The organism is Roseburia hominis A2-183 (assembly GCF_000225345.1).
Taxonomy (GTDB): domain Bacteria; phylum Bacillota; class Clostridia; order Lachnospirales; family Lachnospiraceae; genus Roseburia; species Roseburia hominis.
The window spans coordinates 1037501-1095171 of record NC_015977.1; the positions used below are offsets into that span (position 1 = coordinate 1037501).

The 57671-nt window shown below is 50.2% G+C and carries 44 protein-coding genes, 3 tRNA genes, 1 rRNA gene and 1 other RNA gene; 40 read left to right on the top strand and 9 right to left on the bottom strand.

Annotated elements, in window-relative coordinates; genetic code table 11:
• The first annotated feature begins 85 nt into the window (after positions 1-85).
• The 8 genes from RHOM_RS04705 (at position 86) to RHOM_RS04740 (ending at position 8733) form a co-directional block, all read left to right on the top strand.
• A 23S ribosomal RNA gene (locus RHOM_RS04705) occupies positions 86-2974 on the top strand.
• Between the two features lie 117 nt (positions 2975-3091).
• Positions 3092-3162: transfer RNA gene (locus tag RHOM_RS04710), tRNA-Trp, on the top strand.
• Positions 3163-3566: 404 nt separating this feature from the next.
• Positions 3567-4355, top strand: coding sequence for a DUF134 domain-containing protein (locus tag RHOM_RS04715; protein WP_014079124.1), 789 nt, complete (start codon positions 3567-3569; stop codon positions 4353-4355).
• Between the two features lie 21 nt (positions 4356-4376).
• The gene (locus RHOM_RS04720; protein ID WP_014079125.1) at positions 4377-4997 is read left to right on the top strand and encodes a DUF4317 family protein; all 621 of its coding nucleotides are present in this window, start codon (positions 4377-4379) and stop codon (positions 4995-4997) included.
• Positions 4998-5029: 32 nt separating this feature from the next.
• A complete protein-coding gene (locus tag RHOM_RS04725; protein ID WP_014079126.1) occupies positions 5030-5233 on the top strand; it encodes a hypothetical protein in 204 nt (67 codons plus the stop codon).
• A 93-nt stretch (positions 5234-5326) separates the two neighbouring features.
• Positions 5327-6097, top strand: coding sequence for a cell wall hydrolase (locus RHOM_RS04730; RefSeq protein ID WP_014079127.1), 771 nt, complete (start codon positions 5327-5329; stop codon positions 6095-6097).
• Between the two features lie 251 nt (positions 6098-6348).
• Positions 6349-7704 carry a C40 family peptidase gene (locus tag RHOM_RS04735; RefSeq protein ID WP_014079128.1) on the top strand — a complete coding sequence of 452 codons (1356 nt, stop codon included), beginning with the start codon at positions 6349-6351 and terminating at the stop codon, positions 7702-7704.
• 105 nt (positions 7705-7809) lie between these two features.
• A complete protein-coding gene (locus RHOM_RS04740; protein WP_014079129.1) occupies positions 7810-8733 on the top strand; it encodes an ROK family protein in 924 nt (307 codons plus the stop codon).
• 133 nt (positions 8734-8866) lie between these two features.
• Here RHOM_RS04740 and RHOM_RS04745 read toward each other — a convergent pair whose 3' ends face one another.
• Entirely contained in the window at positions 8867-10507 is a 1641-nt protein-coding gene (locus RHOM_RS04745; protein ID WP_014079130.1) for an ABC-F family ATP-binding cassette domain-containing protein, read from the bottom strand.
• Between the two features lie 189 nt (positions 10508-10696).
• Between RHOM_RS04745 and RHOM_RS04750 the strand changes: the two genes are divergently transcribed.
• The 4 genes from RHOM_RS04750 (at position 10697) to RHOM_RS04765 (ending at position 19082) form a co-directional block, all read left to right on the top strand.
• Positions 10697-13906, top strand: coding sequence for a bifunctional diguanylate cyclase/phosphodiesterase (locus RHOM_RS04750; RefSeq protein WP_014079131.1), 3210 nt, complete (start codon positions 10697-10699; stop codon positions 13904-13906).
• A 140-nt stretch (positions 13907-14046) separates the two neighbouring features.
• Complete coding sequence (gene nifJ / locus RHOM_RS04755) at positions 14047-17592, top strand: pyruvate:ferredoxin (flavodoxin) oxidoreductase (protein WP_014079132.1); 3546 nt, start codon at positions 14047-14049, stop codon at positions 17590-17592.
• A 159-nt stretch (positions 17593-17751) separates the two neighbouring features.
• Positions 17752-18483, top strand: a complete 732-nt coding sequence (locus tag RHOM_RS04760; protein ID WP_044024612.1) for a hypothetical protein — start codon at positions 17752-17754, stop codon at positions 18481-18483.
• An 89-nt stretch (positions 18484-18572) separates the two neighbouring features.
• Positions 18573-19082, top strand: coding sequence for an HD domain-containing protein (locus RHOM_RS04765; protein ID WP_014079134.1), 510 nt, complete (start codon positions 18573-18575; stop codon positions 19080-19082).
• Positions 19083-19719: 637 nt separating this feature from the next.
• Here the strand turns inward: RHOM_RS04765 and RHOM_RS04770 are convergent.
• Together RHOM_RS04770 and RHOM_RS04775 are read right to left on the bottom strand one after the other, a co-directional pair.
• Positions 19720-21654 carry an ABC transporter ATP-binding protein gene (locus RHOM_RS04770; protein ID WP_014079135.1) on the bottom strand — a complete coding sequence of 645 codons (1935 nt, stop codon included), beginning with the start codon at positions 21652-21654 and terminating at the stop codon, positions 19720-19722.
• The gene (locus tag RHOM_RS04775; protein ID WP_014079136.1) at positions 21654-23402 is read right to left on the bottom strand and encodes an ABC transporter ATP-binding protein; all 1749 of its coding nucleotides are present in this window, start codon (positions 23400-23402) and stop codon (positions 21654-21656) included. Before RHOM_RS04775 ends, RHOM_RS04770 begins: the two co-directional genes overlap by 1 nt.
• A gap of 125 nt (positions 23403-23527) precedes the next feature.
• Here RHOM_RS04775 and RHOM_RS04780 point away from each other — a divergent pair, with 125 nt between their 5' ends.
• The 6 genes from RHOM_RS04780 to RHOM_RS04805 all read left to right on the top strand — a co-directional run bounded on the left by RHOM_RS04780 (position 23528) and on the right by RHOM_RS04805 (position 29348).
• Positions 23528-24013 carry a MarR family winged helix-turn-helix transcriptional regulator gene (locus tag RHOM_RS04780; protein ID WP_014079137.1) on the top strand — a complete coding sequence of 162 codons (486 nt, stop codon included), beginning with the start codon at positions 23528-23530 and terminating at the stop codon, positions 24011-24013.
• 131 nt (positions 24014-24144) lie between these two features.
• Positions 24145-26337 carry an anaerobic ribonucleoside-triphosphate reductase gene (nrdD, locus tag RHOM_RS04785; RefSeq protein ID WP_014079138.1) on the top strand — a complete coding sequence of 731 codons (2193 nt, stop codon included), beginning with the start codon at positions 24145-24147 and terminating at the stop codon, positions 26335-26337.
• Positions 26338-26408: 71 nt separating this feature from the next.
• Positions 26409-26927, top strand: a complete 519-nt coding sequence (gene nrdG, locus RHOM_RS04790) for an anaerobic ribonucleoside-triphosphate reductase activating protein (protein ID WP_014079139.1) — start codon at positions 26409-26411, stop codon at positions 26925-26927.
• Between the two features lie 81 nt (positions 26928-27008).
• Positions 27009-27260 carry a hypothetical protein gene (locus RHOM_RS04795; protein WP_014079140.1) on the top strand — a complete coding sequence of 84 codons (252 nt, stop codon included), beginning with the start codon at positions 27009-27011 and terminating at the stop codon, positions 27258-27260.
• Positions 27261-27350: 90 nt separating this feature from the next.
• Positions 27351-28592, top strand: a complete 1242-nt coding sequence (gene fliB / locus RHOM_RS04800) for a flagellin lysine-N-methylase (protein ID WP_014079141.1) — start codon at positions 27351-27353, stop codon at positions 28590-28592.
• A gap of 135 nt (positions 28593-28727) precedes the next feature.
• A complete protein-coding gene (locus RHOM_RS04805) occupies positions 28728-29348 on the top strand; it encodes a flavodoxin family protein (protein WP_014079142.1) in 621 nt (206 codons plus the stop codon).
• 89 nt (positions 29349-29437) lie between these two features.
• Here the strand turns inward: RHOM_RS04805 and RHOM_RS04810 are convergent, their stop codons facing one another.
• Entirely contained in the window at positions 29438-29569 is a 132-nt protein-coding gene (locus tag RHOM_RS04810) for a hypothetical protein (protein WP_014079143.1), read from the bottom strand.
• A 184-nt stretch (positions 29570-29753) separates the two neighbouring features.
• Here RHOM_RS04810 and RHOM_RS04815 point away from each other — a divergent pair, with 184 nt between their 5' ends.
• The 5 genes from RHOM_RS04815 (at position 29754) to RHOM_RS04835 (ending at position 35005) form a co-directional block, all read left to right on the top strand.
• A complete protein-coding gene (locus tag RHOM_RS04815) occupies positions 29754-30509 on the top strand; it encodes a peptidoglycan recognition protein family protein (RefSeq protein ID WP_044024613.1) in 756 nt (251 codons plus the stop codon).
• 33 nt (positions 30510-30542) lie between these two features.
• Positions 30543-32042: a TRM11 family SAM-dependent methyltransferase gene (locus RHOM_RS04820; protein WP_014079146.1), complete on the top strand. Its 1500-nt coding sequence runs from the start codon at positions 30543-30545 to the stop codon at positions 32040-32042.
• Between the two features lie 7 nt (positions 32043-32049).
• Positions 32050-34701 carry a sensor domain-containing phosphodiesterase gene (locus RHOM_RS04825; RefSeq protein ID WP_044024614.1) on the top strand — a complete coding sequence of 884 codons (2652 nt, stop codon included), beginning with the start codon at positions 32050-32052 and terminating at the stop codon, positions 34699-34701.
• Positions 34702-34808: 107 nt separating this feature from the next.
• Positions 34809-34893: transfer RNA gene (locus RHOM_RS04830), tRNA-Leu, on the top strand.
• 28 nt (positions 34894-34921) lie between these two features.
• Positions 34922-35005, top strand: a tRNA-Leu gene (locus RHOM_RS04835).
• 45 nt (positions 35006-35050) lie between these two features.
• Here RHOM_RS04835 and RHOM_RS04840 read toward each other — a convergent pair.
• Entirely contained in the window at positions 35051-35617 is a 567-nt protein-coding gene (locus tag RHOM_RS04840; RefSeq protein ID WP_014079148.1) for a cytidylate kinase-like family protein, read from the bottom strand.
• Between the two features lie 34 nt (positions 35618-35651).
• Positions 35652-36161 (bottom strand): hypothetical protein, encoded by a 510-nt coding sequence (locus RHOM_RS04845; RefSeq protein WP_014079149.1) that lies wholly within the window; start codon positions 36159-36161, stop codon positions 35652-35654.
• Positions 36162-36328: 167 nt separating this feature from the next.
• Here RHOM_RS04845 and RHOM_RS04850 point away from each other — a divergent pair, with 167 nt between their 5' ends.
• The 14 genes from RHOM_RS04850 (at position 36329) to dnaJ (ending at position 52050) form a co-directional block, all read left to right on the top strand.
• Positions 36329-37342 (top strand): deoxyguanosinetriphosphate triphosphohydrolase, encoded by a 1014-nt coding sequence (locus RHOM_RS04850; RefSeq protein ID WP_014079150.1) that lies wholly within the window; start codon positions 36329-36331, stop codon positions 37340-37342.
• Between the two features lie 87 nt (positions 37343-37429).
• Positions 37430-39235: a DNA primase gene (gene dnaG / locus RHOM_RS04855; RefSeq protein WP_014079151.1), complete on the top strand. Its 1806-nt coding sequence runs from the start codon at positions 37430-37432 to the stop codon at positions 39233-39235.
• 83 nt (positions 39236-39318) lie between these two features.
• Positions 39319-40527 (top strand): RNA polymerase sigma factor RpoD, encoded by a 1209-nt coding sequence (gene rpoD / locus RHOM_RS04860; protein ID WP_014079152.1) that lies wholly within the window; start codon positions 39319-39321, stop codon positions 40525-40527.
• Between the two features lie 3 nt (positions 40528-40530).
• A complete protein-coding gene (locus tag RHOM_RS04865) occupies positions 40531-41253 on the top strand; it encodes a tRNA (adenine(22)-N(1))-methyltransferase (RefSeq protein WP_014079153.1) in 723 nt (240 codons plus the stop codon).
• Between the two features lie 40 nt (positions 41254-41293).
• Complete coding sequence (locus tag RHOM_RS04870; RefSeq protein ID WP_014079154.1) at positions 41294-42976, top strand: nucleoside kinase; 1683 nt, start codon at positions 41294-41296, stop codon at positions 42974-42976.
• Between the two features lie 54 nt (positions 42977-43030).
• Positions 43031-43402, top strand: an RNA gene (gene rnpB, locus RHOM_RS16665) — RNase P RNA component class A.
• A gap of 160 nt (positions 43403-43562) precedes the next feature.
• Positions 43563-44645: a type IV pilus twitching motility protein PilT gene (locus tag RHOM_RS04875; RefSeq protein ID WP_014079155.1), complete on the top strand. Its 1083-nt coding sequence runs from the start codon at positions 43563-43565 to the stop codon at positions 44643-44645.
• A gap of 117 nt (positions 44646-44762) precedes the next feature.
• Positions 44763-45170: a hypothetical protein gene (locus RHOM_RS04880; protein WP_014079156.1), complete on the top strand. Its 408-nt coding sequence runs from the start codon at positions 44763-44765 to the stop codon at positions 45168-45170.
• A 26-nt stretch (positions 45171-45196) separates the two neighbouring features.
• Positions 45197-46060 (top strand): DUF5685 family protein, encoded by an 864-nt coding sequence (locus RHOM_RS04885; RefSeq protein ID WP_014079157.1) that lies wholly within the window; start codon positions 45197-45199, stop codon positions 46058-46060.
• Between the two features lie 15 nt (positions 46061-46075).
• Positions 46076-46714 (top strand): J domain-containing protein, encoded by a 639-nt coding sequence (locus RHOM_RS04890; RefSeq protein ID WP_014079158.1) that lies wholly within the window; start codon positions 46076-46078, stop codon positions 46712-46714.
• A 286-nt stretch (positions 46715-47000) separates the two neighbouring features.
• Positions 47001-48053 carry a heat-inducible transcriptional repressor HrcA gene (hrcA, locus tag RHOM_RS04895; protein ID WP_014079159.1) on the top strand — a complete coding sequence of 351 codons (1053 nt, stop codon included), beginning with the start codon at positions 47001-47003 and terminating at the stop codon, positions 48051-48053.
• Between the two features lie 13 nt (positions 48054-48066).
• Complete coding sequence (grpE, locus tag RHOM_RS04900; protein WP_014079160.1) at positions 48067-48726, top strand: nucleotide exchange factor GrpE; 660 nt, start codon at positions 48067-48069, stop codon at positions 48724-48726.
• Between the two features lie 108 nt (positions 48727-48834).
• On the top strand, positions 48835-50721 hold the full coding sequence (gene dnaK, locus RHOM_RS04905) for a molecular chaperone DnaK (RefSeq protein ID WP_014079161.1): 1887 nt from the start codon (positions 48835-48837) through the stop codon (positions 50719-50721).
• 135 nt (positions 50722-50856) lie between these two features.
• Entirely contained in the window at positions 50857-52050 is a 1194-nt protein-coding gene (gene dnaJ, locus RHOM_RS04910) for a molecular chaperone DnaJ (protein ID WP_014079162.1), read from the top strand.
• A 78-nt stretch (positions 52051-52128) separates the two neighbouring features.
• Here the strand turns inward: dnaJ and RHOM_RS04915 are convergent, their stop codons facing one another.
• Entirely contained in the window at positions 52129-52608 is a 480-nt protein-coding gene (locus tag RHOM_RS04915) for an S-ribosylhomocysteine lyase (RefSeq protein WP_014079163.1), read from the bottom strand.
• Positions 52609-52766: 158 nt separating this feature from the next.
• Between RHOM_RS04915 and RHOM_RS04920 the strand changes: the two genes are divergently transcribed.
• From RHOM_RS04920 to RHOM_RS04930, 3 genes are read left to right on the top strand one after another with little or no spacing between them, the layout of a single operon-like run.
• Positions 52767-53546: a 5'-methylthioadenosine/S-adenosylhomocysteine nucleosidase gene (locus tag RHOM_RS04920; RefSeq protein ID WP_014079164.1), complete on the top strand. Its 780-nt coding sequence runs from the start codon at positions 52767-52769 to the stop codon at positions 53544-53546.
• A complete protein-coding gene (locus RHOM_RS04925; protein ID WP_014079165.1) occupies positions 53543-56407 on the top strand; it encodes a transporter substrate-binding domain-containing protein in 2865 nt (954 codons plus the stop codon). Before RHOM_RS04920 ends, RHOM_RS04925 begins: the two co-directional genes overlap by 4 nt.
• Complete coding sequence (locus RHOM_RS04930) at positions 56404-56976, top strand: HD domain-containing protein (protein ID WP_014079166.1); 573 nt, start codon at positions 56404-56406, stop codon at positions 56974-56976. Before RHOM_RS04925 ends, RHOM_RS04930 begins: the two co-directional genes overlap by 4 nt.
• Here the strand turns inward: RHOM_RS04930 and RHOM_RS04935 are convergent.
• Entirely contained in the window at positions 56970-57260 is a 291-nt protein-coding gene (locus tag RHOM_RS04935; protein ID WP_014079167.1) for a hypothetical protein, read from the bottom strand. The two genes, RHOM_RS04930 and RHOM_RS04935, sit on opposite strands and share 7 nt — an antisense overlap.
• Positions 57261-57279: 19 nt before the next feature.
• A complete protein-coding gene (locus RHOM_RS04940; RefSeq protein WP_014079168.1) occupies positions 57280-57501 on the bottom strand; it encodes a helix-turn-helix domain-containing protein in 222 nt (73 codons plus the stop codon).
• Positions 57502-57671: the final 170 nt, after the last annotated feature.

The following is a 57671-nucleotide window of genomic DNA, read 5'->3' on the forward strand; positions in this document are numbered from 1 at the left end:
GAACGAAAGTTCAAGATCGAAGCAATTCGATCCGCGTTATTAAACGCAAAGACCCAGTTTCTAACGCTATAGAAACTGTAAACGAGGTCAAGCAAAAAAGAGCGCAGGGTGGATGCCTTGGCACTAAGAGCCGATGAAAGACGTGATAAGCTGCGAAAAGCTACGGGGAGGAGCAAATATCCTTTGATCCGTAGATGTCTGAATGGGGAAACCCACATGAGCATACCTCATGTATCCATACGCCAATCCATAACGTATGGAGGGGAACCCGGTGAACTGAAACATCTAAGTAGCCGGAGGAAGAGAAAGAAACATCGATTTCCAAAGTAGCGGCGAGCGAAATGGAAAGAGGCCAAACCGGAATGCGTGCATTCCGGGGTTCGGACCGCATAATTGATTCGTCAATCCTAGCAGAAAGGTTTTGGGAAAGCCTGCCAGAGAGGGTGAAAGCCCCGTAAGCGAAAGGAAAGATGACATGGCGGAATCCAGAGTACATCGAGACACGAGAAACCTTGATGGAATGAGCGGGGACCACCCCGTAAGCCTAAATACTCCTTAGTGACCGATAGCGCATAGTACTGTGAAGGAAAGGTGAAAAGGACCCCGGGAGGGGAGTGAAAGAGAACCTGAAACCCTGTGTTTACAAGCTGTGGAAGTGCTTTATATGCACAACCGCGTACTTTTTGTAGAACGGTCCGGCGAGTTACGGGTACCGGCAAGGTTAAGCACTTAAGGTGTGGAGCCGAAGGGAAACCAAGTCTGAATAGGGCGTCAAGTCAGTATCCGTAGACCCGAAACCGGGTGATCTACCCATGTCCAGGTTGAAGTTGCCGTAAAAGGCAATGGAGGACCGAACGCACATCCGTTGAAAAGGGTGGCGATGAGGTGTGGGTAGGGGAGAAATTCCAATCGAACCCGGAGATAGCTGGTTCTCCTCGAAATAGCTTTAGGGCTAGCCTCATTTTAGTCTTATGGAGGTAGAGCACTGAATTTCCGCGGGGGCGTCAAAGCTTACCAAAGAATATCAAACTCCGAATGCCATGTAGATGATGAATGGGAGTCAGACTGCACGAGATAAGTTGGGCAGTCAAAAGGGAAAGAGCCCAGACCACCAGCTAAGGTCCCAAAGTGTGTGTTAAGTGGAAAAGGATGTGGGATTTCAAAGACAACTAGGATGTTGGCTCAGAAGCAGCCACACATTCAAAGAGTGCGTAACAGCTCACTAGTCGAGAGGTCCTGCGCCGAAAATGTCCGGGGCTAAAACACAACACCGAAGCTGTGGAATCACGTAAGTGATTGGTAGAGGAGCATTCTTAAGACCGACGAAGCTGTACCGGAAGGAGCAGTGGAGGGATAAGAAGAGAGAATGCCGGAATGAGTAGCGAGAGAGAGGTGAGAATCCTCTCGGCCGAATATCCAAGGTTTCCAGAGTAAAGCTGATCTGCTCTGGGTAAGTCGGGGCCTAAGGAGAGGTCGAAAGACGTATCCGATGGACAACAGGTTTAGATTCCTGTACCACATATGAACAGAACTGTGGGGACGCATGTGGAGAGCACGAGCCGGGAATGGAAATACCGGTACAAGCGGAGAAGGAGTCTGGTTGGCAAATCCGCCAGGCAATCCGAAGACGTGATGTGGAGCGAATTAGAGTAGCGAAGCGTGTGAGCCATGTGCCGAGAAAAGCCGCTATTGTTTCATGTGTGCCCGTACCGTAAACCGACACAGGTGGATGAGGAGAGAATCCTAAGGCCGGCGGAAGAAGCATTGTTAAGGAACTCGGCAAAATGACCCCGTAACTTCGGGAGAAGGGGTGCCTGCTAACGCAGGCCGCAGAGAATAGGCTCAAGCAACTGTTTAGCAAAAACACAGGTCTATGCGAAACCGAAAGGTGAAGTATATGGGCTGACGCCTGCCCGGTGCTGGAAGGTTAAGAGGAGAGGTTAGCGCAAGCGAAGCTTTGAATTTAAGCCCCAGTAAACGGCGGCCGTAACTATAACGGTCCTAAGGTAGCGAAATTCCTTGTCGGGTAAGTTCCGACCCGCACGAAAGGCGTAATGATTTGAGCACTGTCTCGACAATGCATCCGGTGAAATTGAAGTACCAGTGAAGATGCTGGTTACCCGCGCCAGGACGGAAAGACCCCATGGAGCTTTACTCCAGTTTGGTACTGGGATTCGGTACTGCATGTACAGGATAGGTGGGAGACTAAGAACTTGGGACGCCAGTTTCAAGGGAGTCGCTGTTGGGATACCACCCTTGCAGTATTGGATTTCTAACCAGCCGCCGTGATCCGGCGGTGGGACAATGCCAGGCGGGGAGTTTGACTGGGGCGGTCGCCTCCGAAAGGGTATCGGAGGCGCTCAAAGGTTCCCTCAGAATGGTTGGAAACCATTTGAAGAGTGCAAAGGCAGAAGGGAGCTTGACTGCGACACCGACGGGTGGAGCAGGTAGGAAACTAGGACTTAGTGATCCGGTGGCATAAAGTGGGATTGCCATCGCTCAACGGATAAAAGCTACCCTGGGGATAACAGGCTTATCACTCCCAAGAGTTCACATCGACGGAGTGGTTTGGCACCTCGATGTCGGCTCATCGCATCCTGGGGCTGTAGCAGGTCCCAAGGGTTGGGCTGTTCGCCCATTAAAGCGGTACGCGAGCTGGGTTCAGAACGTCGTGAGACAGTTCGGTCCCTATCCGGCGCGGGCGGAGGATATTTGAGAGGAGCTGTCCTTAGTACGAGAGGACCGGGATGGACGGACCACTGGTGTATCTGCTGTCGACCAACGGCATGGCAGAGTAGCCAAGTCCGGAAGGGATAAACGCTGAAGGCATCTAAGCGTGAAGCCCCCCTCAAGATGAGATATCCCTCACATAAGTGAGTAAGATCCCTTGAAGACTACAAGGTAGATAGGGCAGAGGTGGAAGCACGGTAACGTGTGGAGCTGACTGTTACTAATCGATCGAGGGCTTGACCAAAAAGTTTGTTGGATGATTTCTGTATGAAGTTTTGAAGGTACAATATACCATTGATTTTTTGTGAGATATCTAGTAAGATAATAAATGACGTATCTGATACGTCATTTTTATAAATATAGGGGATTGGTCAAATGGTATGATAGGGGTCTCCAAAACCTTTGGTGGGAGTTCGATTCTCTCATCCCCTGCTCTAAAAACACCGTAAATTCGGTGTTTTTTTCATGCTGTGCTGCATTTCATGTTATATCATATCCTTTCTTTTCCCTTCTGTAAGAATCTTTTTCCCGTTATATTTTTCTATTTGTATCCTACGATGAAACAGCCGGCTCAATTCTGAGCCGAAGAATCTTTTTTTACAGTTAAGATCAGATAAAGAAACCAGGCGATCATGATCTCACCTCCTACAGGATAGTATATGCAAAGGCGGGATCACAATACGGGCGTTTTACATATTCTTACAGATTGTAAACGGGATCGCATTGTGATGGCGGCAGACGGTCAGTATATCAATTTTCATAGGGAGTTGTGAAAAAAGGAAAATTGCGGTATAATAGTTTTTGACATATGACGGAAATAGGCATGAGGAGAAAAGATGGCACGACCGACAAAAGCAAGAAGAATCTGTATGGAAGCGGCATATGATAATTTTTGCCCGAATGGTGTTCCGGCAAGGGAAAAAGTCATTATGACGATGGATGAGTATGAAACGATTCGTCTTGTAGACCTTGAGAAGTGTACGCACGAACAATGTGCGAAGCAGATGGGGATTGCCCGCACAACAGTGACCGAAATTTATGAGTCAGCCAGATATAAAATGGCGGACAGCATCGTAAACGGAAAGACACTGGAGATTTCAGGCGGGAATTATCGATTGTGTGATGGAACGGCCCTGTTTTGTTGCAATAAAATATGCAGGCGCACCTCAACGTCCGTCGGAAAAGATGATATTCAAAGAAAGGAAACAGATCGGATGAGAATTGCAGTTACCTATGAAAATGGAGAAATATTTCAGCACTTTGGACACACGGAACAGTTTAAATTATATGATATTGAGAATAGCCAGGTGGTAAGATCCCAGATTGTCGACACAAATGGACAGGGACACGGGGCACTTGCCGGATTTTTGACGGAGGCGGGTGCGGATGTGCTGATCTGTGGCGGAATCGGAGGCGGTGCGCAAAGCGCACTTGCAACTGCCGGCATAAAGCTGTATGGTGGAGTGTCCGGTGCGGCAGATGAAGCGGTAGAAGCTTATCTTGCAGGAAAATTAGATTACAATCCCGATGTGAGATGTTCTCATCATGAGCATGAGCATTCCTGCGCGGAACATAAGTGTGGTGAAGACAAGCATGGATGTGCCGGCAATGAAATGTTATCATAAAAACACGGGACGGGAGAAATTATGATAAACAGAGAAGATATGCTGGAGCTGACACGCAGAATGACGCCCAGCCGTACTTCCTTTACGCGTGTGGCAGGCGGCTATATGGAGCCGGACGGAGAGATCGATGAGAGTTTTAATGTGAACTTTCTCAATCTGTCTGCGGCGGAAAAGGAGAAAAATCTGGCGATTGCCAAAGCGGTTCCGTTTGCAGCAACCAATGTAAACCTGCGCAGCTACGCATTCGGGGATGGCGCAGAACAGAGGAAAATGCGCCAGTTGTTGTACGGAATGCGCGAGTGCGGACTGAAAAATGATGCGCTGCTGTACACGTTTTATGAGCTTGTGGGTGCCCGGTACCGTAGCAGGGAGCCGTATGCGATTCTGGTCTTTCACGACCGCTATGATGTGCCGGTAAAGGCATCGGACAAGGAGCGGCAGGGGGAGTCGGAGGAGGTATATGAATATCTGATCGGTGCAGTCGCTCCGTTGGTGGGAGAGTACGAGCCGGGGCGGCCGGTCTGCGGGTTTTTATATCCGGCATTTGCCGACAGGAGCACAGACGATGCGCATGTTGCGATCTTTCAGGCGGATCCGGAACACAAAATCCCGGTGTTTGAAGAACTGTTTCTCACACGGTAGCCGAGGAAGATTGTGCCGGAAAAGGTACAAAAATGGCGGGATTTGCGACAGCAGAAACCGCGCAGGAATATTGGAAGGAATATAGAAAACATCCCGTTTCGGGATGTTTTTTTTGTGAGTTTGAGCAGTTCTATTTTAACACATCAAAGCATTCCTCGGAAGTATTGGATACGACAGAACACGCTTTTGCCGCATTTCTGGGAAAATGTAAAGAAAAATTTTCTGGAATTTTGTGAATGGGAAATTTGACTTTTGGGAAGAATCTAGTATGATGAAACAACGAGTGCGAGAGCAGCTCACAGAGTATCATTCTTGAGGAAAGGAGCAAAATGAACAGAAAAATATTGGACGTGACAATGCTGTGCACTTTATGCATTTGTCTTATGGTTGCGGCCAACATTGAGGAGAAGAACACGATACGGGAGAGCAGAGAAGAGATCAGCAGCGCGTATGTAATTTCTGCGGCAGACGGAACTGAGGTTCCGGTTGCGGGTGTGTGCCGTGTTTTATCCGGATATTCATTTACGACAGAATCAGATGAAGCGACAGGAATCACAAAGAACCCCAGAACAATGGTAGCAAGTGCGGCACCGTCCGATGCGGCACAAGAAGTACAGGCAGCATCGGAGAAAGCAGAGACGCCGGAAGCCAAAGTACAGGCAGCATCGGAGGAAGCAGAGGCGCCGGAGGCGGCAGAGAGCAAGCCTGCGACGGCAGAGACGACGGCCGGTGCAGAGAACCGCTGGAATATCACATTGACGCAGGAGGAGATAGATTTGTTGGCAAAAATCGTCTGGCTGGAATCGCAGGGCGAGCCGACAGAAGGGCAGGAAGCCGTGGTCGAGGTAGTTTTTAACCGGATGGCTTCCGAAAAATATCCAGATACCTTGTATGACGTGCTCAGTCAGGGAAACCCGACGCAGTTCTGTTCCTGGAAGAACAGAGAGCGGGCAAACCCCACGGAGAAGGAATACACTTCGATTCATGAGGTATTGAATGGAAATACACATATATTAAGAAATGATACGTTATATTTTTCTACGGAACCGTTGACGCCGAGACTGGACCAAAAGATCGGCGGACACAGCTTCTGCTATTAGTAAGGAAGTTTAGGTTAAACCGGAAGGAAAATACGAAGGGAACCCGCAGGGACGAAAGAACCTTTGGGTTCCTTTTGCGTTGCGGGACAAAGCGGCAGACCGGACAAAAGAGAGCGAAAAATGGAAAGAGTTCCCTGTAGATTCCATGTGGTTCCTTTGTTACAATACGGTTGTTGCAGAAATGAAATATTTTTGTAACAAATAAGTAACAATATGGAAGCATATGGAATAAATCGGGAGGATTCTACATAATGAAGAAAAGAATGACAATACTGGCGCTTCTGCTGGCGGGAGCCGTCACACTGGGAAGCTATGGAATGGTGCAGGCAGGACAGGAAAAACGTGAGGTGCCGGTGGCGGGCGTGACACAGACGCTGGCACAGGTGCTTAAGGAAGCGGGAGGAGTGCAGGCGCAGACGGCGGATGTTGTGGAGGAACTGCAAAGTAACGCGGCTGTGGCGCGGATGATGGAACCGGAGATGGTGGCAGAGGAAGCGTGGGAGACGGCGGAGATTGCGGAAAATGAACTTCCGCAGACCGCGTCAGAGTTTGCGGATATTGCAGTGGCGCAGGTGAATCACTATGTCAACGTGCGGCAGGAACCGGATACGGAGAGTGAAATTCTTGGAAAACTTTACGACAAATCCGCAGCCACTGTGCTGGAGACGACGGAGGACGGGTGGTACCGGATTACGTCCGGAAATGTGAACGGATATGTCAAGGCGGAATATGTGGTCGTGGGGGATGAGGAGCTTGCCAGAAGTGTGGGAACGCGCCTGGCGACCGTCACAACGACGACCCTGTTCGTGCGGACGGAGCCGACAACCGAGGCGAAGGTGCTTACCATGCTGCCGGACGGCGATGACGTTGTGGTAACCGACGAGTCGACGGAAGGCTGGGCGAAAGTGTCCACCGCGGACGGTGACGGTTATGTGGCACTGGATTATGTGACGCTGTCCACAGAGTACATTCATGCAGAGTCAAAAGCGGAGGAAGAGGCGCGGCTTGCCAGAGAGGAAGCAGAACGGCAGGCGGCAGCCCGTGCGGCGGAGGAAGCGCGCAAAGCCAGAGAGGCGGAGGCGGCACGTGCGGCAGCAGAACAGGAAGCAGCCCGCAAAGCGGCAGAAAAACAGGAGGTGAAAAAATCCGGCGCGGGCAGCAGTGCGGGAAGCAGTTCCGGAAGCAGCGCGGGAAGCAGTTCCGGAGGCAGCGCGGGAAGCGGTTCCGGAAGCAGTGCGGGGCAAAGTGCGCAGACGGCTTCCTCCAACGGTCAGGCGGTGGTCGATTACGCGAGACAGTTTCTGGGAAACCCTTATGTATACGGCGGCAACAGCCTGACAAACGGAACCGACTGCTCCGGATTTGTCAAGGGCGTGTATGCGGCATTTGGAATCAATCTGCCGCGCACATCGTCGGAACAGCGGAGTGTGGGATATGCCGTCAGCCTGTCGGAAATCCAGCCGGGCGACATTGTCTGCTATAGCGGCCACGTCGGCATCTATGCGGGCAATAACACACTGATTCATGCGAGCAATGAAAAGACAGGCATTACGCTGACTTCTCCGGTAACCTACCGCAGCGTGCTGGCGGTGCGGAGAATTTTCTAATTCATCCGGGAGGGCTGCTGTCTCTTAAATATTCCGGTTCTTTGAAATATGACTGGCGGAGAGAACTCCGAAGTGGTATATATAAGAAAAGGGAGGAAGAGAAGGATGCGGATTGGTGGAATAGAAGCGGGCGGCACCAAGATGGTGTGCGCGATCGGGGAAGTGCAGACAGACAAAGGACAGCCGGGAGAAAATCAGGTCACAATCACAGAGCGTGTGACGATTCCCACAGAGAAGCCCAAGATTACCCTGCCGCGCATGGCTGCGTTTTTTGAGGGAAAAGGAATCTCGTCACTCGGAATCGGGTGTTTCGGACCGGTGGATCTGCACCGTGCGTCCCCGACCTATGGATATATTACCAGCACGCCGAAGCTGGAATGGCAGAATGTCGATATGGTGGGAACTTTTACACGGGCGCTCGGCGTCCCGGTCGGATTTGATACGGACGTGAATGCGGCGGTGCTTGGCGAAGTTACCTGGGGAGCCGCAAAAGACTGCGACACGGCAATCTATATTACCGTCGGCACCGGCGTTGGCGTGGGCGTCTACTGTAACGGGGCGCTCATGCACGGGCTGGTGCACCCGGAGGCAGGACATCTTCTTCTGCAGCGTCACCCGAAAGACACCTACGCCGGAAAATGCCCGTACCATGCCAACTGTCTGGAAGGGCTTGCAAGCGGTCCGGCGGTGGAGGCGCGCTGGGGCAGACCGGCAAAGGAACTGGCGGACCGGGAGGATGTCTGGGAGATGGAGGCGTTCTATCTCGCGGAGGCGGTTGCAAATTATGTTCTGACGTATTCTCCGCAGAAGATTGTGCTGTGGGGCGGAATTATGCACCAGAGCCAGCTCTTTTCAATGGTGCGCACGAAAGTGCAGGAACTGCTGGGCGGGTATATTTCCAATGAGAAAATCTTAAAGGAGATCGATACCTACCTCGTGCCGCCGGCACTTGGAGAAAATCCGGGTATTATGGGAGCGTTTGCGCTCGGTATGCGGGAGGCAGAGTACCGGAAGCCTAAGGAAGCGTAGGGGCGCCGGAGAACAGGATCGCGGAATCGGCGGGAGTGAAAACAGAATTTAGAAGAACAGAAAACGGGAGCGCTATGCCGGAGATTTTTCCTGACACAGCGCTCCCGTGTGATTTTGTAAAAAAGACCGGGTCTTAGTTATCGCCCTCGTCATCCGATGACATGGAGTATACCTGACGTTTTCTTGCCATCTCATCATTCTCGAGGTATTCGTCGTAGGTGGATACCTTGTCGACAAAGGTGCCGTCCGGCAGGAACTCGATGATACGGTTCGCTGTGGTCTGGACAACCTGATGGTCACGGGAGGCAAAAAGAATAACGCCCGGGAACTTGATGAGTCCGTTGTTTAATGCGGTGATGGACTCCATATCCAGATGGTCGGTCGGTTCATCTAAGATCAGCACGTTGCTTCCCATAATCATCATGCGGGAAAGCAGGACACGTACTTTTTCTCCACCGGAGAGGACACGCATTTTCTTGGTACCGTCATCTCCGGCGAACAGCATACGTCCGAGGAAACCGCGGACATAGGTTGCATCCTTGATCTCGGAGAACTGTGTCAGCCAGTCAACGATCAGAAGATCGGTATCAAAGATCTCGGTGTTATCCTTCGGGAAGTAGGACTGGCTGGTCGTCACGCCCCACTTGTAGGTGCCGGAATCCGGCTCCATCTCACCGGCAAGAATCTTAAAGAGCGTTGTCTTTGCCAGCTCGTTGCTTCCGACAAACGCGATCTTGTCGTCATGTCCGACGATAAAGGAGACATTGTCGAGCACCTTGACGCCGTCGATGGTCTTGGTAATGCCTTCGACGGTCAGAACTTCATTGCCGATCTCACGGTTCGGACGGAAATCGATATACGGGTATTTACGGCTGGACGGACGGATTTCGTCGAGCTGAATCTTTTCCAGGGCACGCTTTCTGGAAGTCGCCTGCTTGGATTTGGAAGCATTCGCGGAGAAACGGGAGATGAATTCCTGCAGCTCCTTGATCTTCTCCTCTTTTTTCTTGTTGGCTTCCTTCATCTGCTTTACGAGAAGCTGGCTGGACTCATACCAGAAATCATAGTTGCCGGCGTAGAGCTGGATCTTTCCGTAGTCGATATCTGCAATGTTTGTGCAGACTTTGTTTAAGAAGTAGCGGTCGTGGGAAACAACGATGACCGTGTTCTCAAAGTTGATTAAGAATTCTTCTAACCAGCTGATCGCATCGAGATCCAGATGGTTGGTCGGCTCATCCAAAAGAAGAATGTCCGGGTTGCCGAAGAGCGCCTGTGCAAGGAGAACCTTGACCTTTAAGGCACTTGGCATATCCGCCATGAGCGTGTAGTGATCCTCCGTCGGGATGCCAAGACCGTTTAACATGGTGGCTGCATCGGATTCAGCATTCCAGCCGTCCATATCTGCGAACTCGGCTTCAAGCTCACTGGCGCGGATACCGTCCTCGTCCGTGAAATCCTCTTTCATGTAGATCGCGTCTTTTTCCTTCATGATATCGTAGAGACGCTTGTTGCCCATGATAACGGTATCGAGTACCGTGTACTCGTCATATTTAAAATGATCCTGCTGCAAAAAGGAAAGACGCTGACCCGGCGTGATGATGACTTCTCCGCTCGTCGGTTCAAGCTGGCCGGACAGAATCTTGAGGAACGTAGATTTTCCGGCGCCGTTTGCACCGATCAGACCGTAGCAGCAGCCCTCTGTGAATTTGATGTTGACATCTTCAAAGAGAGCTTTTTTTCCGATTCGTAAAGTGATGTTGCTTGTACTGATCATATTTATGTTCTCCTAACTTTTCTTGTAAATCACCTGCTTTTATTGCACCAATTCGTATCATACTAAAAAATACGGAGAAATGCAACCGGAACTTCTTATTAAAAAGGGCTTTCACGCTGTGACAAATTGTTTGGATTTCGTTAAAAATTTGATATAATGTACGGGAAGGCAATCGGAGTTATCTTAAGTATGACAGAGGAAATTGCATCTCAGGAGATTGATTTTATGGAGTATGGGGATACGCAAATAAATACAATAGACATGGAGCGGGGGCAGAGAAAAGATCTGATCGGCAAGATGCCGGTCGGAATAGCGGTAGTCCGCGGCGGGAATGAGCTGTATATTGAGATGGTGAACCGGGAATTTTTGCATGCAGAGGGGTATGACAGGGAGGAACTGACCGGAAATACGCCGTTTGTGGAGTATTTGTACCGGGACGATACCGGTGTGTTCGAGGATGCCATCGAAGTGTGCCGGGAACTAAGAACCACGGAGGAGATTGAACTGCGCATCCGTACGAAGAGCGGCGGCGTCTGCTGGGAACTGATGCGGTGCAGACTGTATTATTACCGGGACGCGGTACCTTACTATATCCTGGCAAGCTGGAACATAGACAAGCGGAAGAATCTGGAGGAAGAACTGCGCCTGATGGAGGAGCAGTACAGCATGTTAGAAGAGGTCACCGATGAATTCCCGCTAGAGTACGACGTTGCACAGCGGCGTTTCAGGGTGCCGCGCAAATATCGCGGGAACGGGCAGCCGGGAACGGCAGGGCGCAGATATATGGATTATGAGGAGATGCTCGCGGATATCTGCGAGGAGGATCGTGCCGCGTATGCCAGGGTGCTGGAGGCAGCCAGCAGGGATGTGCGGACAGGAAGTATTGATTACCGGATGAATGTGGCGGCTGCCGGGGAGGAACCTGTATATGTGTGGTACCGGACGATTTACCGGAGCATTGTCGGGGACAACGGACAGATTATCCGCATCATCGGACGCAGCTACGATGTCAGCTCCGACCGCAGGATTCAGGAGGAACTGTCGGAGGAGGCGAAGCGCGACCCGCTGACAAGGCTTTATAATAAGGTGGCGGCATCCGGAGAGGTAGAACGGATTTTAAAAAGTGAGCCGGAAAAACAGCATGTGCTGTTCCTGATCGATATTGATAATTTTAAGCGGATCAACGATACATTCGGGCATACCGTCGGAGATACGGTAATTACTGATATTGCCGGCGTGCTGCAAAGCCAGTTTCAGGAGACAGATGTCACCGCAAGAGTCGGAGGAGATGAATTTCTGGCGCTGATGCGGGATGTGGCTCCAAAGGAGGCAGAAGCGTGCGCCGCGGCGCTGGGCCGGGAAGCCAGAAAAAAGCTGATCGGCGACGACGCCATCGTTGAGGTGACGCTCAGCATCGGCATGGCAGTATACGGCGAGGATGGAAGAGATTATGAGACCCTGTTTGCGATGGCTGACCGGGCGATGTATGCCACGAAGCGGGAAGGAAAAGACCACTATTCGTTTGCGGGCAAAAAGCAGCAAGAGGGAGCAGAGCGGGAGCGCAGGCGCGACAGGATTGAATATGCTCCGGAAAGCGGGCAGAAGGTGGATAAAGAGTTCCTGAATTTTGCGTTCAGCCTTCTCTCGCATGCGAAAGATATCAACGGATCTTTGAACGTGCTGATCGAACAGATTGGGAAAAAATACGGGCTGGGCTTTGCCATGGTGTTTGAGTACCGGGAAGAACAGCAGGAAATGGTGTTGATGAATTACTGGAACCGGGATGGCAGCCGGGTGGAACAACAGGTATTCCCACAATCGGTTACAGTGTTCCGGGAGGCGGAAATCGGGCGTTTTGTCTCGACGCCAACGGAAGATATATTAACGGAGGTTCCCCAGTTGGGGGCGGAGAAATATCATGGAACTTCCATCAAAAACTGTGGAAATGTAAAGTTTGAATTTTCCGGTAACAGAAGTGGCTGCCTGTGTGTGGGAAGCAGCAGTGCAGAGGGATTTTCCAAAGAGGAAGCAGGGATGCTCAGTGAACTCGCGCGGGTGGTTGCTGTATTTGTCTCCCTTCGCAGCAGGCAGAGCGATGACCAGGCAGAGATACGGCATCTGCAGAATCAGGATATGCTGACGGAACTGTATAATCTGGACACATTCCGCAGGCTGATCCGGAAAAAATTAAAGAGCGGTGGGCTTGCGCAGGATGAGAACATGGTGTACGCGCTGGTAAATCTGGACGTGAACAACTTTGCCTATGTAAATGAAAATTATGGACAGGAGGCCGGCGACAGTATTCTGCAGGAGCTTGCAGCGTTAATCCGCAGCGAGTCCCATGTCGTGGAGGCCTGTAGAATGTATTCGGATTATTTCATTGAGTTGGTCAGAGGAACGGACAAAAAGAACATTCTGGGGCTTGTGGAGAGAGAGGATCAGATGTTTGGCGAACAGTTAAAGATCCGCTATCCGGCGGGAGCCATGCAGCTTTCGGCTGGAATCTGCTTTATCGATGACGGGGAAGAGACGTTTGAGAAGATACTGGAGGGAGCCAATCTGGCACGAAAGCTTGCCAAGGAGCAGAATGTGGGAGCGGTCGTTTACCGGGATGACATGAGGAAAAAACGTGATGAGGGAATCCGGATTACCGGAAGATTTTACGCGGCACTGCAGCGGGGCGAGTTCGAGGTATATTTACAGCCGAAGTTCCTGCTCCGCGAGGAGCGGGTCTACGGCGCCGAGGCGCTTGCACGCTGGCGTCTGGAATCCGGCGAGATTCTGTCTCCCGCACGGTTTATCCCTGCACTGGAAAATATAGGCTATATCGTGGATCTGGATTTTTATATTCTGGAACAGCTGCTTCGGGCAATGCGCCGCTGGAGGGATTCCGGAAGAGAACTGTTTACGATCTCCACCAATTTTTCCAGGAGAAATTTTGAGAACGGCGGCGACGATTTTATCGAACGCCTGCAGAATACCCTGCAGCGGTACGGGATTGATCCGTGCTACATAGAGATCGAGGTGACGGAGAGTGTGATTGTGGAGAAGTTAGACAGCTTAAAGGCGTGTCTTACCAGACTTGGCAAACTCGGCTACCGCATCGCCATCGATGATTTTGGAACCGGCTACTCGTCGCTGAGCGTGCTGTTGGAAATCCCGGCGAATGTAGTGAAGATCGACAAGAGCTTTACCGACAAAATCCACCAGAACGGACAGAGTGCTTTTGTCTATCAGATGGGGCAGTTCATCCAGTCGGCAAAGGAGGAGGTGATTTTTGAGGGAATCGAGGAGGAGCAGCAGCGGACGTTTTTGATGGAGTGCGGTTTTAACTACGGTCAGGGCTATTATTTTGACCGCCCGCTGCCCCTGGAGGAGTTTGAAAAAAAGTATATCTGACCAGGGACAAACAGAACATGACAAATGTAGATTGCACACGTTTTCGTACAGTCTGAAACCTTTACAATCGACAAATTAAATGCTAAAATTAGTCTTAAGTCGGAATATGACACTCTATTTTAATTTAAGGAGGAATAATAATGTCCAGAGCAAAACAGTCAATGGACGGTAATACAGCGGCAGCTCACGTAGCTTATGCGTTTACAGATGTTGCAGCTATTTACCCAATTACACCTTCCAGCCCGATGGCAGATACCGTAGATCAGTGGTCTGCAGCAGGACAGGAGAATATTTTTGGCAATCAGGTCAAAGTCGTAGAGATGGAGTCTGAGGCAGGTGCAGCAGGTGCCGTACACGGTTCCCTTGCAGCAGGTGCGCTGACCACAACCTTTACAGCATCTCAGGGTCTGTTACTTATGATCCCGAACATGTACAAAATCGCAGGCGAGCAGCTTCCTTGTGTATTCGACGTATCCGCGCGTACCGTAGCTACCCAGTCTTTAAATATTTTTGGTGATCACAGCGATGTTTACGCCTGTCGTCAGACCGGTTTCGCTATGCTGTGCGAGACCAACCCGCAGGAAGTTATGGACTTAAGCCCGGTAGCTCATCTTGCTACAATCGAGGGTAAGGTTCCGTTCATCAACTTCTTCGACGGATTCCGTACTTCCCATGAGATCCAGAAGATCGAGAAGTGGGATTATGCAGATCTCAAAGAGATGTGCAACATGGATGCAGTTGCAGAGTTCCGTGCACATGCACTGAATCCGGAGCATCCGGCTATGCGTGGTTCCCACGAGAACGGAGATGTTTTCTTCCAGCATCGTGAGGCTTGCAACACAGCTTACAATGAACTCCCGGCAATCGTTGAGAAGTACATGAAGAAAGTCAACGAGAAGCTTGGCACAAACTATGATCTGTTCAACTACTACGGAGCACCGGACGCAGAGCGCGTTATCGTAGCTATGGGTTCCATCAACGACGTAGCTGAAGAGGTAATCGACTACTTAACCGCTAAGGGTGAGAAGGTCGGACTTGTAAAGGTTCGTCTGTATCGTCCGTGGGTATCAGAGGCATTTTTAAAGGCTCTTCCTAAGACAGCTAAGAAGGTTGCTGTTCTTGACAGAACAAAGGAGCCGGGTGCACTTGGTGATCCGTTATACCTTGATGTTGCAACCACACTCCGTGAGGCTGGTCTCGACACTGTTGTCCTGACAGGCGGACGTTACGGATTAGGTTCCAAGGATACACCTCCTTCAAGTGTATTCGCTGTATACAAAGAGCTGGAGAAAGATGCTCCGAAGGCTCGTTTCACAATCGGTATCGTAGATGATGTTACGAACTTAAGCTTACCAGAGGTTAAGCCGGCTCCGATCACATCTGCAGAAGGTACTGTAGAGTGTAAGTTCTGGGGTCTCGGCGGTGATGGTACTGTTGGTGCGAACAAGAACTCCACCAAGATCATCGGTGACCACACAGACAAGTACATCCAGGCATACTTCCAGTATGACTCCAAGAAGACCGGTGGTGTTACCATTTCCCACTTAAGATTCGGTGACAAGCCAATCAGAAGCCCGTACTACATCAACCAGGCAGACTTCGTTGCATGTCATAACCCGTCTTATGTAACCAAGGGATTCAAGATGGTTCAGGACGTTAAGCCGGGCGGAGTATTCATGATCAACTGCCAGTGGTCTGATGAAGAGTTAGCTCATCATCTGAATGCAGATGCGAAGAAGTACATCGCAGAGAACAACATTCAGTTATATACAATCAACGCAATCGACAAGGCAATCGAGATTGGTATGGGCAAGCGTACCAACACGATCTTACAGTCTGCATTCTTCAAACTTGCAAACGTTATGCCGATCGATCAGGCAGTAGAGTTCATGAAAGCTGCAGCTAAGAAGTCCTACGGTAAGAAGGGCGACGCAGTTGTAGAGATGAACTACAAGGCAATTGATGCCGGTGTAGACGCAGTACATAAGGTAGAGGTTCCGGCTTCCTGGAAGAATCCGGAGGCAGACGCAGCTCCTGCAGAGCTTAAGGGTCTTCCGAAGACTGTTAAGATGGTAAGAGACTTAATGGAGCCGATCTCCTTAATGGATGGCGATTCCCTTCCGGTATCCGCATTCAAGGAGAACCCGGACGGACAGTTCGAGCTTGGCGCTGCTGCATATGAGAAGCGTGGTACAGCCGTAACCGTTCCGACATGGAATGCTGAGAAGTGTATCCAGTGTAACCAGTGTGCATTTGTATGTTCTCATGCAACCATTCGTCCGTTCATGCTGAGCGAGGATGAGGTGAAGGCAGCTCCTTCCAACATCAAGCTTGCAGATACAAAGCCGAAGGCAAGCGAGTACAAGTACACCATGAGCGTATCTCCGTTAGACTGTATGGGATGCGGTGAGTGTATCACTGTCTGCCCGGTAGGCGCAATCGAGATGGTTCCGCAGGAGTCTCAGGCAGAAGAGCAGCCGGTATTCGATTACCTGGTAGCAAACGTAGGCAAGAAGCCTGGCATGCCGGCAGACAACACTGTAAAGGGATCCCAGTTCAACCAGCCGCTGCTTGAGTTCTCTGGTTCCTGTGCAGGATGTGCTGAGACATCTTACGCTCGTCTGATCACACAGCTGTTCGGTGAGCATATGTACATCAGTAACGCAACCGGATGTTCCTCTATCTGGGGTGGTCCGGCAGCTACATCACCATATACGGTAAACAAAGATTCCAAGAAGGGACCGGCATGGGCAAACTCCTTATTCGAGGATAACGCTGAGCATGGTCTTGGTATGGAAATCGGTCAGAAGGTACTTCGTGAGCAGGCAATCGCTTCTGCAGAGAAGTGCGCAACATCTGACAAGGCAAGCGCTGAGTTAAAGGCAGCATTTGACAAGTTCGTTGAGACAAAGAACGATACAAAGGCAAATACTCCTGCAGCAGCAGCTCTTGTAGCAGAGTTAGAGAAGGCAGCAGCAGCCGGATGCCCGGATGCAAAGGCTGCAGTTGAGAAGAAAGATTACCTCGCTAAGAAGTCCGTATGGATCTTCGGTGGTGACGGTTGGGCATACGATATCGGATTCGGCGGTCTGGATCACGTACTTGCTTCCGGTGAGAACGTAAACGTTATGGTATTCGATACCGAGATGTACTCCAATACAGGTGGTCAGGCTTCCAAGGCTTCCAACATCGGTGAGGTTTGCCAGTTCGCAGCTTCTGGTAAGGAAGTTGGCAAGAAGAGCCTTGCAGAGATCGCTATGAGCTACGGTTATGTATATGTAGCACAGATCGCTCTCGGTGCAAACATGGCTCAGGCTGTCAAGGTTATCGCTGAGGCTGAGGCTTACAACGGACCGTCTCTGATCATCGGTTACGCTCCATGTGAGCTGCACGGTGTAAAGGGTGGTATGAACCACTGCCAGGATGAGATGAAGAAAGCAGTAGCAGCAGGTTACTGGAACCTCTTCTCCTTCAATCCGCAGCTCAAGGCAGAGGGCAAGAATCCGTTCACTCTGACATCCAAGCCGGGCGACGGTTCTTATCAGGATTTCCTGAACAACGAGACACGTTACAGCCGTCTGACCAGAGCATTCCCGGAGAGAGCAGAAAGACTGTTCAAGGCTTCCGAGGAAGCTGCAAAGGCTCGTTACGAGCACTTACAGAGACTGGTAGAGCTGTACAAATAATCAGTCCGATCAGCAGATTGTGTAATGCATAGAAGGATCGCAGTTCATGTTTCCATGGACTGCGATTCTTTTTGTGCGTTATACTTGCACGTTTGTAATTAGATATGTTAAAATAAGCCGAAGTATATTAGACAATAACGTATAGGACAGGAAGAGAAAATGATGCAGTTAAGCAGAGAGAAAAAACATTTTTTGCACTGCAAATACAGAGTGGCACTGGCATGTCTGACAGCAGTCAGCCTTATTGGCGGCTGCGGATATCATAAAAGCTATCATCTGGAGCGGAAATACGGCGACGTTCTGAAATCGTTTTTGCCGGACGGGTATGAGATCACAAGGACCGAGAAGGAAGATAAGGTAAACGGAAAACACTATTATACCAGCAATAATCATCCTACTTTAGACGGATACGTATACGACACCTATGATTATTACAGCATTGATTACGGATATAACAATTCCCACTCCTGGTATATCAGCACGTATCTGGTCGCAAACGGAACATACGAGGATGACGACTGGATGGCATCACAGGTATGGGGGCAGATTATCTATGAGATCGAGCGTCTGATACGCAGCACGACAACAACGTATAAGTATGAGGATGAAAACGGAGACTCCCAGAATTTTGGAGCAGTGTGCACGCTGCATGGAATGGAACTCTACTGTGATATGGATGACCTGGAGATTTTGAATAACCCGACCGGGATCAATCTGGCTGAATTTACGTGGGATGATGTGAGAAGTCTCGGTAATCCGGAGATCAAAATGTATGCAAAATCTTCTACTAACAAGGATGCGCTGCAGGAAGATGTGATTCAGGGTGTGCAGGAAGCGATTCAGGAAGATGCGGGAGATGGAATTGTAATCACAATCGAAGTGGACAGGTAGGACTTGAAACAGAGGTGGTTTTGATCTTGCCATGCAGCCGAATGAGATCCGGTGGTTATCAGATCTGACAGAGGAAGTGTTTAAGGGAAATGGACAGAAAAAAGAAGCGGATTCATTTGTCAAAAGAGAATGAGAAAGTTTTTCGGGAGATTCTTACGGAGGTATGCAAAAATTCCAGGTTTCTCTCCTCCAGCCGGTTTATGCAGCATGGTTCCACGAGCGTATTCCGCCACAGCGTGGCGGTGGCGTACGTCAGTTTTTACATTGCGGAAAAGTATAGAATCCGCGTGAACTGCCATGCGCTGATCCGCGGGGCGTTACTGCATGACTATTTTCTGTACGACTGGCATGAGAAGGACGATTCCCATAAGTGGCATGGATTTTATCATGCAGGAAAAGCGCTGCAGAATGCGATGGAAGATTTTGAACTGAGTGAGATTGAGAAGGAGACGATCCGTCGGCATATGTTTCCGCTCAATCCGATTCCGCCGTGCTGCAGGGAGGCATGGATCGTGACACTGGCGGATAAGATCTGCTCCGGCGGGGAGACTGTCGAAGGATTTTGGGAGAAGTTTGAGGAGATTAGGAATCCCTCATAAAATAGATTGCCGCAATAAGCATAGACCTTTTTTGGGTGATAAGTAATATTATGAGAAACGCACTTCGGGATTTCATGTGGAAATGCAGATGGAAATTCGTTTGAGAAAAATGTGAGAATTTCTTCCGGCTGAATGTTTGCATCGGATTCCGTGTCTCTTCCACGTTTGGATAATCCGACGGGTGCATGTCCGACACACCGGAGACAATGGGCGGACTTTCTGGTGTCCCTAATGGCACCTCTTCACAGACGATATAAAACCGCGCGAACCGAAACTCGTTGCCATCTGCTATTAAAAACATGGCAGATGGCAATTCAGACATCGGCTTCGCGCGGTTATGTTTTGTTCAGAGGTGCCAATAAGGGACACACACAAAAGTCCTACAAATTGTCTCCGGGATGCGGACATGACCCGCGGAGTGCTCCAAACTTGGAAAGACACGGATCATCGAAGATGCAAACATTCGGTTGGTTAGAAATTCCACATTTTTTGAACCGAATTTCCGGCTGCATTTCCATCTGAAATCCCACGGTGTGGTCCTCTAATAATATTACTTATCAGAGCAAAGCACGCTATGCTTAGTGCGACAGTTCTATTTTTTTGGGAGTTTCATCTTCCGCTGGAATTACACGGGAATTTAGCCTTCCGCTAAATTCCCGGTATACAGCTGATAGTATTTGCCGTGTTTTTCAATCAGCTGATCGTGGCTGCCGCGCTCGATGACGCGTCCCTGTTCCAGGACAATGATGCAGTCACTGTTGCGCACGGTCGAGAGACGGTGCGCGATCACGAACGTGGTGCGTCCCGCCATCAGCTTATCCATACCGTCCTGCACAATCTTTTCGGTGCGGGTATCGATGGAACTTGTCGCTTCGTCCAGAATCAGAACCGGCGGATCGGCGATGGCAGCTCTTGCGATGGCAAGCAGCTGACGCTGTCCCTGGCTTAGGTTGGCACCATCGCCGGTCAGCAGGGTGTCATAGCCGTTCGGAAGCTGCTGGATAAATGTATCTGCGTTGGCGAGTCTGGCAGCTGCCATGACTTCCTCATCTGTGGCATCCAGCTTGCCGTAACGGATATTTTCCATAACCGTAGCCGTGAAAAGATGGGTGTCCTGCAGCACGATTCCGAGAGAGTGGCGCAGGTCATCTTTTTTGATCTTGTTGATATTGATGCCGTCATAGCGGATCTTGCCGTCCTGGATATCGTAGAAACGGTTGATCAGGTTGGTGATGGTCGTCTTTCCGGCGCCGGTGCTGCCGACAAAGGCAATTTTCTGACCCGGCGTAGCGTAGAGATCTACGTTGTGAAGAACGGTCTTCTCTGGAACATAGCCGAAATCGACATCATCAAATACCACGTCGCCCTTTAATTCAATATAATCGATACTGCCGTCTGCCTGATGGGTGTGCTTCCATGCCCACATACCCGTACGCTCTTTGGATTCCACAATCTGTCCGTTCTCCTGTCTGGCGCGGACAAGTGTGACGTAGCCGTCGTCCACTTCCGGCTGCTCATCGAGCAGAGCGAAGATACGCTCTGATCCGGCGAGTGCCATCACGATATTGTTAAGCTGCATGGAGAGCTGGTTGATCGGCTGCCCGAAGCTCTTATTATAGGTAAGAAAACTTGCGAGCTTTCCGAGCGTAAATCCGCCATATCCGCCCAGAGCAAGAATACCGCCGACGATCGCGCAGAGCACGTAGCTGATATTACCGATCTGTGCATTGACCGGCATTAAAATGTTACCGAACTTATTGGCATTGTCTGCACTGTGGAACAGCTGGTCATTGAGCCGGTTGAAATCGGCGATACTTTCCTCTTCATGGGTGAAGACCTTGACCACCTTCTGACCGTTCATCATCTCTTCAATGTAGCCGTTGACCGTCGCAATATCTTTCTGCTGTGCGATAAAGTAGCGGGCACTTAAGGCACCGATCTTCTTTGTGGCAAACAGTGTGACACCGACCATTACAAGTGTGACGAGCGTCAGCGGAATGTTGAGAAGAAGCATACTGATAAAGACGCTCACGATGGAGATGATGCTGTTCAAAAACTGCGGCATACTCTGGCTGATCATCTGGCGCAGGGTATCAATATCGTTGGTATAAGTTGACATAATGTCTCCATGGGAGTGTGTGTCAAAATACCGGATGGGAAGCTCTTCCATGTGGGTGAACATGTCGTCGCGCAGATGCTTTAAAGTACCCTGTGAGACATTGACCATAATTCTTGTGTATATGTAGGCTGCGATAGCGCCGATGCCGTAGAAGACGGCAACGCGTAAAATGGCGTGTGCGAGACCAGAAAAGTCCGGATCGCTCTGCTTCATCAGCGGCAGGATATAGCCGTCGATTAAGGTCTGCATGAACCAGGTTCCCTGCACACTTGCGAGAACCGTGATAAAAATACAGATCACGACAATGACGCAGTGTACGGCATAATTTTTCATAATATAGGAAAGCAGGCGCATAAAAAGCTTTCCCGGATTCTTGACATTCGGTCTGGGACCGTGACCGCCGCGGCCGCCCGGTCCGCCGATCGGCTTTGCATTTTTTTCATTCTGTGGCATCAGGCAGCACCTCCTTCATCAAAATCACCGCCGCCGCCGGTCTGTGACTCGTAGACATCGCGGTAAATGGCATTGGTCTGCAATAATTCTTCGTGTGTGCCGAAACCGTTCAACTCTCCGTTATCCAGCACAATGATGCGGTCTGCATCCTGAACGGAGGAGATCCGCTGTGCGATAATCAGCTTGGTCGTGTTTGGAATCTCCGTGAGAAAAGCGCGACGGATTTTGGCATCGGTAGCGGTGTCCACCGCGCTGGTGCTGTCGTCTAAAATCAGAATCTTCGGCTTCTTTAAGAGCGCGCGGGCAATACACAGACGCTGTTTCTGACCGCCGGAGACGTTGGTTCCGCCCTGCTCGATGTAGGTGTTGTAACCATCCGGAAAACGCTCGATGAATTCGTCGGCACATGCCAGTTCGCACGCGTGACGGCATTCTTCGTCGGTCGCATGTTCATCTCCCCAGCGGAGATTCTCATAGATGGTTCCGGAGAAAAGCACATTGTTCTGCAATACGACAGAGACCTCGTTGCGGAGGGTGTCAAGATCGTAGGAACGGACGTCTTTTCCGCCGACGAGAACACGGCCTTCGGATACATCGTAGAGACGGCTGATGAGGTTGACGAGCGAGGACTTGGAACTTCCGGTTCCGCCGATGATACCGATCGTCTCGCCGGATTTTATGGAGAGGTCAATATCGGAGAGCACTGGCTTTGCGGATGTCCTGCTGTAACGGAAGGTCACATGGTCAAAGGTGATGCTTCCGTCCGGCACGGTCTTATCCGCATTTTCCGGATTGGTGATGTCACTCTTCTCATTTAATACTTCACAGATACGCTCGGCGCTTGCCACACTCATGGCCAGCATGACGAACACCATGGACAGCATCATCAGGCTCATCATGATATTCATACAATAGGTAAGAAGACTCATTAGTTCTCCGGTTGTCAATGTTCCGCCGACAATCATTTTTGCGCCCACCCAGCTGATCGCAAGAATACAGCTGTAAACGGTGATCTGCATGACCGGGTTGTTGAAAGCCAGAATGCTTTCCGCCTTGACAAACATGTTGTAAATATTCTGGCTGGCTTTGCGGAACTTGTTTTTCTCGTAATCTTCACGCACATAAGCCTTGACCACGCGGATGGCGGATACGTTTTCCTGCACGGAGGCATTTAGGTCATCGTACTTTGGAAAAACTTCCATAAAATAGTGATGCGCGCGCACGGTGATGATGGCGAGAATGATGCCCAGAATGATGACGGCAACAAGATAGATGCTCGCCAGTCTCGGGCTGATGAAAAACGCCATGCACATCGCGCAGATCAGACTGATCGGCGCACGCACACACATGCGCAGCAGCATCTGGTAGGCATTCTGCAGGTTGGTCACATCTGTGGTCAGACGGGTGACAAGACCTGCGGTACTGAATTTGTCGATGTTGGAAAACGAAAAACTCTGGATGTTCTCGTACATCGCTTTTCTTAAGTTACGTGCAAAACCTGCGGAGGCTCTTGCACCGTATTTTCCGCCCATGACACCGCAGAAGAGGGAGAAACAGGCGGCGACAACCATCCAGGCACCCATGACGTAGATATGGTGGATGTTGCCCGCTTCCACACCCTGATCGATAATGGAAGCCATCATCAGAGGAATGATTGTTTCCATGAAGACTTCCAGAATCATGAAGACGGGAGTAAGCAGGGAATCTTTTTTGAACTCCCTGATCTGTGCTCCAAGTGTTTTTAACATAATTTCACATCCTTTTTGAATTTTCTGTTGATTTTTAATTGTTAGTGTGCTAACAATAATGTTATACGATAATTAAAAACAGAAGTCAATGATTATTTTAGAAAACAGACAGAAGAGAGGAAGAGATGGAACGAATCAAAAGGTCGGAGACCATCGGATACAAAATACGCCTGCTCCACAACCAGCTCCATAAGAATATGGAAGCAAAACGGGAGGAAAACGAGGACAATCTGACGGGAATGCAGCGCTGGACGCTCGGCTTTTTAAAGGATCACGCAGACCGGGAGGTCTATCAGAGGGACATTGAGGAGGCGTTCTCGGTCTCGAGAGCTACGGCGTCCAATATGCTTGCCGTGATGGAACGAAAGGGGCTGATCGAGCGCGCCCAGGTCTCACACGACGCGCGCTTAAAACGTCTGGTGCTCACAGATAAGGCCGCTGCGCTTTTGGATGGCGCGGAGCGCGATATACGGGAGATGGAAGCGCGCCTGACGGCGGGGCTTTCGGAGGAGGATGTGGAGCACCTGAAGCGCTGCCTGGATCAGATGCTACAAAATCTGGATGTGACAATAGCAGAAGACACAAGATGTTGTTGTAAACCAAAACAATAAAAAGTGACGAAGTTTTGGTGTTAATTTTGTTCAAAAGGTAAAATAACCACAGAATCTAGGAAAACGCATTGACAACAATACTAGATATTGTATAATGAAAAAGCAATTAACAGAAAGGATTCTGAACGGTTATGAAGATTATTAAGAGAAGTGGCAGCGAGGACATTTTTGACATCAGCAAGATCGAGGCTGCAATCCGCAAGGCAAACGACAGCGTCATTGATTATGAAAAGCTTGGAGACGACAAGATTCAGGCGATTCTTTCCAATGTTGAGAAAGCCTGCGAGAATATGAAGCGCTCCCCGAGTGTGGAGGAGATTCAGGATATGGTGGAGAACCAGATCATGAGTCAGAAAGCGTTTAATGTTGCCCGCAACTATATTACTTATCGTTATAAGAGAGAACTGGTGCGCAAGTCCAACTCTACCGATGAGCAGATTTTAAGTCTGCTGGAATGCAATAACGAGGAAGTAAAACAGGAGAACTCCAACAAGAATCCGACTGTAAACAGCGTACAAAGAGATTATATGGCCGGTGAGGTCAGCAAGGATATCACCAGAAGATTCCTGCTTCCGCCGGAGATTGTAGAGGCGCATGAGAAAGGAATCATCCATTTCCATGACGCGGATTATTTTGCACAGCACATGCATAACTGCTGTCTGGTCAATCTGGAGGACATGCTTCAGAACGGTACGGTCATCAGCGAGACGATGATCGATACGCCGAAGAGCTTTTCTACTGCCTGCAATATTGCCACACAGGCAATCGCGCAGATCGCAAGCTCCCAGTACGGCGGACAGAGTATTTCCCTTTCTCATCTGGCTCCGTTTGTGCAGGTGAGCCGTGAGAAGTTCCGCAAGCAGGTGCGCAAGGAGCTTGAGACTGCCGGAATCGAGGCGACGGAAGAGAAAGTCAACCAGATGGCGGAAATGCGGGTCAAAGAGGAGATTAACCGCGGTGTGCAGATGATCCAGTACCAGGTCATCACGCTGATGACGACCAACGGGCAGGCTCCGTTTATCACGGTGTTTATGTATCTGGATGAGGTGCCGGAGGGACAGCTTCGGGACGATCTGGCAGCAGTGATCGAGGAGATGCTTCATCAGAGGATTTTAGGGGTCAAGAATGAGCAGGGCGTTTATATTACGCCGGCGTTCCCGAAACTGATCTATGTGCTTGAGGAGGACAATATCAGGGAGGGGTCCAAATACTGGTACCTGACCAGGCTTGCGGCTGAATGTACCGCAAAGCGCATGGTGCCGGATTATATCTCTGAGAAGATGATGAAAAAGTTAAAAGACGGCGACTGCTATACCTGTATGGGATGCCGTTCTTTCCTGACGGTAGACCGCACGACGGGCAATCTGGCACATGCCAAGAATTATAAAGAAGGAAAGCACAAGTATTACGGACGCTTTAACCAGGGCGTAGTGACATTGAATTTGGTGGATGCGGCATGCTCTTCCGGAGGAGATGAGAAGAAGTTCTGGGAGATCATGGATGAGCGTCTGGAAATGTGCTATCAGGCATTGATGATCCGCCACAACCGCTTAAAGGGAACACCTTCCGACGTGGCGCCGATTCTCTGGCAGAACGGTGCGCTTGCACGTCTGAAGAAAGGCGAGACGATCGATGAACTTCTCTATCACGGTTACTCGACGATTTCTCTCGGCTATGCGGGACTCTGCGAGTGCACACGCTATATGAAGGGCGTATCCCACACGGAGCCGGAAGGCACGGAATTCGCGCTTGCAGTGATGCGTCGTCTGAATGATGCATGCGCCAAGTGGAAGAAGGAGACGGACATTGATTTCAGTCTCTACGGAACCCCGCTTGAGTCGACGACTTACAAGTTTGCAAAATGCTTACAGAAGCGTTTCGGCATTATCCCGGGTGTGACGGACAAGAACTACATCACAAACAGCTATCATGTACATGTGACAGAGCAGATCAACGCGTTCGATAAGTTAAAGTTCGAGTCACAGTTCCAGGAACTGTCCCCGGGCGGAGCAATCAGCTACGTGGAGGTTCCGAATATGCAGAACAATCTGGAAGCGGTACTTTCCGTGATGCAGTACATCTATGAAAATATCATGTATGCGGAACTCAATACAAAGAGTGACTACTGCATGGAGTGCGGATATGCCGGAGAGATCAAGATTGTGACAGACCGGGACGGCAAGCTGGTATGGGAGTGCCCGAACTGCGGCAACCGCGATCAGAACAAGATGAGCGTGGCAAGACGTACCTGCGGCTATATTGGAACGCAGTTCTGGAATCAGGGCAGAACACAGGAGATCAAGGAACGGGTATTACATTTATAAAAACAGGGGGACTGTGGTGTGCACGGGATTGTGCAGCCACAGTCTTTCTTTCCCTGTTGAGGAGAAAAGATATGAATTATTCGGCAATCAAATATTGTGATATTGCAAACGGAACCGGTGTGCGCACCGTTCTCTTTGTGTCGGGCTGCAGAAATCACTGCAAAGACTGTTTTCAGCCGGAGACGTGGGCTTTTGAATACGGGAATCCTTTCACCGGAGAGGTGGAAGATGAGATCATTGCGTCCTTGAAGCCGGATTACATCCGGGGACTGACGCTGCTCGGAGGAGATCCTTTTGAACCGGAGAATCAGAAGGCGCTGCTTCCGTTTATGCGGAGAGTGAAGGCGGAGTGTCCGGGGAAGGATGTGTGGGCCTACACCGGCTATGTGTTAGACCGGGATCTTGTGCCGGGCGGAAAATGCTGTACCGCAGATACCGCGGAGCTGCTTCACATGATCGATGTGCTGGTGGACGGACCGTTTGTGACGGAGCTTCATGATATATCCCTGCTGTTTAAGGGGTCTTCCAACCAGCGGGTGATCGACTGTGCAGAGTATTGCCGGTCGGGAGAGATCCGGGAGCTGATGTAGAAGAGGGAAGGATTTTGCATCTTCCTGCGGTTTGTGTTACAATAAACGCGGTATTGCAGGATCAACAAGGGAGAATTAGATATGAAAATAACATGGAAGGCATTGCTGGCGTTGTTTTTTTACACGCTGGGGGTTGTTGGCTGGTTCTATGTAGGAGGATGGATGATCTTAAGAGGACCGGTCAGAGGAGTGATTCTGGCGCATATGGCAGGAGATTTGTCTCTGATCAAGCTGGCGGTCGCACTGGTGCAGGGGTTTGTGTATCTCTCACTGGCGGGAGGCGTCTGGTGTATCGGCTATATGTTGAGCGATCATTTCCGGAAAGATGAGTAGGATTACAAAAAGGTGCGGCGGATGACGCACCTTTTTGCACCGTAAATGGATATAAAATGGCGCAGGAAGAGGCGCAGACAGGAGCAAACGATGATATTAAAAGTACCGTCTTACTATGAAAAGTTTCACTGTATTGCAGATCAGTGCAAGGATAATTGCTGCTATGGCTGGGAGATCGACATCGATGAGGGTACGATGGATTACTACCGCAGTCTGGGCGGAGAGCTGGGAAAAGAGATTACCTCGCATATCAGGGAGGGTGAGGAGAACACCATGATTATGCGCGAGGACGGGTACTGCCCGTTTTTAAATGAAAAAAAGCTCTGCGACATCTGCATTAAGATGGGCGAGGAAGCACTGAGCGAGATCTGCACCGAGTTCCCACGCTTTACCATGGAGTATGAGGACGTCCGGGAGAAGATCTTAAGTCTGGCATGTGAGGAGGTCGGAAACATTATGTTTTCCACCGACGAGAAGATCACCTGGCAGGAGCATGAGATGCCGGATTTCTGCGGGACCGGGGACGACGCCGAGGCAGCTTATGATGCCGACGGGGCATTGTACGGTAATGATGAGGCAGCGTGTGAGGATGATACCTCCGACGGTGAGGGGTATGACGACGATGAGGAAGTGTCTGTGGATGCCGATCAGCTGAATGCCGTTTCTAAGGCGGCGGTGGCATTGCTTCAGAACCGGGAGAAGCCGGTGGCAGAGCGCGCGGCGGAGTATCTTCTATATTGTAAGAGGATGCAGCAGGAACTTTACGGATACCACACAGGCGGGGAAGTAAGCGGGCAGGAGCAAGAGCAGCGTGAGAGCCGGCTGATTGCCGAGTGCAGGGAGAAAGAGGTAACGCCTGGGGAGGCGTATGCGGCGTTTCTTGCACGCATGGAGCGCTACGAACAGCTGGAAGTGCTCGACCAGAACTGGGAGGAAGAAAAGAAACGTCTTCGTGCAGCATTCCATGAGGACAATTATCTGGAATGTATCAGGAACTTTCACGCAGCGCAGCAGGGAAGGGAATATGAGTATGAGCATCTGCTGGTCTACTTTACATTCCGGTATTTTATGAGATCGTATTATGATGACAACATTTTAAATAAGGCACAGTTTGCGGTGGCGGGTATTCTGATGATCCGCGATATGGATGCACTGCGTTTTCTGGAGAACGGAGGAACATTCTCCGTGGAAGACCGGGTGGCAGTGGCAAAGCTGTATTCAAAGGAAGTAGAACATTCCGAGGAAAATATGGAATTCCTGGAGGAGGATTTCCAGTTTGAGGATATTTTTGCACCGGAACAGATGATACGGCAGCTTTTCTTTGCTTCATAGGGAAGACGGAGAACATCAATGGAGCGATTCCGACCCACCCAAGGCAGGAAGCACTTTATATTTCATAAGCGTACGATCACAGGGAAAGTGGCATAGAATAGAAGGCAGGAAATCTGCCAGGATGGAGGAAAGAACATGAAAGTAATATTGGTAAACGGAAGTCCGAGGGAAAAGGGATGTACTTATACAGCGCTCTGCGAGGTGGCAGGGGCTCTCGAGAAGAACGGCATTGAGACCGAGATTTTTCAGGTGGGTGCAAAGCCGATCGCCGGCTGCATCGGCTGCAATGTCTGTCTTAAGAACGGACGCTGCTTTGTGGACGATCCGGTCAATGAATTTGTTGAGAAAGCAAAAACGGCGGACGGTTTTGTGTTCGGCTCGCCGGTGCATTATGCGGCGGCATCCGGTGCCATCACCTCGTTTCTCGACCGCGCATTCTACGGAAAGGGAAATGTGTTTGCCGGAAAGCCGGGGGCAGCAGTGGTGAGCTGCAGACGCGGCGGCGCGGCATCCGCGTTTGATCAGCTGAACAAATATTTCACGATCAATTCCATGCCGGTGGTTTCCTCCCAGTACTGGAACCAGGTACACGGAAATACGCCGGACGAGGTACGGCAGGACGCAGAGGGACTGCAGACCATGCGCACGCTGGGCAGCAATATGGCATGGCTGCTCAAATGTATTCAGGCAGGAGCGGCAGCGGGAATCACATTCCCGGAGCGGGAACCTGCAATGAAAACAAATTTTATTCGGTAAAAGTTCAGTGGAAATTAAGAGAAATTAAGACAAATTTAAAACACAGAAATTCTCATCTGATGTAAGATAAAAAAGAAGGGAAAAGCCTTCTAGTAACGACCTGTGATAAAGTGCAGGAAAGATACCGGCTTTTTCCCAGCAGCCTTGGCAGCAGTGAGATATTCTTCATAAAAGAGAACTGCTTCGCTGTAAGTCATAGTTGGATCTATGGTATATTTCATCGTGATACGCCTCCTTTCTTTTTCCTTGACAGAGTATAGCACTTGTTTTAGAAGAAAGCAACAAAAAGATAGTAAAAATTTTGTAAAAAATCACGAAAATAATTGTGCATAATGAAAAAAGAGGCGCGCGTGGAACCGCAGAGAGAGCACGACAGAATGAACGGACAGATGGGAAGATGGAGCAATGCGAGAGGAACAGGAAGAGAAATACAGGCGAGAAGAACGGCGTAGGTATGAGGAGAAAAGGCGTAGACGGCGCAAAAGGCTTCGGAGAAGACGCCGGCTGCGCATAGTGCTTTTGATCGGCATTCCGCTGCTTTTGGTGCTGGCGGTCTGGTTTGGCACACGACAGATCAAAAAGCTTCTATATGAAGAAAAGCCGGTGATGGCGTACGAGGTAAAGTATGTGGCACAGGCGCCGGACTATCAGGTAGAACTGCTGGATTACAACGAATATTCGCGGCCGGGAACGGCGCTTTCCCAGGTGAACGGCATCGTGATCCACTATACTGCGAATCCGGGCACGACAGCGGAGCAGAACCGCAGCTATTTTGAGAATCTGAAAGACACAGGGGAGACGTATGCCAGCAGTCATTTCGTCATCGGCATGGACGGGGAGATTGTGCAGTGCATTCCGTGCAACGAGATTGCCTACGCGTCGAATGACCGGAATGAAGACACGATAGCCATCGAGTGCTGTATTCCGGATGAGACGGGAGAGTTTACCGATGCGACCTACCAGTCGCTGATAGAGCTTACCGCCTGGCTGATGGGACGCTATGACCTGACTACGGATGATGTGATCCGCCATTATGATGTGACGGGGAAAATGTGCCCGAAATACTATGTGGAGCATGAGGATGCGTGGCTTGTGTTCAAGCAGGACCTGCTGACCTACATTGATGTGAATGGTATTGCCAAAAATGAGGAAATATCGTAGAATACCTAGTATCAAGGGTAGTAGGTATACGGTATGATTCACGAATATTATAAAGAATTACAGAACAATCAGAATATAAGAGAGAACTTGAGTCTGCTGCGAAGCGAGTGCAAGGACCCACAGGCAAGGGAAACCCTGCTGTCTCTGGTGGGAGACGGGGCACTGCTCACAGGACTGCTGGAGAGCGATGAGCCGAAGGTGCGCAAAAATGCGGCGCTTCTGCTTGGAAGTCTCGGGCTTTTACAGACGGCAGGTTCTCTTTTTCATGCATACGAGAGAGAGCAGACGCTGTTCGTAAGGAGCGCGTATCTCACGGCTTTGTCAGGGATGGAGGTATCCCCGTATCTGGAAGCGTTAAAAGAACACAGGGATGCACTTTTGGCGCGGGAGATTCCCGAGAATGAGAAAAAGCATGTGAATGAGGAACTGCGAGAACTGGAACGTATCATTACGGCGGCGGAGGGAATTACCCGTCACACGTTTGTGGGATTCACAGAGCCGCAGGATTTTCTGCTCGCGACAAACCGGGAGCAGCGCGGCGTGACGCTTGAGGAGGTAAAAGCGGTGTCCGCATCGGTCAGACGCAGTGAGAAACTGCACCCGCTCGGTGTGCTGGTTCATGCGAAGGACGTCCGCCCGTTTGCGTCGATAAGGACTTACCGCGAGTTATTGTTTCCGGTGCGCACGGCGCAGCCGGTGCCGGAAGATGCCTTAGGAGCCGCGGAGGCGGTCTGGGATTCCAATCTGCGGGAGCTCCTTACACAGGCGCACCGGGAGACGACGCCGTTTTATTTCAGACTGGAAATAAAGAGCCACATGCCGTTAGACAAAAAGAGCACGTTTGCCAGACGGTTTTCCGCGGAGCTGGAGCGGCTGTCCGGCAGGATGCTTGTGAATGCACCGTCGGATTATGAGATTGAACTGCGGCTTCTGGAGAAAAGAGACGGCGGTTACGCCTGCTTTCTGAAACTTCTTACGATTGCGCATGGACGCTTTGCCTACCGCAAAAATGCGGTGGCAGCTTCGATTCATCCGGCGACGGCGGCAATGATTGTGGCGCTGGCAGAGCCGTATTTAAAAGAAAACGCGCAGATTCTCGATCCGTTCTGCGGTGTCGGCACGATGTTGATCGAGCGGGATATCCGTGTCCCGGCACGGGAAAAATACGGAATTGATATCTTTGGCGAGGCGATCCGGGGAGCCAGGGAGAATGCATCATATGCGGGGGAGAAAATCAATTTTATCAACCGTGATTATTTTGATTTTACACATGCATATCTATTTGACGAGATCATCACCAATATGCCTGTCCGGGGAAGAAAGTCAAAGGAAGAGACGGACACTTTTTACGGCAGATTTTTTGAAAAATCAGCCGGACTTTTAAAAGCGGACGGAATTCTTGTGCTCTATTCCAATGAGCAGGGATTTATCAGAAAACAGCTTCGCATAAGAAGCGCTTACCGGCTGCTTGCCGAGCAGTGTATCCGGGAAAAGGATCAGTTTTATCTGTTTGTAATTCAGTATAAAGGATGAGGAAGATATGGCACTTTCAAGGGGGATGAATCAGGAAGCGTCGCAGGATACCGATCTGGGATTGTTAGATGCGACATTGATGCAGAATCTGCAGGACCGGTTTTGCGATGCCAATAATGTGTATCTGGTGTGTCTGAGCAGAACGCGCGGAGTTGTCACAAAGGCATACGGTTCTAAGGAGGAACTGGCGTACATTCACGGACTGACCGGAGTGGAACGGCATATGACGCTCATGAACCGGCTTTTAGATGACGGAATCGAAAGTGTGCTCGAAGAGGATTGTGGAAATGATCTGGTGAAAATGTGCGGCGTGTCCATCAAGATCGGCGGGAAGACGGCGGCAATCTGGATCGTCATCGGAATTATGGATCGGGAAGGCGGGGATGTTCCATCTTATGTCATGCGCACGACGCCGGAACGGTATGATAAGTCACTGGAATTTCTGGAGACATTGTCCAAGCAGATGTTCGCCGTGAAGATGGAAGAACTGATGGCACAGGAGGCGGTGTTAAAGAGCCGCGAGTCTGAGACGCAGATGGAAGCGGAACTTCACAGGAATGAGGTGATGACTTCCATCGTAAAGATGTTAGAGTCGGAAAACAGCTTTGAGGAGATCGTGCACGACATTCTGCGGGAATGCTGCGCGTATATGGAGATTTCGCGCGGTGCGCTCTTAAAAGAGAACAAAGAGCACTCGAAGATCGAGATGATCTGTGAATATGCGGCGCCCGGAATGGACTCAGTGCGTGGGGAATGGTCCGGCGTGTCGCGTGAGAAGATGCCCTTTTTTAACGGAAAACCGTATATGATTTCTTCAAACAGTATGATGCCGGAGGTGTTCCGGCAGTTTTTTGATGCGCACGGGCTTTTGGCAGGCATTTTTCTGCCGGTCGAGGTCAATACCAGGGCGGAGATGTACCTGTGCTTTTTGGAAGAACACGAGGAGCGGAACTGGGAAGTGACGGACGTCAAGTTCGTCAACGATGTCAGACGGATTATTCAGAGTATTCTTCTGAAGCGTATTGCAAAAAATTCGTTGGCGAGTTCGTATGCGTCCCTTGAGGCGATTTTAGAGAACGTGGGCTGCGGAATCTATGTGAAGGATCCGGTCAGTGGAAGGATTCTCTACAGCAACCAGCGGCTGCGCGCATTTCTGCCGGACGATGCCGCGCCGGACATGTTGGAGAACTGCTGGCGGGAAGAATCGGGCGGCATTGATACGGACTGCTTCCACGAGATCTATCTGGAGCAGGAAAAACGCTGGTTTGACTATCACCGGACAGGAATCCACTGGGTCGACGGAAGAAGTGTATTTTTGTATACCATCTATGAGGTGACGGACAAAAAGCTGTATCAGCAGAAGATCGAACGGCAGGCAAACAACGATTTTTTGACCGGGCTTTACAACCGTATGCGGTTTGAGCAGGATCTTGCGCACTGCATTGAACAGACAAAGGAGTTCGGCGGCGAAGGAGCGCTGCTCTACATCGATCTCGATGATTTTAAGCATATCAACGACGGACTGGGACACCAGTACGGGGATATCCTGTTAAAAAATATATCGGACAGCCTGCGTCGGATTCCGGGTGTGGAAAATAACTGTTACCGCATGGGCGGAGATGAGTTTATCATTATTCTTGCACATCGGCAGATCATGATGCTGCAGAAGATTCTGAACGACATCCGCACGCTGTTTTCCAAGCCGTGGATGCTTAAGGGGGCGGATTACTACTGTACGATGAGTATGGGCGTTGTGCGTTTTCCGACAGAGGGCGACACGGTGGAGGAGCTGATCAAGAAGGCGGATATTGCGCTTTACGCCGCAAAATGTTCCGGCAAGAACCGTGTGGAGTTCTACGATGAGAACGTGGAGTCCACATCGTTCCGCCGCCTCGATATGGAAAAAAATATGCGCAATGCGACCAACAATGCATTTTCCGAGTTTGAGGTGGTCTATCAGCCGATCGTGGATGTGACCAGGGAATCCAATCCGTGCGTGGGTGCGGAGGCGTTGATCCGCTGGAATTCCGGGGAACTGGGATTGATTGCTCCGACGGATTTTATACCGCTGGCGGAGTATCTGGGGCTGATTAACCCGATCGGTGCGTATGTCCTCGAGGAGGCGTGCAAGCGGTGCAAATACTGGAACGATATGGGGCATCCGGATTACAAGGTAAATGTCAATCTCTCCGTGGTGCAGCTGCTGCAGAATGACATTGTAGAGCAGGTGCGCTCGGTCATCAAACGGACGGGGATTGTACCGGAGAATCTGACCCTGGAGGTCACGGAGGGGCTGGCGATCAACGATATGAGCCGGATGAAGAAGATTCTTTCCGAGATTCGCGCACTTGGCGTGCGTGTGGCGCTGGATGATTTCGGGACGGGGTATTCCTCACTTAATCATATCCGGGAAATGCCGATCGACGTCATCAAGATTGACCGCTGTTTTATCATTGACATCGGGAAGGATGAATTTTCCGCCGCCTTCGTGAAAATGGTGGCGGAACTTGCCCAGACGATCGGCGTTCATGTCTGTGTGGAGGGCGTCGAGACGAAAGAACAGGTTGATGCGCTCAAGCAGACGAAAATCCAGTTGATTCAGGGATTTTACTTTGGAAAGCCGCTGCATAAAGAGGAGTTTGACGAGAAATATCTGTAGTTGCACGAATTGTTTGAACAATTTATTTAAAATTTTTTGAAAAAAGCATTGACATTTTAAAATACGTTTGTTATTATTATCAAGTCGTCACGATGAGTGACCGAAATGCGGAAGTGTCGGAACTGGCAGACGAGCAAGACTAAGGATCTTGTGTTCATTGCGAACGTGTGGGTTCAAGTCCCATCTTCCGCATTACATCACAAATATTCGTGGAGATTATGCAGGAGTGGCGGAATTGGCAGACGCGCAGGCTTCAGGTGCCTGTGGTAGCAATATCGTGTGGGTTCAAGTCCCATCTCCTGCATTTTTTATTTGCGGGAAGCCTTGAGAGTGAAGGCTTCCCGTTTTTTCATTTCCTGTATTCTATATACTGCAAAATTAATTCGGCAGCTTTCTCGATACCGATTTTCCCTGTATCAATACAAAGGTCATACTCGTTGCCGTCGCCCCAGCGGGTTGCCGTGCACTGTTCCTGAAATGCAGAACGCTTTTCATCTACTTCCCGCAATGTCTCCGCAGCCTCTTTTTCAGATACGTGGTCGCGCTCCTGGATTCTCTTTTTCCGTATGTCCGGATCGGCGTGGAGATAAACGGACACACAGTCCGGGTCATCCTTGTAGATTATGTTTGCGCATCTGCCGATGATAATACAGGATTCCTGCTCCGTGACATCCTTTACAAAACGGATATATCGTTCACGCGGATTTTTGGAACCGTAGCTCATGATAAGACTGTAAAGAAAACTGTCGATCGGTTTCTCGTTCAGAAAATTTGCGTTTTCATCATAGACGTTTCTTCTTTTAGACTCTTCGATAAATCTTTTTTTGTCAAAAATCTCCATACCCAGTTTTTCGGACAGAATGTCGGCGACTTTGTGCCCGCCGCTTCCACACTGTCTTGCGATTGTTATTTTCATGCTTATTGACCTGCCTTTCTCATTTTATAATAAATTAAAAATAAAAATCTGTTGCAATGATAGTGCCGCCGATCAGGAACCGGAGAATCCATATCGTGTAGTAATCTTTTGCGATATCTTCCGGGCAGAACATCTTCTTCGGCTTTTTCGGATGGTAGAAAATTTCACATTCTGCGCTTTTGGCTTCCGCATGCAGCTTCTTATTATACGGATAGATGCTATGCACGTTGGTATAATCCGTGCCGTCCACCTCATAGGCATAATAGTACTGCTCCGTGGTGTACGTGGAGTGATCCGCGTCGGTGGTTGTCGATTCGTGAAATGTTCTTGTCGCTTTTGTCTGCCGGTAGTTTGTCTTGCGAAGCCAGGGGGTGCCCAGCTGGCAGTAGAGAACAAATACCACAAACGAAACCGGAACCGGGATGTTCAGAGAACTGCCCCCGATTAAAAAAAGAAAGCCGAGCAGCAGACCTCTTAGAATTCCCCACATTGGTCTCCAATATACCGAAATCATAATAAGGATGATGAGCAGAAATAAAACCATGGTACCACACTCCTTGTTCATTTGGTGGTTATAGTATAGCATTTTTAGCGCAAGGAAACATGATTTTTTCAAACTGTGTCGAAAAAAATAGAGGAAATCCACTCCGGACGCAGAATTATATATATGGAGTCACTGCGTAGTGCGTGACGAAAAAGAGGAGATAATACATGTCGATACGGGAAGAAATAGAGAGAATGGAGTGCGAGACCTTAAGTCCGTACGCCACGCTCAGCATTCATTCTAAGGGCAGAGATGTGTATGAGGAGCCGTGTGATATCAGACCGGTATTTCAGCGTGACAGAGACCGCATCCTGCACAGCAAGGCGTTCCGGCGTCTCAAGAACAAAACGCAGGTGTTTCTGACGCCGAAGGGCGATCATTACCGGACGAGGCTGTCCCATACACTCGAGGTATCGCAGAATGCCAGAACGATCGCAAAGGCACTGCGCCTCAATGAGGATCTGGTCGAGGCGATTGCGCTCGGACACGATATCGGGCATACGCCGTTTGGACATGCCGGCGAGTTCGTGTTAAACGGGCTCTGCGAGAATGGATTCCGGCACAACGAACAGAGTGTGCGTATCGTGGAGAAGCTGGAGAAGGATGGAAAGGGGCTGAATCTCACATGGGAAGTGCGGGACGGTATTTTGAACCATCAGTCCAGACTGATGCCGCATACGCTCGAGGGAAAGATTGTGCGTTTTTCGGATAAGATTGCCTATATCAACCACGATATTGACGATGCGATCCGTGCGCTGGTCTTAACGGAGGACGATATTCCGCTTGAACTCAGAAAGACCCTTGGTTTTTCCACCAAGCAGCGCCTCAATACGCTGATACATAACATTATCATGAACAGCAGGGAGAAGGATGACATCATGATGTCGCCGGAGATCGAGGAGGCGATGATCGATCTGCGCAAGTTCATGTTTGAGAACGTCTACAAGAACCCTGTGGCAAAGGGAGAGGAAGTCAAGGCGAAGGCGATGATCGAGCAGCTCTTTTACTTTTACAAGGAGCATCTGGATCAGCTCCCGGCAAAATATCTGCGCATGATGGACGAGGGCGAGAGCGCGGAGCGCGTGGTCGCGGACTACATCGCAGGAATGACGGATCAGTATGCCATCACCAAGTTTTCGGAGTACTTTTTGCCTCAGGCCTGGCAGGTGGACGGCTATTAAGACTGTGTCATGCCTGAGGCGTCCCAGGGCCTGGCAGGTGGACGGCTATTAGAATGGAAATAAAAAGCGGGAAGAAAGGAGCGGAAGATGCCGCGTTATTCGGATGAATTGATAGAAGAAGTGCGTTCGCGCAACGATATCGTGGACGTCATTTCGCAGTATGTGCGGCTGTCAAAAAAGGGCAGTACCTACTTCGGGCTGTGCCCTTTCCATAATGAGAAGACCGGTTCTTTTTCGGTCTCTCCCAATAAACAGATGTACTATTGTTTTGGCTGCCACGCGGGAGGCAATGTTTTTACCTTCCTGATGCAGTACGAGAATTACACGTTCGGGGAAGCGATGGAAGCGCTTGCTGAGCGGGCGGGCGTCGACCTTCCGAAGCAGGAATATACGGCAGCGCAGCGGCAGGAGGCGGATCGGCGGGCGCGTCTTTTGGAGATCAACAAGGAGGCGGCAAAGTATTTTTTCGTGCTGCTTCGCGGGGAGCGCGGAAAACGTGCGCTTGATTATTTTAAAAAGAGGGCGTTGTCCGATGAGACGATCCACAAGTTCGGGCTGGGATATTCGGATCAGTACAGCGATGATCTGTACCGGTATCTGCGGTCGAAGGGCTATGACGACGAGATCTTAAAGGATTCCGGTCTTGTCACGATCGATGAGGTGCGGGGCGGACATGATAAGTTCTGGAACCGTGCCATGTTTCCGATCATGGATGTGCACAATAAGGTGATCGGATTTGGCGGGCGCGTCATGGGAGATGGAGAGCCAAAGTATCTCAATTCCCCCGAGACGAAGATTTTCGACAAGAGCCGCAATCTTTACGGACTCAATTTCGCACGGGCGACAAAAAAGCCGCAGCTGCTCTTGTGCGAGGGATATATGGATGTGATTGCACTGCACCAGGCAGGGTTTGACAATGCCGTGGCGTCGCTCGGTACGGCGCTCACAAGCGGTCATGCCAATCTGCTCAAGCGCTATACCAAGGAAGTCTATCTGACGTATGACAGCGACGGGGCGGGGATCAAGGCGGCGCTCAGGGCCATCCCGATTTTAAAAGAAGTCGGAATCACGACCAAGATCATCAACATGAAGCCGTATAAGGATCCCGATGAGTTTATCAAGGCGCTTGGCGCGGAGGCGTATCAGGAGCGCATCGACCAGGCGGAGAACAGTTTTCTGTTTGAGGTGCGCATGGAAGAGCAGCAGCACGACATGCACGATCCGGAGGGCAAGACGGCCTTTTACAATGCGGTCGCGAAGATGCTTTGCGGATTTACGGAGAAGTTAGAGCGCGATAATTATATCGAGGCGGTTGCAGCCAAATACATGATCTCGTCGGACGATTTGAGAAGGCTGGTCAACCAGCAGGGATTAAAGGCCGGACTTGCCGGAGGAGGCAGGGCGTCGCAGAGCGTCGCGGACGCACAGGACGGTGCGCGCACAGAATACAAAAAGAGTGCGAAAAAGCGCGAGGACGGCATGGTGCAGTCGCAGAAGCTTCTGCTGACGTGGCTGACGAACAGTCCGGCGTTGTTTCCAAAGGTGCAAAGATATGTTGGTGCAGATGATTTTACGGATCCGATCTGCCACAGTGTGGCAAAAATGCTGTTTGAACAGTATGAGAAGGACGGGACAGTCAATCCTGCGCGGATCATCAGCACCTACGAGGATGAGGAGCAGCAGCGGGAGGCAGCGGGAATCTTAAACGCGACAATCCACCGGGTGGATACCAGGGAGGAACGCGAAAAAGCGCTGCGCGAGACCGTGATCCGCGTGCGGGAGAACAGCATCAATCATAAGCTGGCAAACACGTTTGACGTTCAGGAGATGGCGGCTCTGGCAAAAGAAAAGAATGAGCTGCCGGGAACGGTTCATATTCCGCTGGAGGAATGAGAGCGGGCAAAGAAGCAGGAATGTGGATGAAAATCTGCATTTAAGGACAAAATAGTAACGAACTATGAGAGGATGAAGCGAAAATGGCAAAAAAGAAAGAAAACACCGACAATAAGGAAGTTCTGGGAGAAAACAAGGAGAACTCTGCTGCAAAAACTGCCGATGCGGGAGCAGAGAACGGGGTGGCAAGTGCCCAGGAGAAGTTCCAGATAAAGTTAAGAGAACTGCTTGCGCTGGCAAAAAAGAAGAAAAACATGCTGGAGTATCAGGAGATCAGCGACTTCTTTTCCGACATGCAGCTGGATGCAGAGCAGTTTGAGAAGATTCTTGATTTCCTTGAGGCAAACAACATCGACGTGCTTCGTATTACGGATGACGACGTTGACGATGAGATGCTTCTTGACGTCGATGATGAGGATGAGATTGAGGTCGAGAAGATTGATCTTTCCGTTCCGGACGGTGTCTCCATTGAAGATCCGGTGCGTATGTATTTAAAAGAGATCGGAAAAGTGCCGCTTCTGTCCGCGGAGGAGGAGATTGAGCTGGCAAAGCGTATGGAGCTCGGCGATCAGGAGGCGAAAAAGAGACTGGCAGAGGCCAATCTTCGTCTGGTTGTCAGCATTGCAAAGCGCTATGTCGGTCGTGGAATGTTGTTTCTGGATCTGATTCAGGAGGGAAATTTAGGACTGATCAAGGCGGTGGAAAAGTTTGATTACCGCAAGGGATATAAGTTCTCCACCTACGCGACATGGTGGATCCGTCAGGCAATCACGAGAGCCATTGCAGATCAGGCGAGAACCATCCGTATTCCGGTGCATATGGTCGAGACGATCAACAAGCTGATCCGTGTCAGCAGACAGTTACTGCAGGAGCTGGGACGCGAACCTACTCCGGAGGAGATCGCTGCGGAGATGAACATGCCGGTGGAGCGTGTGCGTGAGATCTTAAAGATTTCGCAGGAGCCGGTATCCTTAGAGACTCCGATCGGTGAGGAGGAGGACAGCCATCTCGGTGATTTTATCCAGGACGACAACGTTCCGGTACCGGCGGATGCAGCGGCATTTACCCTGTTAAAAGAACAGTTGGAGGAAGTGCTCGGAACGCTGACAGAGCGTGAGCAGAAGGTGCTGACACTGCGTTTTGGACTGGAGGACGGACGTGCGAGGACACTTGAGGAAGTCGGAAAAGAGTTCAATGTCACACGTGAGCGTATCCGTCAGATCGAGGCGAAGGCGCTGCGCAAGCTGCGTCATCCGAGCAGAAGCCGCAAATTAAAGGATTATCTGGAGTAATCTATGGTAAAAATATCAGAACGTTTAAGAACGGCGGCAGGACTCATCGGAGAGGGAGAGCGGCTGGCGGATGTGGGAACCGATCACGGGTATGTACCGATTTATCTGGTGGAACGAAAGCACATCCCCAGTGCGATTGCGATGGATATCCGGACGGGACCGCTGGAGCGTGCCAGGGAACACATCCGGATGTACGGCATGGAAGACTACATACAGACTCGTCTGTCGGACGGCGTTGCGGCGCTAAAGCCGGGTGAGGCGGACACCATCCTGATTGCGGGGATGGGCGGCGGACTGGTCAAACATATTCTGGAGAGCGGGAGAGTCATCTGTGAGCAGGCACATGGGCTGGTTTTGCAGCCGCAGTCAGAGCTTCCGAAGGTGCGGCGTTTTCTGATGGAGAACGGTTATGTCACAGAGAGAGAAGAGATGGTCATGGAGGATGGAAAATATTACCCCATGATGCGCGTTCACTTTGATGCTTCCGCAGTCTCTCATGCAGACAGCTTTACAGAAGAACAGGAACTGGAATTCCGCTATGGAAAGCAGCTTCTTACAGAAAAACATCCGGTGCTTCTGGCGTATCTCCGCTGGGAAGCGCAGATCCAGCAGGATATTTTAACACAGCTATCCGGTCAGCCGGCGACGGAGCAGATTGCAGCCCGGATTGACGACGTAAAACAGATCCTCGCGCAGAACGCCAGGGCGCTTGCGTATTATGAATGACAAAAAGCCTTGAAGAAAAGGCAGAGGGGGAGAGATTCGTATGGGGAAAGATATGGTCAGCTTGACAATTGAAGGGGAAGTAAGACAATATCCGGCGGGAACCAGTTTCCTTGCAATTTCGCAGGAATATCAGGAAAAATATCCGGATGACATCGTGCTTGTGGTGTATAATAACCGGCTGCGGGAATTGAATAAGACGGCACAGCGGGACGGAACGCTTTCGTTTGTGACAACAGCCGATAAGACGGGAAAAAAGACATACCGCAGAAGCGTTACGCTTCTGATGCAGAAGGCGGTCTACAATCTCTGGGGAAGCGAACATATCAGCGTCCGTGTACTCTATTCCATCGGTCAGGGATATTACTGCGAGCTGCGTGAAAAGGCAGACGGACAGGAGCGCGTGATTGCGGTGGACGAAGAGCGCGCCATAGCGCTGAAAAAGGAGATGTACCGTCTGGTGACGGAGGATATCGAGATTGAGAAGCGCAGCATGAACACAGATGATGCGATTGCACTGTTCCATGACCTCGGGATGGAGGATAAGGAAAAGCTTTTTAAATACCGCCGCAGTTCCAGAGTTAATATCTATGTGCTTGATCACTATAAGGACTATTTTTACGGATTCATGGTGCCGTCTACGGGCTATCTCCGCTACTACGATATTGTGACGTATGAGGATGGATTTGTACTTCTGTTCCCGAATGAGAATACAAGAGAAGTGGCAGAGTTTGCACCTTCCGGGAAGCTGTTCCACACGCTGAAGGCTTCGCGTGAGTGGGGGCGCATGCTAGAGATCGGCACGATTGGCGCGCTTAATGACGCGATTGCGGAAGGACGCATGCAGGAAATTATTCTGACGCAGGAGGCACTGTTTGAGGAACGGATCGGTCATCTGGCAGATACGATTGTAAAGTCGGGAGGCAAAAAGTTTATCATGATTGCCGGACCGTCTTCCTCCGGAAAGACCACCTTTTCACACCGCCTTTCTATCCAGCTTGCTGCGAAGGGATTAAAGCCGCATCCGTTCCCTCTCGATGATTATTATGCGAACAGGGATCAGTGCCCGCGCGATGAGAACGGGGAACTCGATCTGGAATGTCTGGAAGCGCTGGATGTGGAGCTGTTTAACCACGACATGAATGAACTGCTTGCGGGCAAGCGCGTCAATCTGCCGGTCTTCAATTTTAAGACCGGCAAGCGGGAATACAAGGACCGCTACATGCAACTTGGAAAAGAGGACGTACTGGTCATCGAGGGAATCCACGGACTCAACGACAGGCTGTCCTGCTCGCTCCCGGTGGAGAGCAAGTTCAAAATCTACATCAGTGCGCTGACCCAGCTCAACATCGACGAGCACAACTGCCTGCCAACAACGGACGGCAGAATGATCCGCCGGATTGTGAGAGATGCGCGCACGAGAGGAACTTCCGCAAAGGAGACCATTGCCATGTGGGATTCGGTGCGCCGCGGTGAGGAGCGCTACATTTTCCCGTTCCAGGAGGGGGCGGACGTGATGTTTAACTCGGCGCTGATCTATGAACTGGCAGTGTTAAAGATGTATGCCGAGCCGCTGCTGTTTGCCATTGACAAGGATTGTCCGGAATATCTGGAGGCAAAGCGCCTGCTCAAGTTTCTGGATTATTTCCTTCCGATGCCGAGCGACGGTATCAGCCAGAATTCGATTATCCGCGAATTCATCGGCGGTTCCTGCTTCAATGTATAGGATTGCTTTGACATTTTGCGGAAAGCACATTATAATAAGCAATAGTTGCGGTGATAAGTAGAACAAATGATCGCGGCCCAGCATTGCTGGGGTGAGGAAAGTCCGGGCTTCACAGGGCAGGATGCCGGATAACGTCCGGTGGAGGCGACTCCAAGGATAGTGCAACAGAAATATACCGCCGGTTCCGGTAATGCCGGAATACGGTAAGGGTGGAAGGGCAGTGTAAGAGACTACCGCCGCGCTGGTAACAGAGCGGGCATATGTAAACCCCATCCGAAGCAAGACCGAACAAAAGCGTTGACGCGGCCCGCCAGCTTTAGGTAGGTTGCTTGAGGTGGCTGGCAACAGTCATCCTAGATAGATGATCATTCCGACTGTGGCTTGCCACGGTTTAGACATAACCCGGCTTATCGTTCTGCTTATCATTGTCACATAGAAGTATCTGAGAGTCGCGCAGCGGCTCTTTTTATTTCATAGGGAATACCGTGATACATTAATGTGTGAAAGTAGAACCTTCCTAGAAATAAAAAACGCTCTGCGGGGATGCATTGCATTTCCCTATGAAGCAATAAGAAGGAGTTTTTCTATGAACGGCATAAAACTTTTTAATGATCTTATGGAATATGCGGATGGCAAAGGTGCATCGGATGTACACCTTGTCCCGGGAAGAACGGCGATGCTTCGGATTGACGGAGAACTGACTGCCGCAGGGCAGGAGGACGCCGCAGAATGGCAGGATGCGGATCTTACAGAGGTGACGGAGCAGATCTTGTCCGGGGATCAGCTGGAAGAGTACCGCACGAAAGGCGCGCTGGTATGTAGCTATTCATTTTCCAAAGCGTTGCGTCTGCGTGTGTCCATATACAGACAGCAGGGAAGAGATGCCATGTCCGTAAGACTGCATCCGACCGGGGTTCCTGCCCCGGAGAAACTTCTGTTACCGGAGGAGATTACGGAGCTTGTGAAAAACGGGCGCGGGCTGCTTCTTGTCACGGGAGGCAGAGGAAGCGGAGTGACGACGACGGTGGCATCACTTGCCGCACAGATTGCCGCAACACAGTCAAAGGTCATTGTCTCTGTGGAGGATACGACAGAATACATCCTTCCGCAGGGAAGGGGACTGGTTGTGCAGCGGGAGATCGGAGCGGACTGCGCTTCCAGGGAGGAAGCCCTTGCGATGGCGCTGCAGCAGGATGCCGATGTGATCCTTCTGGATGGAATCGGGAATGAGCGGGAGGCCGGGCTTTTGTTTGCAGCAGTCAGGAGAGGGCAGTTTGTGATTCTGGCAGAGAAGGAGGACAGTGTGACGGCGGCATTGCTCCATCTGGTACAGTGCGGCGGGAGCACATCCGGTTCGCAGATCCTTCTGGAAAGTCTGGCGCAGGGACTGGCGGGGGCTATGGCGCAGAAGCTGCTGCGGCGGCAGGATGAAGCCGGGCGCGTGGCTGCCTATGAGGTTCTGGTGGCGGATGCCGGGGTGCGCAGTCTGATTGCGGAGAACCGGATACAGCAGCTGGATACGTCCGCCGGAGCAGAGAAGGAGCGTGGCAGAGTGCAGATGGATGATGCGATTTACAATCTTTATATGAAGAGCTGCATTACGTCCGGGACGGCGATCGCAGGAGCAAAAGATCCGGAGGATATGAGGAGAAAGGTGCGCCTGTTTTGACAGGCAGCCTGAAATCTAATCAAAGTCTAAAATGTTTCTAAAAAGACGATAGGAAGGTTGACAGTCTATTTTGCAGGGCTTAACATGATCTCATGATCCGGAAAGGAAGGAATGGATATGAGAGAAAAACTGCAGCGTTTTATGACTGGACGGTATGGAGCGGATGAGCTTGGGAGAACCTTGAACATCGTGGTATTGGTGAGTCTGGTTGTGTCGATGTTTAGCGGGCTTCTGCCGGTGCTTTCCATTTTTTACTGGTTTGGAATTGCGCTGATGATTTATAATTGTTTCCGTATGTTTTCAAAGAACGTCTCGAAGCGTTACGAGGAGAATCAGCGGTATCTGAGCAGGCGCTACAAAGCAGTTGTGAAGCGGGATCAGTGGAAGAAGCGCTTCGCACAGAGAGATACCTACCGCTTTTTCAAGTGTCCTGGATGCAGGCAGAGAGTGCGGGTGCCGAAGGGAAGAGGCAAAATCTGTATTACCTGCCCGAAGTGCAGGAGAGAATTCATCAGAAGAAGCTGATCTGGCAGGGCAAAGGAGAACTTGGAATGTTCGGTTACATAAATATCAATCAGAAGATCATGACAGAGGAGAACCGGAAGGCATATCAGGCATATTACTGCGGACTGTGCCAGAGACTCAAATCCAACTGTGGTGCAAAAGGACAGATGCTGCTCAACTATGATATGACATTTCTGATCGTTCTTCTGACGGGCTTGTATGAGCTTACGAATGAATCCTCCGAGATTACCTGCGCGCTGCATCCGACCAGGAAGCGGCAGGTGTGGATCAATGAGGCGACAGATTATGCGGCGGATATGAATCTGATTGTAGCCTATCATAATCTGATTGACGACTGGAAGGACGAGAAAGCCTATACGAAGAAGGCGTTTGCAAAGATGCTGGATAAGGACTATGCGCGCGTGATAGAGAAGTATCCGCGCCAGGTTCACGCAGTGGAAGAGTTCATGCGAAAAACAGACGAGGTGGAGGCAAGAGGCGAGACGAACCTTGATGTGGTGGCAGGTCTGACCGGAGAGATGCTGGGTGAGATTTTCTGCTGGAGAGAGGATGAGTGGCAGGAAGAGCTGCGCACACTTGGCTTTTACATGGGAAAGTTCATCTACATTATGGATGCCTATGAGGATTACGATGAGGATCGCAGGAAAAAGGAGTACAATCCACTCGTCTATGCGATGCGGGAGAGTGCGGATGACATGGATACGCTCTGCCGTCTGCTGCTCACGAGCATGATGTCCGAGTGCGCCAAGTCGTTTGAGCGCCTTCCGATTTTATTACATGCGGATATACTGCGGAATGTGCTGTATTCCGGCGTATGGTCAAAATACGAGTATCTTCAGCTGAAAAAACGCAAGGCGGAAGAGAAGAATAAGAAAAAAGCGCGCAAATAGCGAGGTTACACATATATGACAGATCCATATCAGGTGCTCGGCGTATCGCGGGGAGCCTCAGATGAAGAGATAAAAAAGGCATACAGAGCACTCAGCAGAAAATACCATCCAGATGCGAATGTGAACAATCCGAACAGGGATGAGGCTGAGGAGCATTTTAAGGAAGTACAGCAGGCATATGACCAGATCATGAAGGAGAAGCAGCAGGGCGGTGGATACGGTTATGGCGGCGGCTACAGCAGCAATTCCGGCGGTTACAGTTACGCCGGCAGCCATGGATTCGGTCAGAATGAATCGCCGAAGATGCAGGCGGCTGCAAATTATATTGCAAGCAGACACTATGTGGAGGCGTTGAATGTGCTGAACGGAATTCCGTTTGGGGAACGCCGGGCGCGCTGGTACTATTTCAGCGCGATTGCCAATCAGGGCATGGGCAATAACATCAACGCGATGGAACACGCAAAGCGTGCGGTGGAGATGGAGCCGAGCAATATGGAATACCGGCAGTTTTTACAGCATCTTCAGTATGGCGGCACATGGTATACCAGCATGGGAAGTGACTACGACAGACCGTATGCGAGCGCAGGGAACTGGTGCTTAAGCCTGCTCTGTCTGGATCTCCTCTGCAACTGTTGCTGTTTCCGACCGTTTTAGCGGAAGTTTTCCGCCTGACGGGCGGATATAGATGGAGAGAAATGTGTATTCTATTATAATAGAAGAAAGTGATGCGGGAATCCTCCGGAGGACATGGAACCTTCGGAGGATTTTTTCTATTTATAAACAAACTATAAAATCACAAATAAAACACAACTTTTATGAAAAATCCTGTTGACAAAGAAATAGGTTGGTGCTATCTTAAGTACGTAAGGTGTTAGCACTCCATAGCAACGAGTGCTAATAAGACAAAAGGAACTGCAGGAAAAGCAGCAGGAGACCAGCGATGGACGAGATGGAATTAGATGAACGTAAAGTAAAAATTTTAGATGCGATCATCCGCAATTATCTGGAGACAGGCGAGCCGGTTGGGTCGAGAACCATTTCAAAATATACAGATCTGAATCTGAGTTCTGCGACCATCCGCAATGAGATGGCAGACCTGGAGGAACTGGGTTATATCCTGCAGCCGCATACTTCCGCAGGACGTATTCCTTCCGATAAGGGGTATCGGTTTTATGTAGATCACCTGATGGAAGAGAAGAACCGTGAGGTAGATGACATGAAGAAGTTCGTCATTGAACACACGGAAAAAGTAGATCAGGTTCTTCAGCAGGTGGCAAAGATGCTGGCGGCAAATACCAACTATGCGACGATGGTGTCGGCACCGAGCTACCACCGCAACAAGGTAAAGTTCATACAGCTTTCCAATGTGAATGAAGAACAGATACTGGCAGTGATTGTCACGGAGGGTAATCTGGTCAAGAACAAGATTATTCCAGTATCCGAGCCGATCGACAATGAGACGATGCTGAAGTTAAATATTCTGCTGAACTCGAATCTCAACGGTCTTGCCTTGCAGGATATCAATCTCGGCACGATCGCCAAGTTGAAGGAGCAGGCGGGAATCCACAGCGACATCATCAGTGATGTGCTGGATACCGTGGCAGAGACGATGGGACAGGATGAGGATATCCGGATCTATACGAGCGGGACAACGAACCTGTTCAAATACCCGGAGTTAAGTGATTCCACAGAAAAAGCGAGTGAACTGATCTCCACATTTGAGGAGAAGCAGCAGCTTGCATCACTTGTCACTGAGAACCTGTTGGAAGATAAGAGCACAGGGATTCAGGTTTATATAGGAAATGAAAGCCCGATTCAGACGATGAAGGACTGCAGCGTGGTTACAGCAACCTATGAATTGGGAGAAGGGATTCGCGGAACCATCGGTATTGTAGGACCGAAGCGAATGGATTATGAGAAAGTCATGGATAACCTGAAGGTATTGAAGAATTCTCTCGATGGAATTTTGGACAGACCAAAAGGTGAGACATAGATGGAGGATTGGAATGGCAGAGAAAAAAGAAGAAATGATGGAAGAAGTATTAGAGGATCTTGAAAAAGATGCCGCAGAGAAGCAGGCAGAAGAGGTAAGCGAGGCGGAGGAGACAGAGGCTGAAACAGAAACAGCTGAATCCGGCGAGCAGGCAGAAGAGACAGAGGAATCTGAGGCAGAGGACGGACAGGAAGCACCTGCCGATGAGAAGAAGGGATTCTTTAAGAAAAAGAAAGATAAAAAAGACGAACAGATCGAGGAACTGAATGATAAATTAAAACGTCAGATGGCAGAATTCGACAACTTCCGTAAGCGCACAGAGAAAGAAAAAACACAGATGTACGATATGGGAGCAAAAAGTATCATTGAGAAGATCCTTCCGGTGATTGACAATTTTGAGAGAGGACTGGCAGCAGTACCGGAGGAGCAGCGAGAAGATGCGTTTGTCGTCGGGATGGATAAAGTATACAGACAGATGCTTACCGAGCTTGATGCAAGCGGAGTAAAGCCGATCGAGGCAGTCGGTCAGGAATTTGATCCGAACTTCCACAATGCAGTGATGCAGGTGGAAAGCGAGGAGTACGATTCCGGAGTGGTCGCACAGGAGTTACAGAAGGGTTATATGTATAAGGATTCTGTTGTGCGCCACAGCATGGTTGCAGTGGTATCATAGCAGCCGTTTTATCAGTCAGACGTGCCGGCATCGTAAGATGTCCGCGTTAATATAAATGCAGCAAAAGTAACAAATTTGTTTTTAGAATATGATGAGGAGGAATCTATCATGGGAAAAATTATCGGAATTGATTTAGGAACAACAAACAGCTGTGTAGCAGTGATGGAAGGTGGAAAACCTACCGTTATCGCCAACCAGGAAGGCGCAAGAACAACACCGTCTATCGTAGCATTTACGAAGACCGGTGAGAGACTCGTCGGTGAGCCAGCAAAGCGTCAGGCAGTCACCAACGCAGAGAAGACAATCTCTTCCATTAAGAGACATATGGGAACCGATTACAAGGTAGCAATCGATGACAAACAGTATTCTCCGCAGCAGATTTCCGCAATGATTCTGCAGAAGTTAAAGGCAGATGCGGAAGGATACCTCGGAGAGAAAGTAACAGAAGCAGTCATCACGGTTCCGGCTTACTTCAACGACGCACAGCGTCAGGCAACCAAGGATGCAGGTAAGATCGCAGGACTGGATGTAAAGCGTATCATCAACGAGCCGACAGCAGCAGCACTTGCTTACGGTCTTGACAATGAGAAAGAGCAGAAGATCATGGTATACGATCTCGGCGGTGGTACATTCGATGTATCTATTATCGAGATCGGTGATGGTGTCATCGAGGTACTTTCTACAAACGGTGATACACACCTTGGCGGTGATGACTTCGATAACAGAGTGACACAGTGGATGATCGATGAGTTCAAGAAGGCAGAGGGCGTAGACTTATCCACAGATAAGATGGCACTTCAGAGATTAAAGGAAGCAGCTGAGAAGGCAAAGAAAGAGCTTTCTTCCGCAACCACAACCAACATCAACCTTCCGTTCATCACAGCAACTGCTGAGGGACCGAAGCATTTTGATATGAACCTGACCAGAGCAAAGTTCGACGAACTGACACATGATCTGGTAGAGAAGACCGCAATCCCGGTTCAGAATGCAATGAGAGATGCCGGACTGACCAACGCTGATCTGGGTCAGGTATTGTTAGTAGGTGGATCGACACGTATCCCGGCTGTACAGGATAAGGTAAGACAGCTCACAGGCAAAGAGCCGAGCAAATCCTTAAACCCGGATGAGTGTGTAGCCATCGGTGCTTCCATTCAGGGTGGTAAGCTTGCAGGTGATGCCGGTGCGGGTGAGATCTTACTTCTGGATGTAACACCGCTGTCACTGTCCATCGAGACCATGGGTGGTATTGCAACAAGACTGATCGAGAGAAATACGACTATCCCGACCAAGAAGAGCCAGATCTTCTCCACCGCAGCAGACAACCAGACCGCTGTAGACATCAACGTTGTACAGGGTGAGAGACAGTTTGCAAGAGATAACAAGTCCCTTGGCCAGTTCCGTCTGGATGGTATCCCGCCAGCACGTCGTGGTGTACCGCAGATCGAGGTTACATTCGATATCGATGCAAACGGTATTGTAAACGTATCCGCAAAGGATCTGGGAACAGGCAAAGAGCAGCATATTACAATCACAGCTGGTTCTAATATGTCTGATGATGAGATCGATAAGGCAGTCAGAGAGGCAGCTGAGTACGAGGCACAGGATAAGAAGAGAAAAGAAGCAATCGATGCAAGAAATGATGCAGATTCCTTCGTATTCCAGACACAGCAGGCACTGGATCAGGTTGGCGCAAACCTGGATGCAGCCGATAAGTCGGAAGTAGAGAACGACATGAATGCAGTGAAGTCATTCCTGGATGCACATCAGAATGCAGAAGAGATGACAGAGGCGGATGTGACAGAGTTAAAATCCTTGCAGGAGAAGCTGACACAGAGTGCACAGAAGGTATTTGCAAAGATGTATGAGCAGACACAGGCAGCACAGGGTGCAGCAGGCGCAGGTCCTGATATGAGCAATATGGGCGGTGCAGGAAGCACAGGAAGCACAGGCGCTGCAAACGACGATGTTGTAGATGCGGACTTCAAGGAAGTATAATCTGACAGAAGCTGCGGCATTTACAAAGAAGCCAGAGTGTGTTACGATATTTCAACGCAGTGTATAAAACATGGGGTTTCTGGATGGTGACATCTGGAAACCCCGTGTGCAGTAGAGAGGAATAGAGGAAAAGTTATGGCGGATAAGAGAGATTATTATGAGGTCTTGGGTGTAAGCAAGACCGCATCGGACGATGAGATCAAGAAAGCATTCCGTACTCTTGCCAAAAAGTATCATCCCGACATGCACCCTGGGGATAAAGAGTGTGAAGAAAAGTTCAAGGAAGCACAGGAAGCCTATGCAGTGCTTTCCGATGCAGAGAAGAGAAAGCAGTACGATCAGTTTGGTCATGCAGCGTTTGACGGCACCGGTGGCGGAGCGGGCGGATTCGATTTCTCCGGCATGGATATGGGAGACATTTTTGGAGACATTTTTGGAGATTTCTTTGGCGGTGGTTCCAGAAGAAGAACAAATGATGGTCCTATGAAGGGCTCCAACTTAAGAACCAGTGTCCGCATCACATTTGAGGAGGCAATCTTCGGATGTGAGAAAGAGATTGAGATGGTGTTAAAGGATGAGTGCCATACCTGCCATGGAACAGGTGCAAAGCCGGGGACAACGCCGGAGACCTGTCCGAAGTGTGGCGGTAAGGGAAAGGTTGTATTTACACAGCAGTCTTTCTTTGGCACGGTGCAGAATGTGCAGACCTGTCCGGACTGTGGCGGTTCCGGAAAGATCATCAAAGACAAGTGCCCGGATTGCCGGGGTACCGGATACATTGCAAGCAAGAAAAAGATTCAGGTGTCGATTCCGGCAGGTATCGACAACGGACAGAGCGTCCGTATCCGGGAGAAGGGCGAGCCGGGAATCAACGGCGGACCGAGAGGCGATCTGCTCGTAGAGGTTGTCGTATCGAGACATCCGACCCTGCAGCGGCAGGATATGAATATTTATTCCACCGCACAGATTTCCTTTGCCCAGGCAGCACTTGGCGGAGAGATCCGTATTCATACGGTGGACGGAGATGTGTTGTATGAAGTGAAGCCTGGAACACAGACGAACACAAGAATTCGTCTGAAAGGAAAAGGTGTGCCGTCGCTCCGCAACAAATCGGTTCGCGGCGATCACTATGTGGATCTGGTGGTACAGACACCGACCGGGCTTTCCGCAGACGCAAAGGAGGCGTTACGTCAGTTTGATGCGCTGACGGGTGATTCCTTAAACCGAACCGGCGCCCAGGACGGGGCAGGTTCTTCCGATAAGCAGGAGAAGCCTAAGAAAAAGAAGGGATTCATGGATAAGATCAAAGAATCCCTGGACGATATTTAAATCAAATTATAAAAAACAAAGGGTGTAAAGTCTTTATTGAGAGATTGAGACGTTACACCCTTTTTCTTTGATAAGATTTTATTCCGGATAGATGAGATGCGCTGCATCAATGTGATACAGAGTATTCTCCAGATAACGATTCGCAAGATAATTCGCCATGCCAAGATTCATATCCAGATAGTTTCCGCAGTCCTTTGGTGCGGCACCAGGTACATCGCCCCGAAAATCCCGGATAAATTCAAACATTTCAATCATTAACGGAACGATGTCCTTCGACTCGTAATCCCCGGCAAGGAGAAGATAGAAGCCGGTGCGGCATCCCATTGGTCCAAAGTAGACGGTCTTATCGGAGAAGTCCTTGTGATTCCGCAGGAAGGTAGCACCCAGATGCTCGATCGTGTGCACTTCTGCCGTGTTCATGACCGGTTCGTCGTTCGGTGAGGTCATGCGAAGATCGAAGGTAGTGATGACTTCCGCTCCGACATGATCCTTTCTGGACACATAGACACCCGGCTGTAATTTGATGTGGTCTATGGTAAAGCTGGCAATTTTTTCCATATAAAAATCCTCCTGTCTGATTATACTAAAACCTTAAAACAGAAAGCGGTATCCGTCAAGAAAAAAATACGTCCCTTGACATCGGGAAGTTTAACAACGTATAGTAGATACAACAGAAATGAGAATGTGCTAGAAGAAAAGACAGAAATGAGGAAAACATGCCAAATTACGATTTCAAAAAACAGCCGGTGCTTCTGATTCAGGGAGCGATGGACACGGAGACGGAGTATCTGATCGGACAGCTTGACGAACCGGAGGAGATAACCTGCGGCAACTGGAAATTCTATACGGGATTCTTGGGGAAGCACGCGGAGCCGGTCGTTATCTCGCGCACCTATCAGGGGATGGTGAATGCGGCGGCGGCAACCGCCATTGCCATGACACAGTTCTGCCTGTGGGCGGTGATTAACCTGGGGATTGGCGGAGGTCATGATGCGCGATTCCATCGGGGAGACATCGTGGTGGGGGAGCGCGTGGTTCCGATGGGAGCCATGATCCGGAAATACGCGCCCGAGGGAGCCGGAATCGATGAGTGTGATTTTGAGCCGCTGCCGATTGAAATTTTCGATAAAACACTTGGACAGACAAGGAAAGTACTCGATTTCCCGTGTGATGAGAGGCTTGGGGATGCGGCGATGAAGGTACAGACGGATGTTTATGTGGGCAGAGGAGTGATCGGCTCGGCGGATGAGTGGAACAACCAGCTGGACCGGATCGCACTGCTAAGAGAGCGGTATAAGACTGCGGTAGAAGATATGGAATCCGCAGCTCCGGCAGAGCTTTGCCTGGCGTATGGCATACCGTTTCTGGGAATCCGCATTATCTCCAACTCGATCGTTACGGGAGAGAGCTTTGAGGAAGCGGTAGGCGTGGATGTGCAGAAATTTGCGGTATCCTTTGTGGAGCGGCTGCATGGTATGAGGGAGGAACAAGAGTGACCGGAAGATACAGACGCGTGGCGGCGCTGATCTGCTTTGTTTGCTGTGTGCTGTGCAGTACCTTGAGCGTGACGGCGGCAGTGGCGGATCAGGAGAAAAGGCATGTAATCAAAGTCGGGTATATCGATTACGACGGATTTATCACTGAAGAAAAGGACGGAACCTACACGGGCTACGGTGTGGAATACCTGCACAAAATTGCAGAATATACCGGCTGGGAGTATGAATTCGAGTATGACAGCTGGGATCAGCAGTTAAAAAAACTTGAGACCGGTGAGATCGATATGATCTGCCAGGCGCAGAGAACAAAAGAGCGGGAGAAGCAGTATCTTTTTTCGGACTATGCTATCGGGGCGGAGACGAGTGTTCTGTACGTGAGTAAAGAGAACGATATTTACTACTACAATGACTATGCCGCCTATAACGGCATGCGCGTGGGAATGCTGAAGGACAGCTTCCAGAATCAGGAATTCAGGGACTATGCCGCCGAAAAGGGATTTTCCTACGAGGAGAGCATCTATGACACGCAGGAGGCATGTTTTGGTGCGCTCGATCGCGGCGAGATTGACGCGGTTGCCATGGGAAGTCTTGCACTCAAGACGGATTACAAGATCATCTGCCGCTTCGGTTCCGATCCGTTCTATATTATGACTGGGAGGCAGAACAAGGAACTGCTTGCCGAGGTAAACGAGGCGCTCGGGCAGATTGCCGAGGCTGGAGCTTCGTTTCAGGCGGATCTCTATCAGAAATATTACGGGGAGAAGGAGGCGGAGGGAGAGGTCGTCTTTACCAGAGAGGAAGCAGAATACATTCAAGGGTCAGGCGTGATTACGGTGGCGTTTATTGCTTCAAGAGCACCGTTGTCCTACTGGAACGCGGAAGGAAATGTCGACGGTATTACAGTTGACATTCTGGATCTGCTGTCAGAGCGCAGCGGTCTGACATTTCAGTATGTGATGATGCCGCAGGGAATGCGCACGGCGGACTATCTGTCCAAGTATCCGGACAGTCTGGTTGCAGGGGTGCTCTCGGACAATCCTGATTTCCAGAAGGAGCCCTATATTCTGACGGACAGCTTTTATACGGATGACGTCGCACTGGTCGGAAGAAACGGACAGGAATATGATGTGGATGCGGACGATGTTTCATACCGTCTGGCAATTCCGGCAAGCTATGTCGGGCTGGAACATTATATCCAGCTCAATGCCCCGCAGTTTGAGATCTGTGAGGAGAAGAACTTAGAAGACTGTCTGGCCATGGTTTTGGACGGAAAAGCAGATTTTGCGGCGCAGAATGTCAGCGTGCTGACGCCGTATCTGGCAAATCCCTATTATGAGGAACTTGCTGCTGTTCCGACTTTTTTTATGGAGGAAAATACGGGAATCGTCGGGTTGGACAGCGAGGAACACCGCATGCTGATAAAGATTTTGAACAAGTGCATTGGGATGATATCAGAAAAAGAGATTGCCCAGTTTAAGGTGGATCACACGCTGGCAACCGCCTATGAGCCGACACTCTCCGATATGGTGTACAAGTTCCGTTATCCGATAGCCGTGATCGGCATCCTTCTGCTGCAGATTGTCGCATGGATGGTTGCATTTGAACTTTTGAGACGCAGAAATTACCACAAGCTGGAAGAGAAAAACGAGCAGCTCGCTGTGGCGGTGGCACAGGCCAACAGTGCCAATGAGGCAAAGGGACAGTTCCTTGCGCGGATGAGCCATGAGATTCGTACGCCGATCAATGCCATTGTGGGGCTGACTGAGATCGCAAGACACCGCAGCGATGAAGGGGGAGGGGTAGAAGAGTGTCTGGATAAGATCGATACCTCATCCAAAGTGCTGCTTGCGATTGTAAATGACGTACTTGATATGTCTGCGATCGAGAGCAACAAGATTAAAATTGCGCAGGCACCGTTTTCCTTAAAAGAGGTGTTGGATTCAATTTCAGCAGTATATGGAACGCAGTGTGAGCAGAAAAAGATTGCCTTTACCGTGGAGATGGACGAGGTACAGGTGGAACAGGTCCAAGGCGATGTGCTGCGCCTCAATCAGGTATTGCTGAATCTGATTTCCAACGCCTATAAGTTTACGCCAGAGGGCGGGAGTATCCGCGTGACGGTCAGCGAACTGCCAATGCAGCAGGAACAGTTCTTCTATAAATTTGTGGTGACGGATACCGGCGAGGGAATGAGCGAGGAAATGCAGGAGCGGCTGTTCCTGCCGTTTGAGCAGGAGGAGGCCGAGACGGCACAGCATCACGGCGGAAGCGGACTCGGACTTTCTATCGCCAAGAATCTGGTGGAACTGATGGGTGGATCGATCTCCTGCCAGTCGAAGAAGGGTGTCGGAACAACCTTTACAGTATCCCTGCCGCTGGCACACGCAGTGGATGAGAAAAAGCAAAAAGCAGAAGAGACGGGGGAAGGTGAAGCAGAAGAAGATGCGTCAGAGTCTTATGATTTTGGCGGCAGACGGATTCTTCTTGCGGAAGATACCGAGATGAACGCGGAGATTGTCACGGAGCTGCTGGAGCTTGTGAACATGCATGTGGATCATGCGTGGAACGGTGAGGAAGCAGTGGAGCGGTATATGGAATCAGCACCGGGAACCTATATGGCAGTCCTGATGGATGTCCAGATGCCGGGAATGAATGGCTATGAAGCGGCGAAAGCGATCCGCGCACAGAAGAGCAGCCGCCCGGATGCCGGGGAGATACCGATCTATGCAATGACTGCAAATGCATACACCGAGGACATCAGTGCGGCGTTGAATGCGGGAATGAACGGACATATTGCAAAGCCGGTGGATACCGCCGCGTTGTATCGTCTTTTGAAGAAGAGCATGGAGGAAACGGGATGAGAGAGAAGATTTGCACATTTTCCGGGATACATATATCACCGGCAGATCCTAGACCGGAAGAAATCTGTATCGAGGATATTGCACATGCGCTGTCGTTAATGACACGTGCCAACGGGCATTTTCCGGTATTTTATTCTGTTGCGCAGCATAGCCTGGACTGTGCTGCAATGGCGCAGGCCGAAGGGCGCAGCAGCAGGGAGGTTCTGGCGTGTCTGCTGCACGATGCGAGCGAGGCATATCTGTCGGATATCACCAGACCGGTGAAGGGCTGTCTGCCCGAATACCGCAGGATTGAGCAGGTGCTTCAGGAGATGATCTATGAAAAATACCTGATTGCGCCGCCGACGGAGCGGGAGCGCGAGATTGTAAAGCGCATGGATGATACCTGCCTGTATTATGAATTTGAACATTTCACGGGAGAAAAATTATTCGATGTGGCGCCGCAGGCGGCGGTGCTGCCGGAATACCGGGAGTGTCCGATGCGGGAAGTGGAAAAAAAGTTCCTGGCACTGTTTGAGAAACTGATGGCGCAAACAGTGCAGGAAGATGGCGTGCGTACGGATCAGTAGTTGCTTAAGATCAGTCTGCGCCGGAAAGAAGTGTCCAGCTGGTCGATGGTGCGTCTTGCCTGCCCGTAGCGGTTGCGGTTTGTACGGATCACATAGATCTGATGTGCACCGCGGTATTTTTCCCGAAGAAAAAACGGAACCTTGATCCAGCCCCGGGTAAAGGGGATCTGGTTCTCAATCAGAAGCTGTGCCGCCTGATTGCTGATGCGTTCATTGGTGGTGCGGCACAGCTCCACGTCTTTGTCAATCTGGTGAATATCACCTAAAATCTTTCCTTTTGTCATAAAAACTCCTCCTTCATGCTTAACGAATCCTGATCTGAATCTGCTTCCCAAGACTGTCGGCAACCTTAATCAGAAAATCAAGGCTGGGATTGTAACGGCCGCTCTCAAAACGGGATATATTGGATTTCTTGGTGCCTACGCGCTCTGCGAGCACCTCCTGCGTCACATTCTGCGCCTTGCGCGCGCTCTTTAGCTGTTCCACGACCTCATAGCGCGGGGTAAGCGGGCTTTGTTCCTTCATGAATCCCTCAATTCTCCTGAAAAATACAGGTGTTCCGTAAAAAATCGTCTGCTATAAAGTTATCATATATGATAACTTTTGTCAATGAAATCAGGAAGAGGAGTGAGGTGTGAAAAGTGAAAAATGTGGTTGCAATATGAAGGAGGGTATGATATGATAAATCGTGCGTG

Coding starts and splice junctions, on each gene's coding strand:
- RHOM_RS04920 (WP_014079164.1), top strand. CDS start 52,767: ATGCCAAATTACGATTTCAAAAAACAGCCGGTGCTTCTGATTCAGGGA.
- RHOM_RS04940 (WP_014079168.1), bottom strand. CDS start 57,501: ATGAAGGAACAAAGCCCGCTTACCCCGCGCTATGAGGTCGTGGAACAG.
- RHOM_RS04820 (WP_014079146.1), top strand. CDS start 30,543: ATGATTCACGAATATTATAAAGAATTACAGAACAATCAGAATATAAGA.
- RHOM_RS04885 (WP_014079157.1), top strand. CDS start 45,197: ATGTTCGGTTACATAAATATCAATCAGAAGATCATGACAGAGGAGAAC.
- RHOM_RS04765 (WP_014079134.1), top strand. CDS start 18,573: ATGGACAGAAAAAAGAAGCGGATTCATTTGTCAAAAGAGAATGAGAAA.
- RHOM_RS04935 (WP_014079167.1), bottom strand. CDS start 57,260: ATGACAAAAGGAAAGATTTTAGGTGATATTCACCAGATTGACAAAGAC.
- RHOM_RS04870 (WP_014079154.1), top strand. CDS start 41,294: ATGGGGAAAGATATGGTCAGCTTGACAATTGAAGGGGAAGTAAGACAA.
- nifJ (WP_014079132.1), top strand. CDS start 14,047: ATGTCCAGAGCAAAACAGTCAATGGACGGTAATACAGCGGCAGCTCAC.
- RHOM_RS04930 (WP_014079166.1), top strand. CDS start 56,404: ATGAGAGAGAAGATTTGCACATTTTCCGGGATACATATATCACCGGCA.
- RHOM_RS04735 (WP_014079128.1), top strand. CDS start 6,349: ATGAAGAAAAGAATGACAATACTGGCGCTTCTGCTGGCGGGAGCCGTC.
- rpoD (WP_014079152.1), top strand. CDS start 39,319: ATGGCAAAAAAGAAAGAAAACACCGACAATAAGGAAGTTCTGGGAGAA.
- RHOM_RS04725 (WP_014079126.1), top strand. CDS start 5,030: ATGGCGGGATTTGCGACAGCAGAAACCGCGCAGGAATATTGGAAGGAA.
- fliB (WP_014079141.1), top strand. CDS start 27,351: ATGATATTAAAAGTACCGTCTTACTATGAAAAGTTTCACTGTATTGCA.
- RHOM_RS04850 (WP_014079150.1), top strand. CDS start 36,329: ATGTCGATACGGGAAGAAATAGAGAGAATGGAGTGCGAGACCTTAAGT.
- nrdG (WP_014079139.1), top strand. CDS start 26,409: ATGAATTATTCGGCAATCAAATATTGTGATATTGCAAACGGAACCGGT.
- RHOM_RS04880 (WP_014079156.1), top strand. CDS start 44,763: ATGAGAGAAAAACTGCAGCGTTTTATGACTGGACGGTATGGAGCGGAT.
- RHOM_RS04915 (WP_014079163.1), bottom strand. CDS start 52,608: ATGGAAAAAATTGCCAGCTTTACCATAGACCACATCAAATTACAGCCG.
- RHOM_RS04770 (WP_014079135.1), bottom strand. CDS start 21,654: ATGCCACAGAATGAAAAAAATGCAAAGCCGATCGGCGGACCGGGCGGC.
- RHOM_RS04715 (WP_014079124.1), top strand. CDS start 3,567: ATGGCACGACCGACAAAAGCAAGAAGAATCTGTATGGAAGCGGCATAT.
- RHOM_RS04840 (WP_014079148.1), bottom strand. CDS start 35,617: ATGAAAATAACAATCGCAAGACAGTGTGGAAGCGGCGGGCACAAAGTC.
- RHOM_RS04875 (WP_014079155.1), top strand. CDS start 43,563: ATGAACGGCATAAAACTTTTTAATGATCTTATGGAATATGCGGATGGC.
- RHOM_RS04865 (WP_014079153.1), top strand. CDS start 40,531: ATGGTAAAAATATCAGAACGTTTAAGAACGGCGGCAGGACTCATCGGA.
- RHOM_RS04810 (WP_014079143.1), bottom strand. CDS start 29,569: ATGAAATATACCATAGATCCAACTATGACTTACAGCGAAGCAGTTCTC.
- hrcA (WP_014079159.1), top strand. CDS start 47,001: ATGGACGAGATGGAATTAGATGAACGTAAAGTAAAAATTTTAGATGCG.
- RHOM_RS04780 (WP_014079137.1), top strand. CDS start 23,528: ATGGAACGAATCAAAAGGTCGGAGACCATCGGATACAAAATACGCCTG.
- RHOM_RS04825 (WP_044024614.1), top strand. CDS start 32,050: ATGGCACTTTCAAGGGGGATGAATCAGGAAGCGTCGCAGGATACCGAT.
- RHOM_RS04815 (WP_044024613.1), top strand. CDS start 29,754: ATGCGAGAGGAACAGGAAGAGAAATACAGGCGAGAAGAACGGCGTAGG.
- RHOM_RS04845 (WP_014079149.1), bottom strand. CDS start 36,161: ATGGTTTTATTTCTGCTCATCATCCTTATTATGATTTCGGTATATTGG.
- RHOM_RS04795 (WP_014079140.1), top strand. CDS start 27,009: ATGAAAATAACATGGAAGGCATTGCTGGCGTTGTTTTTTTACACGCTG.
- RHOM_RS04740 (WP_014079129.1), top strand. CDS start 7,810: ATGCGGATTGGTGGAATAGAAGCGGGCGGCACCAAGATGGTGTGCGCG.
- RHOM_RS04750 (WP_014079131.1), top strand. CDS start 10,697: ATGACAGAGGAAATTGCATCTCAGGAGATTGATTTTATGGAGTATGGG.
- RHOM_RS04745 (WP_014079130.1), bottom strand. CDS start 10,507: ATGATCAGTACAAGCAACATCACTTTACGAATCGGAAAAAAAGCTCTC.
- RHOM_RS04805 (WP_014079142.1), top strand. CDS start 28,728: ATGAAAGTAATATTGGTAAACGGAAGTCCGAGGGAAAAGGGATGTACT.
- nrdD (WP_014079138.1), top strand. CDS start 24,145: ATGAAGATTATTAAGAGAAGTGGCAGCGAGGACATTTTTGACATCAGC.
- RHOM_RS04890 (WP_014079158.1), top strand. CDS start 46,076: ATGACAGATCCATATCAGGTGCTCGGCGTATCGCGGGGAGCCTCAGAT.
- RHOM_RS04720 (WP_014079125.1), top strand. CDS start 4,377: ATGATAAACAGAGAAGATATGCTGGAGCTGACACGCAGAATGACGCCC.
- RHOM_RS04760 (WP_044024612.1), top strand. CDS start 17,752: ATGATGCAGTTAAGCAGAGAGAAAAAACATTTTTTGCACTGCAAATAC.
- dnaG (WP_014079151.1), top strand. CDS start 37,430: ATGCCGCGTTATTCGGATGAATTGATAGAAGAAGTGCGTTCGCGCAAC.
- dnaK (WP_014079161.1), top strand. CDS start 48,835: ATGGGAAAAATTATCGGAATTGATTTAGGAACAACAAACAGCTGTGTA.
- grpE (WP_014079160.1), top strand. CDS start 48,067: ATGGCAGAGAAAAAAGAAGAAATGATGGAAGAAGTATTAGAGGATCTT.
- RHOM_RS04730 (WP_014079127.1), top strand. CDS start 5,327: ATGAACAGAAAAATATTGGACGTGACAATGCTGTGCACTTTATGCATT.
- dnaJ (WP_014079162.1), top strand. CDS start 50,857: ATGGCGGATAAGAGAGATTATTATGAGGTCTTGGGTGTAAGCAAGACC.
- RHOM_RS04775 (WP_014079136.1), bottom strand. CDS start 23,402: ATGTTAAAAACACTTGGAGCACAGATCAGGGAGTTCAAAAAAGATTCC.